Origin of the sequence: Candidatus Thiodubiliella endoseptemdiera (assembly GCF_964212635.1) — a bacterium.
In the GTDB taxonomy this organism is placed as follows: domain Bacteria; phylum Pseudomonadota; class Gammaproteobacteria; order PS1; family Pseudothioglobaceae; genus Thiodubiliella; species Thiodubiliella endoseptemdiera.
In genome coordinates this window covers 1,028,146-1,084,801 of record NZ_OZ156463.1, presented here as the reverse complement: position 1 = coordinate 1,084,801, position 56,656 = coordinate 1,028,146, and the positions used below count along the sequence as shown (strand labels likewise).

Sequence of the window (56,656 nt, the reverse complement as noted above, 5' to 3'; positions counted from 1 at the left end):
ATATCAGCGACGACAAAAAACCACGCGATACTGTGCATGGTTACGGCTACAAATCACAAGGCGTCCGCCTAAATTACATCTTAAATGACGAAACTGACTTAACTTTCATCGCCCATAAAAAAGAAACCGTCAAAACAGGCTTTGGCGTAGGTTTTCGCCACATTGCCACCGACAATGTTAAACTCTACGGCGCATTTTTCACCCGTAAAGGCACAACAATCCCTAGCGAACAATCAGAAAATCGCACCAATAACGACAAACGCTACACCAGGGCAATGTTAGGCTGGCACTGGGTCAGCGACAACAACACCAGTATCATTGCCGAAATCAGCCAAGACGACCGCGGCATGAACACCCAAGAATGGCAAACTTACAAAACATTTGGATTAACAACAGGATTAAATTTATCCCTAGTCCGCCCCAACGGCCTACGCCAACGCTATCATTTCTTACGCTTAGGCAAAAAATTCAACACCCACGAACTCAGCCTAAGTCGTCGCACCAGTACCGATAACTCTGCCCTGAATACCCTAAAATGGAAAAATAACATAACCGAAAACCTGCAACTTACCTTATCCCACTCCACTGCCACTGGCACCCCTGCTAGCGAATACAAAGCCTACTTCCCTGACCAAAATCAAACCAGTTTAGTATTGCGTTATAATTTTGATTTTTAAAAAACTCCGTTAAATCTTTATGCAAAGGTCTCCTTGTAAAAAATTGATATTTAAGTTGAATCTATTGCAGATATTGGAATATGCTCAAATTTATTAATGCACTTAATTTAGTTGATTACTTAGTTTTATGTTTTGTTATAAATGAAATACGGTGCTGAGTTGTTGTATAATTAACGCTTTATTATTATAATTTTGGAGAAATATATGAGCGTTTTAGTAACACAACAAGCACCAGACTTTACATCAGCGGCAGTATTGGCAGATGGGTCAATCGTAGATGACTTTACACTTTCAAGTTTAAAGGGTAAGAAAATTATGTTGTTTTTTTATCCGTTGGACTTTACTTTTGTATGTCCTTCTGAGATTTTGGCACATCATCATCGTATGGCAAAGTTTGCTGAAAAAGGTGTTGAGGTTGTGGGTGTTTCTATTGATTCACAATTCACACATAATGCGTGGAGAAATACCGACCCTAAGGACGGTGGTTTAGGCAAGATTGATTTTCCATTGGTGGCTGATGTTAACCACTCTATTATGGAGGCTTATGGTATCATTCATCCAGCAGGCATTGCACTTCGTGCATCGTTTTTGATTGATGAGAATTTTGATGTGCGTCATCAGGTAGTGAATGATTTACCACTTGGGCGTGATGTTGATGAGATGTTACGAATGGTTGATGCACTGGATTTCCACACTACTAACGGTGAAGTTTGCCCAGCAGGTTGGAATAAAGGCGATGAAGGTATGAAAGACACGCCAGCAGGCGTGGCTGAGTATTTAGCCAAGAATGCCGCTAAGTTATAAGATGATAATTAGTGAGTAAAAAAAAGGGGGTGATTTACCCCCTTTTTTTACTTTTATGTTTAAAAAGATAAAGAGGAAATAATGCAGTATAAAAAATTAAGATGCACAATTTGTGATTGGGTTTATGATGAATATTTAGGCTCAGAAAAAGAAGGCATTGCGCCCAAAACCAAATGGGAAGATATACCTGAGGATTGGGTTTGCCCTGATTGTGGCGCTAACAAAGACCAGTTTGACATGGTGGAAATTTAATGTCAAAAGTTCTAATATTGCCAGGTGATGGCATTGGGCAAGAAATTGTCGCCCAAGCACTGAAAGTTATCAATTACTTAAATGACAATCACTCGCTTAATATGGAATTGCTTCACGGTTTAATCGGCGGCACAGCGTTCGATGAAACTGACTCACCTTTGCCACAAGCCACGCTCGATATGGCACAGCAATGTGATTCAATCTTGCTAGGTGCGGTAGGTGGTTACCAATGGGAGAAATTAGAGCGAAATTTACGCCCCGAACGAGGTTTGTTAGGCTTGCGTGCTGAAATGGATCTATTCTCTAACTTGCGTCCTGCGATTTTATATCCGCAACTTGTCAGCGCTTCGACGCTGAAAGAAGAAGTGGTTTCTGGGCTGGATTTGATGATTGTGCGTGAGTTAGTAGCAGGCATTTACTTTGGTCAACCGCGTGGCATTGAAGAACGAAATGGTGAAAAATATGGCTTTAATACAGCAGGTTATTTTGAGTCTGAAATTCGACGCATCGGACATTCAGCATTTAAAATTGCACAAAAGCGTGATGGGCGTGTTTGTTCAGTTGACAAGGCGAATGTGTTAGAAGTGTGTGAATTATGGCGTGAAACCATGATCGAGGTGGCAAAAGATTATCCAGATGTCGAACTTTCGCATATGTATGTGGATAATGCGGCGATGCAATTGGTTAAAGCACCAAAGCAATTTGATGTGATGGTAACCAGTAATTTATTTGGCGATGTGCTTTCTGATTGTGCGGCAATGCTCACAGGCTCAATCGGCATGCTACCAAGTGCCTCCCTCAACAAAGATGGCTTCGGTATGTACGAGCCAATTCATGGCAGCGCACCTGACATTGCAGGCAAAGATTTGGCTAATCCTTTGGCAACCATTCTTTCAGTAGCAATGATGTTGCGTTATTCACTTAATCAAGCAGACTTGGCAGAAAAAATTGAAGCAGCCGTTAACAGTGTTCTAGACCAAGGCTATCGTACCCAAGACATTGCAGCAGAAGGTGATAGTGTTGTCGGCACAAGCAAAATGGGCGATTTAGTGGTAGGAGCGTTAGCATGAATATTGTCGTTTACTCCACCAATACTTGCCCGATTTGCGTCAAAACCAAAGAATTGTTAAACAAATGGAACTTAACTTTTGAGCAAAAAATGATTGATGAAGATCGCGCCCTAATGGCAGAATTTTCCAAGGTAACAAATGGTGCTAGAATGGTGCCACAAATTGTTATCGACAACAAACATATCGGTGGATTTAGCGATTTAACCGAGTTGCATATGGATGGATTTTTTGACTGATAAGTTTCGCTTTTCATTAAAATCTTTGTTGTTGAAATTTTTAAAACAGTCATTTGTTATGTACAAATTTCTGTTTTTCAAATTTCTTATGCCTCAATTTTGATAAAAATCAGAATGTTAAGACATCCCTAAAATTATTCGTCTAAGTTTTCAATTTCGCTAAGCATTTTTCCAATATGTTTACCCATGTTGTTTTTGTAACCGTGCCAGTCATGATAAGCCGTTAATTTTCTATCAGCAATCGGCTTGATTTCATAGTCGGCTAAGTCTTCTTCATAGCCTTTCTTGACTTCGTCACGCACGATGCGTAAATAATTTAAGAAGGGTTTTACAGTGCTTTCTGCATTGCCAGTTGGACCGTGGCCAGGGACATAATAATCTAAGTCTAAATTGATTACATACTCTAATACCTTAATATTGCCATGCATATCGGAGGTGTTATCAAATCGTCCGTGTCTGTGTAGTAAACCATTGTCACCCATAAATAAAGTTTTGCTCTTGACATGTTCAACCATAATATCGGTATTGGTATGTGCTGCCCTAGTAATATTGTGGTGAATTTTAAAAGTCTCACCACCTGCATTAACGATTTGTAAGTGTGTACTAGCCTTAGTTGGATAAGTGGGTTTTGTACCATCAGATGCGCCTTCAGTTAAATCATGCATTAACTTTACCCAACGCTCACCTTCACCAGATTTGGCTTGCTCAATCATATTGGGATGGGCATAGATTTTGACATTTGGGTAACGCGCAACAATCGCCTGATTACCTAACCAGTGGTCACCATGGACATGGGTATTAAAAACGACAACAATAGGCTTGTTGGTAATCTTTTCTGCGGCAGCAAGAACATTACTTCCCACCTCAACTGTGCTACCTGGGTCAACAATAACAGCACCAATGTTACCAACGATAAGTCCAGGGTTGTTCATAAATCCACGATTTTCTGGATTAGGCTCGTCAAGTGGACCATGCATAACATAGACATTATCAGCAATTTTGTCAAATTTATATTTTTCTGAATTCTGTGATAACCAGATAATGGCAATCACTAAAAATATGGCTGTTAATATTAATAGTAGTTTTTTCATTATTTTCTCCTTAAAAGTAAATTGCATTATATTCCCATTTTAAGAGACCTTTGCATAAATCAACAGCGTATTTTATTTTTTGCATATGGAGACCTTTGCATAAATATGAATAATCATCAAAACGCCATCTTTCATCAAATTACAAACTTTTTAAAAACACCCTTAGCCCTGCTAGGAGTGGATTTAAAAAATTTCCAATTTAATAAAATCTGTCATTTTGCTAATCATCCCTATTTATGCAAAGGTCTCTATGTAAACTTTTTAGTATATAATATGTGTAAAAACGAATATGTGAATATATAAATAAACTATGAATGAATTTTTTAATGTGTTGTCCGACGAAACCCGACTCAGGTGTATCACTTTAGTCTGTGAAAACAAAGAATTATGTGTGTGTGAATTAGAGTATGCACTCAAACTTCCTCAGTCAAAAATATCGCGCCATTTAAGTGTTCTTAGATTAAATGGCTTAATCCGTAAACGCCGTTGTGGTAAATGGGTGCTTTATTCTATCCACCCAGATTTAGCAGATTTTCAAAAGAAAATCATCAAATTTGTTACTACTGAAGCAAGAGCACAAGTCTTGTATAAAAGTGACTTGCATAGGTTGAGTGTTATGAAAAATAGACCAAAAATAGGAGAATGTGATGTTTGAAGCGTTTGAGAATTTTGCCAATTGGCTTACTTTTGATATATTGGCAATATCAGCCAGTAGTAGTCTCGGCAAGGTTATGCAGTTCTTTATAATGGATATTGTCAAAATATTTTTTATGTTAATCATCATCATTTATTTTATGGGTTTGTTGCGTTTTCACATTTCACCAGAAAAAGTGCGTGATTATCTGCAAGGCAAATCAAAAACTTTTGCACAATTTATGGCGATTATTTTAGGTGCAATTACCCCCTTTTGCTCTTGTTCTTCTATCCCGCTATTTTTAGGGTTCCTGCGTGCTGGCATTCCATTAAGCATCGTTTTTACTTTTTTAATCGCCAGCCCGATGATTAACGAAATTGCTGTCATTATTCTAGTTGGCGTAGTCGGCTGGAAAGCAACTTTGATGTTTGTGGTTTCAGGTGCAATTATTGCCTTTATTGGTGGCAGAATTATGGAAAGAATGGGCGTGGAAAAACACATTTTTAATTATGATGAAATTAAAAACGCCAAACTGGTTGCAACTTCAAGTATGCAAACCGATAAAAGTTGGGCAGTTATGCACAAATACGCCGTAGTTGAAGCAAAAAAAATATTTGGCGAGCTTTGGAAGTGGGTAATTATAGGAGTGGGTGTTGGTGCATTATTCCATGGTTATTTCCCCCAAGATTGGGCGCAAAGCTTAGGCGGAGATAATCTATTAGCAGTGCCGATGGCAGTTATTGCCGGTGTGCCGCTATATTCTGATGAAGTTGGTATTATTCCACTTGTGGAGGCTATGCTGCTTAAAGGCGTTGCAGTTGGCACGACACTTGCATTTATGATGAGTATTGCCGCTATTTCTTTGCCAGAGTTATTGATTTTAAAGCAAGTGATGCACTGGAAGGCATTGGCTTTATTTACAACGATTGTTGCAGTCTCAATTATGCTAGTTGGACTGTTGTTTAATTTGGTTTTATAACGGATAAAAAAAATGAAAAAAACAATATTACTACTAATGCTATTCAATATTAATGTTTATGCCAGTACTGGACTTAAGATTGAAAAAATTAATGACTATGTTTATGCCTTAGTGGGTGAAACCAAACAAAGAAGTACGCAAAACTTAGGCAACAATTCCACTCATGGGGTGGTTATTACTAAGACAGGGGTGATTGTGATTGATAGTGGTGCAAGCTATTTGGGTGCTAGACAAATTCATCAAGCAATCCAAACTCTAACTGATAAACCAATTACCACTGTTATTAATACTGGTGGACAAGACCATCGCTGGCTTGGGAATGATTATTTTAAAACCTTGGGTGCAAACATTATTGCTTCAGAAAAAACACGCAATGACCAAATAGCGCGCACTGATTATCATCTAAATCGTTTAGGCAATTTAATTGGCGACAGTTTAAAGGGTACTAAACCTGTTTATGCTAATACAACTTTTAAACAAAGAAAAATGCTCAATATTAGTGGTGTGCATTTAGAGTTGTATCATTTCGGCGGTGCACATACGCTGGGTGATATTTTTGTGTGGATGCCACAAGAAAAAATTATGTTTAGTGGTGATATTGTTTTTGTCCAAAGGGCACTTGGCACAGGGCCTGCTAAAAATATCAAAAGTTGGATTAAAGTATTTGAAAAAATGGCAAGTTTCAAACCAAAACACATTATTCCAGGGCATGGACACACGACTAACTTAGTAGAAGCCACTAAAGACACTTATGATTATTTGGTGTTTTTGCGTGATGAAGTGCGAAAAGTAATTGAGGAAGATGGTGATATTATGCAAGCAACTGATATCAATCAAGATGCTTTTAAATATCTAAAAAACTTTGAGGGTATTGCTAGAAAAAATGCACAAAATGCCTTTGTGCAATTAGAGTTTGAAGAATAAATAATAGGAGAGTGAAAATGAAAATATTTCTAAGTGTTATATTGTTGCTAATAAGTCAGTTGACTTTAGCAAATCGTGATTTTTTAGTGGACAGTGATTGGTTAAGCGAGCGCATTGATGATAAAAACCTACGCATTTTAGAGGTACGCTATCACCCACATCGCTACTTTACTATTGGGCATATTCCAGGTGCCATTCAAGTACAGCGTTTTAAAGATTTAGGCGATAACAACAGCAATCCAATTATGCGTTTTCCAAGCAAAAAAGCCTTTGAAAAAACTTTACGCAGTTGGGGGGTAAATAATCATTCTACCGTCGTTTTATATGATGATTCTGGCAGTGCACTTGCATCAAGGGTATATTTTCTATTGGAATTATACGGCTTTAATATGCATCAAGTTAAAATCTTAAATGGTGGTACACAAGCGTGGAATTCATTTGAGGATATGACCACAGAAACCACAAAAGTTACTCAGGGCAATGTAGTGCTAAAAGATGCCAATACCAACTTATTTATTGAATGGCAAGATATTTATTCTGATGTCGTCTCAGAACGCAATAAAGATATTGTTTTACTTGATGCAAGACCACATAAGATGTACACAGGTGAGGTCATTAAGCATTCTATCCTAGCAGGACATATTCCAGGTGCGATTAATATTGTTAGCATGAAAGGTATTAGCTCTCAAGAATGGATAGATGAAAAACAACTCACACAATTATATGCCTCCATTAACAAAAATAAGACCGTTTATCTTTATTGCCATGATGGATTTAGAATGAGTTTGGGGTATTTACAATTAAAAAGTTTGGGATATAAAAATATTAAACTGTATAACGGTGGTTGGTCGCATTGGGGCAACCGTTTAACTTTACCAACAGTAGAAGGCGACAAACCTTATGCTGGAGATTACGAATTATAAAATAGGAGAAAAAAATGATAGAAGTTAAAATATTAGGCACAGGTTGTGCGAATTGCAAGGCAACTCAAAAATTGGTTGAAAAAGTTTGTAGTGATAACGCTATTCCAATTAATTTAGAGAAAATTGAAGACACCGTCCAGATTATGTCTTATGGCATTATGTCCACACCAGGTGTAGTGGTTGATGGCAAAATCGCACACACAGGCGGTATTCCAGATGCAAAAACCGTTTTGTCTTGGTTTAAATCACAATGTTGTCCAACTGATGATAAATGTTGTTAAGAAATAATTAGAGACCTTTGCATAAATATGAATAATCATCAAAACGCCATCTTTCATCAAATTACAAACTTTTTAAAAACACCCTTAGCCCTGCTAGGAGTGGATTTAAAAAATTTCCAATTTAATAAAATCTGTCATTTTGCTAATCATCCCTATTTATGCAAAGGTCTCCTAATATAGGTTGTTTAATAAATGTGATGTCTCTGTTAATAACATTGTTTGTTTTTTATTTTACTCGCCTAACCGTTTGAGTTAACCGGAACAGCGTATAGAAAAGCCAGATTAGACGACTTGTTAGAGCTGCCATATATCAATGAAAATCCTTTAGGCAGCACCGACCCGAAGGATTTCTTGTTGTGCATGCACATATTTTTTCTTGGGTATTTTTAATAACAAAATCTTTAATTGCTTGTGATGAAGATTCAATTTTAGAAACACCAAAACAGTAACAAATTAATGCATTGGGATTAGTTTCTTTTATTCCTACTTCTGTGCGTAGTGATGATTTATTAATTGTCGAGTCATCTTCACCAAAATATACCACCTCACATTCTGGGTCATTACAAAAATAATAACCTTGTTGTTTGTTATTCCAGTTCCAAGGCTCATTAATATGATGAATAATCGTTGTTGATGACACACCACTGTATGATTTTCCGTTAACAGGGCACTTATACTTTTTAGGATGTGCCTGAGGTTTATTTGATGAAGGGCAACAGTTTGTCATGGTTTATCTCCTAATGGTCTAACGCTTGAATTCAGTTGACACATTAGCGGTCGGCTGGAATGGTTTGCCAGATGTTTTTATAAAGTTTTTCATTTAATCATACACTGTTCAATGATATTCAAAAGAAAAATATCATTTTAGCGTAAAACAAAACTCTGATCCTAATTGTAATTGTTCAAAGTAAGGACTTATATGCACACATCAAAAAAACCGATTGGATTTTGGTCAGCTGTTTCAATCGGAATTATTATTTTGTTTGTATTAGAGACCTTTGCATAAATATGAATAATCATCAAAACGCCATCTTTCATCAAATTACAAACTTTTTAAAAACACCCTTAGCCCTGCTAGGAGTGGATTTAAAAAATTTCCAATTTAATAAAATCTGTCATTTTGCTAATCATCCCTATTTATGCAAAGGTCTCTTAATAAAATAATGGGTATAGGATACGACTCCCCACTTGGCTAGATACCGTTGCAGGAAAATTAGGGTCGGTAGAGAGTAATTTTTGCACACAACGAGGGAGGGGACAACTCCCTGTCATTTTGGTGATTATTCATAATTATGTAAAGGTTTCATACTGCTTAATGGCATAATATGCATATGCGAAAAAAACCGATATTAAGCAATGTCCAAGATATTGCCACAACTAAGTTTTTCAATATTCAATCAATGGATGTTGCGTTTTCCAATGGGGAAAAACGCCAATATGAACGCCTAAAGCCAGAGGGAAATGGGGCTGTGTTGGTGATACCAATGCTGGATGATGATACCGTTTTAATGATTTATGAATATTCTGGCGGTACTGATAAATATGAGTTAGCATTGACCAAAGGCAAAATTGATACAGGTGAATCTCCAATTGAAGCTGCTAATAGAGAGTTAATTGAAGAAATTGGCTATGGCGCAAAACAGCTTTCTTTTGTGAAAACCATGACTTTGGCACCAGGTTATCAATCAAACTTTACCCATATTATTTTGGCACAAGATTTATATGAAGACAGTGCGCAGGGTGATGAGCCTGAGCCGTTGGAAGTGGTAAAGCATAAATTATCTGACTTGGAAAACTTGGTTTATAACGAAGATTTAACTGAAGCCAGAACCATTGCAGCACTTTATATGGCAAAGGAAATTATTAAAAATCAGTGATTGATATTCCACCAACATTTATCCTGCAATCGCCAAACACCCCTTTCCCCGATGTCTCTTTGGCGTTAGACGAGCCGAATGGGCTGATTGCCATTGGCGGTGATTTGTCGCCTGAGCGGTTGATTAGGGCTTATCAACAGGGCATTTTCCCATGGTATAGCGAAAACGATCCTGTACTTTGGTATAGTCCAAATCCACGAATGGTGATTACGCCCGACAAATTACACATCTCCAAAAGTTTAGCGAAAACGCTAAAATCCAAGCAATTTAAGGTCAAAATTGACACCCATTTTGACAGCGTTATTCACCATTGCAGAAGCGTCGTGCGTAAAGCACAAAACAGCACTTGGATTGATGAAAATATGGTGCGTGCTTATACCCAGTTGCACAAGCAAGGCGTGGTGAAATCGGTGGAAGTGTATCAAAACTCCGAGTTAGTTGGCGGGTTGTATGGCGTGAGTATGGGCAAAGTATTTTTTGGTGAATCAATGTTTTCTTTGGTGAGTAATGCGTCCAAAATTGCCTTCGTGCATTTAGTGCAAAAGTTGGGCTACGAACTGATCGATTGTCAAGTGGAAAGTACGCATTTAAAAAGTTTGGGTGCATTCAATATCAAACGAGATGTGTTCATTCAACAATTACAACAATTACTGTTAAAATAGCACTAAACTATTAAAAAGGACTGTTATGAAAAACTTTATTAAATTAACCACATTGACTTTTTTCATTCTCAATATTTCTGCTTGTGGCAGAACGGGTGAATTAGAAAAAGTTAAACTTTCATCAATTACACCCACTGTAACGCATAGCATATAAAAAGCCCTTGGGATTTTCTTATCACAATCAAATATTACACGCCGAATCAGTTGCCATCACAGATTTAATGGCAACTTACGGCTCGCCACTCTATGTCTATTCTCGTACAGACATTGAAGACAACTGGCGTCAATTTGACCAAGCTTTTGGCACACACCCGCATTTGGTTTGCTATGCAGTCAAGGCAAATTCTAATTTAGCCGTCTTAAATGTGCTGGCAAAATGCGGTGCTGGGTTTGACATCGTTTCTGTGGGTGAATTAGAACGGGTTTTAGCCGCAGGGGGCAACGCCAATAAATGCGTCTTCTCCGGTGTGGCAAAAACCGTTATCGAAATTGAACGCGCATTAGAAGTAGGCGTGCGTTGTTTCAATGTAGAATCCGCATCCGAATTACAACGCATTGAAACCGTTGCAAAATCTGTCAATAAAAAAGCACCAATTTCTATTCGTGTTAATCCCAATGTTGACGCCAAAACCCACCCGTATATTTCCACAGGTTTGAAAGAAAATAAATTCGGCATTGATATTGACGAAGCCATTGATTTATACAAAAAAGCACAAAATTCTGAGTTTTTGGATATTCAAGGTCTAGATTGCCATATTGGCTCACAAATCACTGATGTTTCACCATTTTTAGACGCACTCGACAAAGTTTTAGCCTTAGTTGAGCAATTAAACGACCAAGGCATTCATATCCACCACTTAGACTTAGGCGGCGGTGTCGGCATCGATTACGAAGGTGAGGAAACCATTGATATTCAAGCCTATGTTGACGCCATTATCAGCCAAGTAGGAAAAACCGAAATAATTTTAGAACCTGGCAGAGCCATCGTTGGCAACGCAGGCATATTTATCACCAAAGTTGAGTTTTTAAAGCAAAATTCCGACCACGAATTTGCCATCGTTGACGGTGCTATGAATGATTTACTCCGCCCCAGTTTTTACAACGCCTATCACAATGTCTTGCCTATTAACCAAAACCCCACTGGCATCACAGCCCAATGGGATATAGTCGGCCCCATCTGTGAAACGGGTGATTTCCTTGCTAAGAATAGAGATTTGTCATTATCTGAAGGCGATTATTTAGCCGTGATGTCAGCAGGTGCTTACGGTTTTACCATGAGTTCCAACTATAACTCCCGCCCTAGGGTAGCAGAAGTCATGGTGTCAGACACCAAACATCAATGTATTAGAAAACGCGAAACCATACAAGATTTATTTGCTCAGGAGAAATTGTATGGATATTAAAAAAATGACTTTAAAACAACTCAAACAGAAATATAACGCATTAATAGGTAGTAAGAACTACAATGAGATAATTGAGGTTTGCACGCAGATTATTCAGTTAGATCCAAATAATGCCGAGGATTTTTACAATCGTGGCACTGCTTATGCTAATTTAAAACAATCTGAAAAAGCCATCCAAGATTACAACAAGGTTATTGAATTAGAGCCAAATAATGCCGAGGCTTTTAACAATCGTGGCAGTGCTTATACTGATTTAAAACAATTTGGAAAAGCCATCCAAGATTACAACAAGGCTATTGAATCAAACTCAAAGTATGCCAAGGCTTTTTACAATCGTGGCGTTACTTATGCTAATTTAAAACAATTTGGAAAAGCCATCCAAGATTACAACAAGGCTATTGAATTAGAGCCAAATGATGCCAAGGCTTTTAACAATCGTGGCAGTGCTTATACTGATTTAAAACAATTTGGAAAAGCCATCCAAGATTACAACAAGGCTATTGAATCAAACTCAAAGTATGCCAAGGCTTTTTACAATCGTGGCATTGCTTACGGAGCATTAGGGGAAGAGGAAGAAGCAATTCAAGACTTTAAAGAAGCACAGAAATTAGACCCCAGTATTATTGCCAAAGAACAAATCAAAGCGTTGGAAAAAGAGTTTGAAGAAAAAATTCAACAAACTCAAGATAGCAATGAAGAGGTGCAAGGGTTCCAAACGATTTTAGAGGATTTAAAAGAAGAACATCAAACAGAAGAAGGCGACTGGTTTAAATGGAGTAAAGGGGCGGTTGGTATAACTTTAGGGTTAATTGTGTTGGCACTGGTTTTGGTTTCTTGTGGTTTTTTAGAAAGTGGCGACACTTATATTGTTTATATTTTTTCTTCTATTGTAACTTTTACCATTATTCGCCAATATACCAACGCCAAGGCTTTGCGTATTGAAGCCAGCAACCGTGTGGCAATGGCAAAAATGTTTGAACGAGTGAAACACGAAAATAATGATTACCAAACAGAATTTTTACCTAAACTTGTTGATACTATCGTGTATTCTACAACCAAAGAAAAAAATAACGCTGATGGACTGGTAGAAAAAATAATAAATGGATTAACAAAACTTAAAAAATGACAAAACTAACTAACAATCAAAAAAAATTCTTACGCGCTCGTGGACATGTACTTAAACCTATTGTGATGGTTGGACAACATGGCTTAAGTGAGTCGGTATTGGCAGAATTGGAATCAACAATGACCAAGCATGAGTTGTTAAAAATAAAAATTCGTGCAGAGGATAGGGACGATAGGCAAAAAATGATTGATGAGGTGATTAATGTTACTAAAGCACATTTGATACAGGTGATTGGTAGCGTGATGGTGATTTATCGGGCGTTTGAGGAAGAGCCGCAAATTATTCTCCCTAGAAAATAATATTCAATGACGGTAAAAATTGCCATTAGTGCTGTTGAAACTTCGGGCGATTTAATTGGTGCTAAATTAGTGGCAGCGTTAAAAGCACAAGATATTGATATTCAAATAATGGGGCTGTCTGGCGATAAGATGATTGCCGCAGGCTGTGTGCAGTTGTGGGATCAGAAGCGGGTGAATGTGATGGGCTTTAGCGAGGTGTTGAAAAAATTGCCTGCGTTGTTGTGGCTTAGAAGAACTGTTATTGGTTATTTTTCTACCAACAAACCCGATGTTTTTATTGGTGTGGATGGACCTGATTTTAATTTTATGATTGAAAAAAGGTTGAAGCAGCAGGGTATTAAAACCGTGCATTTTATCTCGCCATCAGTGTGGGCTTGGCGACAATCAAGAATCAAGAAAATCAAAAAATCAACCGACTTGGTGTTGTGCCTGTTTCCATTTGAAGTAGAATTTTATCAAAAACATAAGCAACGAGCGGTGTTTGTTGGACATCCATTGGCGGAAACTTTACAGCCTAGAGTCAATTACCAAGCCACAAAAACCATCTTATTAATGCCTGGTTCTCGTGCGAGCGAAATTACCAGATTATTGCCTGAAATGTTAACAGCAGCAGCGATGATGGCGGTGCAAGACCCACAGTTAAAATTTCACTTAGCATTGGCAAATGATGAACTGCTTGGATGGGCGAAGCCACTTGCCACAAAAGCAAATGTGAGTATTTCTATAGGGGATGCACACCAGTGGATGTCACAAGTAGATTTGGTGTTGGTGGCTAGTGGCACAGCGGCTTTGGAGTTGGCGTTATTAGGTGTGCCGATGGTGGTGGTGTATAAATTATCGGCATTTAGTTATCTTATTGCCTCCAGATTGGTCAAAATTAAGTGGGTGAGTTTGCCCAATATTATTGCCAATAAACCCTTGGTACCGGAACTTATTCAAGATGCGGCAAACGGAGAAAATATTGCCAAACACGCTATGGAAATTTTAACTAGCGATGTAACAACATTAACGCAAGCGTTTAAGGAAATCCATCAACAACTGAATTTAAATGCCAGTGAAGAATCAGCACGACTTATTAGTGAATTTATTTATGAGAGACCTTTGCATAAATATGAATAATCATCAAAACGCCATCTTTCATCAAATTACAAACTTTTTAAAAACACCCTTAGCCCTGCTAGGAGTGGATTTAAAAAATTTCCAATTTAATAAAATCTGTCATTTTGCTAATCATCCCTATTTATGCAAAGGTCTCTATGAGTAAAATAAATGCTATTGTTGCTTTGGCGTTAGATGAGGATATTGGTACGGGCGATGTGTCTGCTAGTTTGCTTGATGACAAAATAGTATCGGCACAAATTATTGCCAGAGAATCGGCTGTGATTTGTGGGACTCAATATGCACAAATGGCGTTTTTATTATTAGATGAGTCTATTCAAATTGCATGGCAATTGGGCGATGGCGACAACATTCAGGCGGGGCAAGTTTTAGCCATTTTGTCGGGGTCGTCTAGGGCAATCATTAGTGCTGAGCGGGTAGCACTCAATTTCTTGCAAACTTTGAGTGCGGTGGCAACGCAAACGCAGTATTTGGTGAATAAAATTGCACATACCAACGCCCAACTATTAGACACTCGAAAAACCCTTCCTGGATTACGATTGGCACAAAAACAGGCGGTGCAATGTGGTGGTGGTGTCAATCACCGAATGGGATTATATGATTGCGTAATGCTAAAAGAAAACCATATTATTGCTGCTGGCTCAATCACACAAGCGGTGCAATCCGCAGGCAGAAAATACCCAGATTTACCCTTGATTGTTGAGGTAGAAACCCTACCCCAACTCACTGAAATACTAGATTTAATAAATATTGATAATTGTAAGAGGTTGAACCTCTTACATGTGCCTATTGATAGAGTGTTGTGTGATAATTTTTCAATGGCTGATTTGATGCGGGCTGTTAAGTTGGTGAACCATAATGTGCCGTTAGAGGCTTCTGGTAATATTAATGAAAGCACGATTGTCGCAGTGGCTGAAACGGGGATTGATTATATTTCTACTGGCAGTATCACCAAAAATATTCAAGCAATAGATTTATCACTTAGATTTATTTAAGCCAAAGGCAAAGAAAGTTGGTGACAGCAAACTCTCCTGAGCATTGTACCTGAGTGGTTCGCCATTCTCATCCACCACAGACCCTCCTGCATTTTGTAAAATACACCCACCTGCTGCGGTATCCCACTCAGAACAAGGCCCAAATCTTGGGTAATAATCATAATTACCTTGTGCAATTTCACAAAACTTTAAGGCACTGCCTAAATGATTTAATCGATATTCGCCCAATTTTGCAAGGTGTGTCTGTAATTTTGGATTGTGCAATGAATGATGCCCAATAATGATGCGTAATGTTTGCTTGGCGGCAGATGCCTTGATGCGTTTGTGATTGCCATTATGATATTGATGAGATTGCCCGTCAAAACCATAATAATGAGTGCGGGAAATTGGTGCATAAACCAATCCAAAAATCGCTGTATGGTTTTTAATGTATGCAATACAAATACAGAATTCACCCGTCTGTTCAATAAAATCTTTTGTACCATCTAAGGGGTCTATTAACCAATATTCATCCCATTTTGAACGCTCTTTAAAGGTAATTTTATCGGACTCTTCAGATAAAATTGGCACTGTTGGAGTGAGTTTAGATAAGGCATTAACGATGGATTGGTGGGCGTGTTTGTCGGCAATGGTGAGGGGTGTTTCATCTGCTTTTATCTCAATCTGAATGTCAGTTTTGTAATGCGACAAAATCTCGTCACCAACTTCTGTAGTGAGTGTGATTAATTGTGGCAGAATTTTGTCAAATGTCATACTTGGTGATTAAGTATTTTTCTAATCTATCGCAGTAGAATAAAAAAATACTCAGCAATTTGATGGACTTACCCGAGTTTGAAGCCATAAGGACCAATTAATAATTATAAATTGAGACCTTTGCATAAATAGGGATGATTAGCAAAATGACAGATTTTATTAAATTGGAAATTTTTTAAATCCACTCCTAGCAGGGCTAAGGGTGTTTTTAAGAAGTTTGTAATTTGATGAAAGATGGCGTTTTGATGATTATTCATATTTATGCAAAGGTCTCAAATTAAATTTTACAGGTTTTCTATTATGAAATAAAAGTTTTAAAATGCACTATCCAAAATATGCTAACAAGGAACATAAAGATATTCTCAATGTGTTTTATAAAGCTATGGGATGAAAGGGTGAGCATGAAGGCAAGAAAAGTATACAAAACTCAAGACTTTAATCTTAAAAAAATGATAGTTTTAGAAAAAAGCATGGCTTTTAAAGAATTTTTAAAAAATCTAGAAAATAACTGCACTCTATGAAGAATGAGACCTTTGCATAAATAGGGATGATTAGCAAAATGACAGATTTTATTAAATTGGAAATTTTTTAAATCCACTCCTAGCAGGGCTAAGGGTGTTTTTAAAAAGTTTGTAATTTGATGAAAGATGGCGTTTTGATGATTATTCATATTTATGCAAAGGTCTCGAATAAAACTACTTTTATTAAGCCCCTTTCCCCGCCTAAAAAAGTTTAAAAAATTTATTTTTCTTGGGGGGCATAAATAATACACCCCCAAATCTATGTATAATAACCCAATTATAACAAAAATGAGCGCCCCCATGCCAGGACAAACAAAATACTTCATCAGCAACACCAACGGCTTCTTCGTCAACTGGTATTCCGATATCACCGGAGTTGAATCTCACGGACAAGCATTAAAAGTATCTGGCAATAGTGGAGACGATGCCGTCTATGTAGGACAAGGCACCAAAGTCGATGCAACAGGGCTTACTTCAACAGGTGGCAATGATTCAATTTATTTAACCGGCACTTTTAACAACTACGAACAAACACTAGATGGCAATACCTACACCTTCAAAAGAACGGTTACTATTAACGATACTGAATACCAAGAAGAAGTCTCCTTCACAGCCTCTAATGGCGACAAGGTTTATTTTGCAAATGGTTTTTTTAAGATTGATATAGCAGGCAATGATGGGCTATCAAATGCAGGCGTTTTTCAGAAAATTAAATCCACTGATATTGACTCCAGTTCAAGCACACCCACCGACCCTTTAACCAGTCAACCCGCCATTGACAAAGGTGGTGCTACTAAAGTATTTATTTCTGATAACAACGGTGAGCACATTACCCCTGGTGTCAAAGGCTCAGTATTTAAGATATCTGGCAATAGTGGCAATGACACAGTCTATGTTGCCCAAGGCACCAAAGTTGATGCAACAGGACTCACCTCAACAGGTGGTAACGATGTTGTTTATTTAACCGGCACTTTTAACAACTACGAACAAACACTAGATGGCATTACCTACACCTTCAAAAGAACTGTTAATATTAACAGTACTGATTACCAAGAAGAAGTCTCCTTCACAGCCTCTAATGGCGATAGGGTTTATTTTGCAAATGGTTTTGTTAAGATTGATATAACAGGCGATGATGGGCTATCAGAAGCAGGTGTTTTTAAGAGAATTATATCCACTGATATTGACGGTAGTGAGTCAACTCCAGGTTTAGAGATTGGTTTAAGTATTACTGATGATTTAGCAGAAACAAGCATCATTAACAAGGCAAAGGTAGGCACAGATATTACCTATACTTTTACTTTTAAAGATGATGTTACTGGTTTTGATAAAACTGATATTGAAGTGACAGGTGGAACAAAAGGTGCTTTCAGTGGCAGTGGTAGTGTTTATTCGTTAGTAGTCAGAGTGACAGATAACTCAACAACTGACTTATTTATTGGTGTGGCAAAAGATGCGGCAATTGGAGGAGGTGTTGGCACAGAATACGCTAGTAATAGTCATAAAGTTGATACCGTTGTACCCAGCAAACCCATAAGTTTAGATTTAGCCACAGAGGACGATTCAGGCACAAGTAATAGTGACAACCTAACTAATAAAACCTCAAACCTCACCATCACAGGCAGTGCAGAAGTCGGTGCTACTATAAGATTATACAATGGTACCAACACAACAGCCATAGGCTCTGAAATAGTAAAGGCTAATGGCACATTCTCTATTGATATCAGTTTAACCCAAAGCACAACCCCACACAGCATTACCGCAAGAGCAACAGATGTTGCGGGTAATGAAAGTTTGGTTTCTGATGCTTTGGCGATTACTGTGGATACTACTACTGCTACTCTCACCGCACAAGCAATGAGCGTTATCTTGGGTGAAGACTCTAACCTAGTAATTGACTTTAGTGAAAACATCAAAGCCGGCACAGGCAATATTGTCATTCATAAAGCCAGCGACAATACCATTGTAGAAACCATTGCTATTGACAATAGTAAAATTAGCATTGCTAACGATAAACTTACTATTAATCCTACTGCTGATTTAACTGAAGGCACTTATTACATCAAAATGGCATCTGGCGTAATCACCGATATGGCAGGCAATGCCTTTGCAGGTATCACTAATTTAGGTGCTGACACCACTTGGGCATTTGCAACCAAAGCACTTTTTACCACAATCGCTTGGATAGGTGCCGATGATAACTACATTAATGATAGTGAAAAAGACGCAACCGCACTCTCAGGCACAGTAGCGGGAGCAGGTACCTTATCTATTACTAAGATTGAGTTTTTTGAAGGTAGTAATACAGTAGGCACAGCAATAACTTCAGGATTACCAGCTGTTGCAGCTGACGGCACTTGGGCACTCGCACATTCTGCTATGCCATCTGAATTAGCCGATGGAAAAACCTACACGGCTGTAGTAACGCTTAGTGATGGCACCAATTCAACAACTATCACTAGCACAGCAGTAACTTATGACACCATTAACCCAACCCCAATCACGACCAATCCATGGACTTTAAGCGATACTCCAGCGGGACAATCTGCTTTTAAGACAGGCGATGTTATCAGCCTAACACTGACAATGAGCGAGACCTTGAAACTTAACAACACCACAGACTCTAAAGTGGTCATTGCAGGCAAAGACTTTGTTTTGGATAAAACTGCCTCTACAACTGCAGGTGATAAGAAACTGGTGTTTAAATATAGTGTTCAAGCTGGGGATAACATTGCCGCTACAGACTTTGATATTGACAATCCAACAAGCGATATTACGCTAAATAATATAACAGATGTCGCAGGTAATGCACCAGTATTTACCGCTGATAGAGTAGTGTTGACCAAGACTAAGCTTGAGTATATTGAAAAAACAGGTTCGGGCAATAATCCTTTTAATGGCATTGATGTGGGGCGTTTTTCCGCACCAGTCCTAGCCGATATTGACGGCGATGGCGACCTAGATTTGGTGGTGGGTGAGAATGATGGCACCCTTAAATACTATCAAAATACAGGCACTACTTCTAACCCTGCTTATGAAGTAAAAACTGGAGATAGCAATCCTTTTAATGGCATTGATGTGGGAAATGCTGCCTCACCAACCCTAGCCGATATTGACGGCGATGGCGACCTAGATTTGGTGGTGGGTGAGGATGATGGCACCCTTAAATACTATCAAAATACAGGCACTACTTCTAACCCTGCTTATGAAGTAAAAACTGGAGGTGGCAATCCTTTTAATGGCATTGATGTGGGAAATGCTGCCTCACCAATCCTAGTCGATATTGACGGCGATGGCGACCTAGATTTGGTGATGGGTGGGGTTTATGGCATCCTTGAATACTATCAAAATACAGGCACTACTTCTAACCCTGCTTATGAAGCAAAAACTGGAGGCAATAATCCTTTTAATGGCATTAATGTGGGAAATGTTGCCTCACCAACCCTAGCCGATATTGACGGCGATGGCGACCTAGATTTGGTGGTGGGTGAGAGTAATGGCACACTTAAATACTATCAAAATACAGGCACTACTTCTAACCCTGCTTATGGAGCAAAAACTGGAGATAGTAATCCTTTTAATGGCATTGATGTGGGGCATTCTTCCTCACCAACCCTAGCCGATATTGACGGCGATGGCGACCTAGATTTGGTGGTGGGTGAGGAGAATGGCAACCTTAAATATTACTACAATCAACAACCTTCTTCTGTAGATGGACAAGCCCCAACTCTAACAACACAAGCTTCGGCCGAATTGGGTGAAACCTCAGACCTGATACTTGATTTTAATGAAGACATTCAAGCAGGTAGTACAGGTAGTATTGTTATTAAAGGTAGTGATGATGGAGTAATAGCAACCATTAATATTACTGAGACAACTAAATTCAGCATTGCTGGCGATAAACTCACCATTGATGTGTCAGCATTAGGTTTAACTGATAATAAATTAACCCAAGGCAGTAGTTACTATATCACCATGGATGCAGGCACAGTAACTGACATAGCGGGTAACGATGCCGCTGCCATTACTAAAGATACTAACCAATGGGCATTTGAAATCATCGTCCTTACTACCGACATTGTTTGGGCAGGTGCCGATGATAATTACATTAATAATAACGAGAAAGATGCAACCACACTCTCAGGCAAAGTAACTGGAATAGGTACTTTAACGATTACCAAAATTGAGTTTTTTGAAGGTAGTAATACAGTAGGCACAGCAATAACTTCAGGATTACCAGCTGTTGCAGCTGACGGCACTTGGGCACTCGCACATTCTGCTATGCCATCTGAATTAGCCGATGGAAAAACCTACACGGCTGTAGTAACGCTTAGTGATGGCACCAATTCAGCAATTAGCACTAGCACAGCAGTAACTTATGACATCATTAACCCAACCCCAATCACGACCAATCCATGGACTTTAAGCGATATTCCAGCGGGACAATCTGCTTTTAAGACAGGCGATGTTATCAGCCTAACACTGACAATGAGTGAGACCTTGAAACTTAATAACACCACAGGCTCTAAAGTGGTCATTGCAGGCAAAGACTTTGTTTTGGATAAAACCGCCTCTACAACTGCAGGTGATAAGAAACTGGTGTTTAAATATAGTGTTCAAGCTGGAGATAGCATTGCCGCTACAGACTTTGATATTGACAATCCAACAAGCGATATTACGCTAAATAATATAACAGATGTCGCAGGTAATGCACCAGTATTTACCGCTGATAGAGTAGTGTTGACTAAGCTTGAGTATATTGAAAAAACAGGTTTGGGCAATAATCCTTTTGAGGGTATTGATGTGGGGGATATTTCTGCACCAACCCTAGCCGATATTGACGGCGATGGCGACCTAGATTTGGTGGTGGGTGAGAGTGCTGGCACCCTTAAATACTATCAAAATACAGGCACTACTTCTAACCCTGCTTATGAAGCAAAAACTGGAGATGACAATCCTTTTAATAGCATTAATGTGGGGATTTATTCCGGACCAACCCTAGCCGATATTGACGGCGATGGCGACCTAGATTTGGTGGTGGGTGAGAGTGCTGGCACCCTTAAATACTATCAAAATACAGGCACTACTTCTAACCCTGCTTATGAAGTAAAAACTGGAGGTAGCAATCCTTTTAATAGCATTGATGTGGGGGATTATTCCAAACCAACCCTAGCCGATATTGACGGCGATGGCGACCTAGATTTGGTGGTGGGTGAGAGTAATGGCACCCTTAAATACTATCAAAATACAGGCACTACTTCTAGCCCTGCTTATGAAGCAAAAACTGGAGGCAATAATCCTTTTAATGGCATTGATGTGGGGGATTTTGCTACGCCAACCCTAGCCGATATTGACGGCGATGGCGACCTAGATTTGGTGGTGGGTGAGAATAATGGCACCCTTAAATACTATCAAAACACAGGCACTACTTCTAACCCTGCTTATGAAGCAAAAACTGGAGATGACAATCCTTTTAATGGCATTGATGTGGGGGATTATTCCAAACCAACCCTAGCCGATATTGATGGCGATGGCGACCTAGATTTGGTGACAGGTGAGAATAATGGCACCCTTAAATACTACTACAATCAACAACCTGCTTCTGTAGATGGACAAGCCCCAACTCCAACGGCTACTAACTCATGGACTCTAAGCAATATTCCAGCAGGACAATCTGCTTTTAAGACAGGCGATGTTATCAGCCTAACTTTGACAATGAGTGAGACCTTGAAACTTAATAAGACCACAGGCTCTAAAGTGGTCATTGCAGGCAAAGACTTTGTTTTGGATGAAACTGCCTCTACAACTGCAGGTGATAAGAAATTGGTGTTTAAATATAGCGTTCAAGCTGGAGATAGCATTGCCACTACAGACTTTGATATTGACAATCCAACAAGCGATGTTACGCTAAATAATATAACAGATGTCGCAGGTAATGCACCAGTATTTACCGCTGATAGAGTGGTGTTGACCAAGACTAAGCTTGAGTATATTGAAAAAACAGGTTTGGGCAATAATCCTTTTGAGGGTATTGATGTGGGGAATTATTCCGCACCAACCTTGGCTGATATTGACGGCGATGGCGACCTGGATTTGGTGGTGGGTGAAGCTAATGGCGCTCTTAAATACTATCAAAATACAGGTACTACTTCTAACCCTGCTTATGAAGCAAAAACTGGAGATAGCAATCCTTTTAATAGCATTGATGTGGGGAAATTTTCCGCACCAACCCTAGCCGATATTGACGGTGATGGCGACCTGGATTTGGTAGTGGGTGAGGTTAATGGCGCCCTTAAATACTATCAAAATACAGGCACTACTTCTAACCCTGCTTATGAAGCAAAAACTGGAGGTGATAATCCTTTTGATGGCATTGATGTGGGATATTCTGCCAAACCAGCCCTAGCCGATATTGACGGCGATGGCGACCTAGATTTGGTGGTGGGTGAGGGTAATGGCACCCTTAAATACTATCAAAATACAGGCACTACTTCTAGCCCTGCTTATGAAGTAAAAACTGGAGATAGTAATCCTTTTAATGGCATTGGTGTGGGGTATTATCCCACACTAACCTTGGCTGATATTGATGGTGATGGCGACCTAGATTTGGTGGTGGGTGAGACTGATGGCACCCTTAAATATTATCAAAATACAGGCACTACTTCTAACCCTGCTTATGAAGTAAAAACTGGAGGTGATAATCCTTTTGATGGCATTGATGTGGGGCTTAATTCCGCACCAGTCCTAGCTGATATTGATGGTGATGGCGACCTAGATTTGGTGACAGGTGAGAATAATGGCACCCTTAAATACTACTACAATCAACAACCTTCTTCTGTAGATGGACAAGTTCCAACCTTTACAGAAAAAACCAGCGATACCAATGTCTTAGGCGAGCCTTCAAATCTAGTAATTGAGTTTTCTGAAAACATCAAAACAAATGGTGGCATTGTTGAAATCTGGAATAGCGCAGAAAAAGTTGCAACTATTAGCATTACTAATGCTAATATTAGCGACACAACACTCACTCTTAACCCAAGTAGTTTAACTTCAGGTGTTTATTACATCAAAATGGCATCAGGCGTTATAACTGACACCTCGGGTAATGACTTTGCAGGTATTGATAATACCTCAGGTAAAACTTGGGCATTTGCATATAATTTTTATATCGGCACCGATAACGCCGATACTATAACGGGTAGTGCAGGTGACGATACTATAAATGGTGGTGCAGGCAACGACACTATAAATGGCGGTGCAGGCAGTGATATTTTTGTTTATGCAAGTACAGATAATGGCGAAGACACCATAACTGGCTTCATATTTGGTGCTGGTGGCGATAAATTAGATTTAAAAGATTTTATTACTGCTAGTGGTAACCAAGCGACACTTTTTGCTAATATTGATAAATATATTACAGTGTCAGATACTGGCACTGCAGGTAGTGCCAAACTAACGATTGATGCTGATGGCACGGTTACAGATGATGTTGCTGATTTGGTTATCAATCTACAAGGGGTTTCTGGTATTGGTGGCTCCCCTACTCCTGACACAGTTGCATTAGGGCACTTTATAACTGATAATCTTATTCTTGTATAAAGAGACCTTTGCATAAATATGAATAATCATCAAAACGCCATCTTTCATCAAATTACAAACTTTTTAAAAACACCCTTAGCCCTGCTAGGAGTGGATTTAAAAAATTTCCAATTTAATAAAATCTGTCATTTTGCTAATCATCCCTATTTATGCAAAGGTCTCATAAAGTAAGACACCTATAAAAACAAAAACCCGCCTTATTAAAGCGGGTTTTTTTTATGGAAAAATATCAACCAAAAACTTAGAGGAATAAGTAAATATGTATAATAATAATCAGTTATAACAGCCAAAGGACAACCCCATGCCAGGACAAACAAAATACTTCATCAGCAACACCAACGGCTTCTTTGTCAACTGATATTACTACTTTATCTGACTTTACAGCGTCTAATTTGATTTTGTCATAATCTTGTAAATCAAAGTTATTTAAAATACCGACTTTTTAGTCGGTATTTTTTTTTGCTTGTTGAAAACCTGCCCCATTTTCCCATTTTATTTTTAAATAAAGTTAATGGGAACAGGCTCTTGGTATCTTTAAAGCCTATTTTTATTATAGTGGCTGCTCTAATTTTGTGTTTTATGCTGTTTTTAATGTCTAAGTTACGCCCTATCTTTAGGATTAACCTCAATATTGCTAATCATAAACAAGATTCATTTCTATTTGACTAAGTATCTTTGACCATAGGGTTAAAAGTCAGTATTTTTTAATATTTTTGCTTTGAGACTTTGAATAATAGGTTTTATCTATTTTTTTTGACATAATGAGACCTTTGCATAAATATGAATAATCATCAAAACGCCATCTTTCATCAAATTACAAACTTTTTAAAAACACCCTTAGCCCTGCTAGGAGTGGATTTAAAAAATTTCCAATTTAATAAAATCTGTCATTTTGCTAATCATCCCTATTTATGCAAAGGTCTCATAATTATAAAATTTATTTAACAACAATATTAACCAATTTATTTGGCACAATAATCACTTTGACAATATCCTTGCCTTCGGTGAATTTAGTAATATTTTCATGAGTTAAAGCTTGGGTTTCAATGGCTGTTTTGTCTAAGGTAGCATCAAGCATGAGTTTGGCGCGGAGTTTGCCGTTGACTTGAACGATGATTTGTATTTCATCTTGAACGAGAGCAGATTCATCAGTGATTGGCCAAGGTTCATTGATGATGGCTTTTGTGTTGCCTAATTCTTGCCATAAGTAATGGCAGATATGTGGGGCGATTGGGCTTAGGGTTTTAAGCAAGATGGTAAGGGATTCCTGACGCACTGCCATTGAAACTGTGTCGGTATCGGTGAATTTTAATAGGCTGTTGCTAAGTTCCATTAATGCGGCGATAACAGTGTTAAAAAGATGTCTTCTATCCATATCGTCGGTGATTTTTTTGAGCGTTTGGTGGGTTTTATGGCGCATTTCTTGCTGGGCTTTGTTTAGCGTGCTTAGCGTGCCGATTGGGTTGTTTTTTTGGTCTTTTAAAAAACTATCAATAAGGCGATAAACTTTATTGATAAAGCGATGTGCCCCTTCTAAGCCAGAGTCGCTCCATTCCAAATCTTGAGTTGGCGGTGCTGCAAATAGAATGAATAAACGCACAGTGTCGGCGCCGTATTTTTGAATCATTTCTTGTGGGTCAACGGTATTGCCTTTGGATTTGCTCATTTTAGCACCGTCTTTTAAAACCATTCCTTGTGTGAGTAAGTTTTTAAAAGGCTCGTCGTTGTTAGTGAGTCCTTCGTCGCGTAAGAGTTTGTTGAAAAATCGGGCATATAATAAGTGCAAAATAGCGTGTTCGATACCGCCAATGTACTGGTCCACACCGCCGTTATCCAGCCAATAATTAGACCGTTCATCGAGCATTGCATTGCTATTGTCTTTACAGGTGTAGCGGGCGAAATACCATGAAGATTCAAAGAAAGTATCAAAGGTATCGGTTTCTCGTTCTGCCGCTGTGCCACAGTTTGGGCAAGGGGTTTGGTAAAATTCAGGCATTTTTTTGATGGGGGAACCGATGCCATCAAAAGCAACTTCCACTGGCAGAATAACAGGCAAATTAGATGCTGGCACGGCAACCGATCCGCAACTTGGGCAGTTGATAATGGGAATGGGGCAGCCCCAATAGCGTTGGCGTGAAACTCCCCAGTCACGCAGGCGATAATTGGTTTTTTTACTGCCCAAATTGTTGTCCTCAAGTTGTTTGGCAATGGCATTAAAGGCGTGGTTAAAATCCAGACCATCAAACTGCCCAGAATTAAACAAAATGCCTTTATTGGTAATGGCTGATTCTTTAATATCACGCTCTTTATCAATCACTTGCCGCATAGCAATATTGTATTTTTTGGCAAATTCATAATCCCGTTCATCGTGTGCTGGCACGCTCATCACTGCCCCTGTGCCATAGCCCATTAGCACGAAGTTGGCAATCCAAATAGAGACTTCTTCACCTGTGATTGGGTGGGTGCATTTCAACCCTGAATCAATGCCTTTTTTGTCCATGGTTTCCATGGCGGCTTCGGTGGTTTCCATGGCTTTGCATTCGTCAATAAAGGTTTGCACTGCTGGGTTGGTTTTTCCTGCTGCAAGTGCAAGGGGATGTTCAGCGGCAATCGCTAAGTAGGTAACGCCCATTAGCGTGTCTGGACGAGTGGTATAAACGGTGAGTGCATCGGTATTTTTTCTGGGAAAGGTAATTTCCAAGCCGACAGATTTGCCAATCCAGTTTTTTTGCATTGTTTTAACCGCATCAGGCCAGCCTTTTAAATCGTCTAATGAAGTGAGTAGTTCATCTGCATAATCGGTGATACGCATAAACCATTGTGAAATTTCTTTTTTCTCAATCAACGCATCAGAACGCCAGCCACGACCATCAATGACTTGCTCATTGGCAAGCACAGTTTGATCTACAGGGTCCCAATTGACGATGGCATTTTTCTTGTAAACCAAGCCTTTTTCAAATAATTTAACGAACAGCCACTGTTCCCAGCGGTAATATTCTGGGTGACAAGTTGCCAATTCGCGCGACCAATCGTAGCCAAAACCTAATTCAGAAAGTTGTTGTCTCATATAGTCGATATTTTCGCCAGTCCATTTTGCAGGCGGCACTTTATTTTTAATGGCAGCATTTTCAGCGGGCAAGCCGAAAGCATCCCAGCCAATCGGTTGTAGGACATTTTTACCTTGCATTTTTTGATAACGGGAAATTACATCGCCAATGCTGTAATTACGCACATGCCCCATATGTAGGCGACCGGATGGGTATGGAAACATACTGAGGCAGTAAAATTTTTCCTTAGAATCATCTTCAACCACTTCAAATGATTTGTTTTCTTGCCAATATTTTTGTGCTTGGGCTTCAATTTCTTGTGCTTTGTATTCTGTGTTCATAGGTTTTATTTATTTTGTGCTGGTATCACATTGTGAAACAGCGGTGTTAAGTTCCAGCGTGCCGACGAGTTCATCGATGCTGTTGAGATGGTTGTCAATTAAGTATTGACTGATACCGTCATTGATTTTTGGACAGACTAACGGGTCGTAAAATAACGCAGTACCCACACCAACGGTGGCTGCACCTGCAATAATGAACTCAATTGCATCATTGGCAGTCATAATACCCCCTTGTCCAATGATTGGCACATTATGGTGCTTGCTCACTTGATAGACTTGATGGACTTTTAATAGGGCAATGGGTTTAATCGCAGGCCCTGACAAGCCCCCTTGATTGTTGCCGATGATTGGTTTACGAGTGACAGTGTTAATGCCCATACCCATCAGTGTGTTGATTACCGCTAAACCATCAGTACCTGCATCAATACAGTGTTGCGCACTATTGCCGATGTCAGTTTGATTTGGGGATAATTTGGTGATAATGGGCTTACTGGTGTTTTTTCTACACAGCTCTACCACACGATAGGACATATCAGGGTCATTGCCAAATGCGACGCCCCCTTCTTTGACATTCGGGCAAGAAATGTTGATTTCTATGGCATCAATATCGGTGTTATCAAAGCGTTTGGCAATTTCGCCATATTCTTCCACTGATGAGCCTGAGATGTTGATGATAAAACGGGTTTCAGTTTTGTCTAAATTCGGCATAATTTCGTTAATCACCGCGTCGGCACCCGGATTTTGCAAGCCAATAGCATTAATCATTCCTTCGGGTGTTTCACAAATTCGGTGTGGAATATTGCCAAATCGAGGCTCTAAAGTTGTGCCTTTTAGGCAAATCGCACCAACATCGGTATTAGAAAATCCATTAATTCGGGTGTATTCTTCACCAAAGCCGACACAGCCTGACAGTAGAACGATGGGCGAATCTAATGACATGCCACAGAATTTGATTTTTAAGTTATTATGCATAGTTGCTATTATACATTTTTGTTAAAATCATTTGCTATGAAAGGTTTATTTATAAGTGGTTCAGGCACCGATGTCGGCAAGACATTTGTTACTATCCATCTCATTCACGCATTAAATGAAAAATACACTATCGTCGCTAGAAAGCCGATGGAAAGCGACTGTATAAAAGACGATAATAGCTTAGTGCCAAAAGATGCAGTACTATTAAATGAGGCTTGCAGAAATCCAGAACCGATTGATGTTGTCTGTCAATTCAAGTTTGAAGCTTGTATGAGTGGTGAGAAAGCCAGCATCGAGCAAGGGGTTAAAGTAAATTTATCAGATTTAGTGCAGGCAGTGCAGCCAAGCAATGGCAATGATTTTGTTATGATTGAAGGAGCAGGTGGATTTTATTCCCCTATTGCACAGCAAACCTTAAATAGTGACTTTGCGTCAGCACTTGGATTGCCGATTGTGATTGTAGTGAAAGACGAATTAGGAGCAATCAATCAAGCATTATTGAGTATTAAAGCAGTTAAAAAACATAAATTGGATATTTCTATGTTGATACTAAATCAAATAACTCCCAATAGTTTGGACAATGCCAAGGCATTAAGTGCTTATACAGAGGTTGAGGTGGTGGTTTTTAATAAAGATAGATTGAACGACTTTAACGCCAAAGTAATGGCATTAATCTAATATCTTTAAGGCAGGTTCTTTTCCTGGTAGTTGATTTTCATTTTCAAAAAACATACCTTCGCCATTTTCCCCCGCATAAATCGTCAATACCGCATTGGCAGGGACGAATATATCGTGGGATTTACCTTCAAAACGCGCTTTAAATGAGATAGATTCGTTACTAATAACCAAAGCACTGGTCGCATTATTGGCAATATTGAGTACAATTTTCCCTTGCTGCACAAACATCTCAGGCACACTAACTCCTGACTTTGAGCAATCAACCAAGATATGGGGTGTAAGTCCAGAGTCTTCCATCCATTGATGGTAGGCTCTAATCAGATAAGGCGCTACGAGAGGCACAGGCGATTTTAGTTAAATTCTTTTTCGCAGTTAGTCAGACTTTCTTTAAAACTGTCTCTTGCAAATAAACGATTTGCATACCCAGTAACAGCTTTACCGGGCGTACCCAAGTCGATATCCAACTTTTTCAAACGCCATAGCAACACCGCTAAACAAGCATCAACAATAGTCATATCATCACTTTTGAAGAAAGGCTTGTATTCAAATAAAGGCACCAATTCAATCAGATTACTTTTCAGTACTTTTCTCGCTTCATTGGCTTCTTTTTTACTACCAGTTTCAATAATGTTAACCTGCTCAAACCAACTATCAACTGACCTTGTGAACCTAAAAATTAATAAGCGTTTTTCAGATTTTTCAATAGGGTCAACTGGTAATAATGGAGGAAACGGAAAGCGTTCGTCTAAATATTCCATAATTACAGAAAGGTCGTATAAGACGATACCGCGATCAAACAAAGTCGGTATCACTTGACCAGGACTACGCTCTAAAATCTCTTCAGGCATTTTATGAATATCTAGGCTAACCACTTCTCTTTCAATATTTTTTTCAGCCATAATGAAACGCACCACATGCGATTGCATATCATCGTCAGATGAGTAAAGGATGGTTGAAGATGGGTTTGGTCTATTTATCATGGTATTTTGCCCTTAGAAAATAAAAAATAGCACCTTTTTTAGGTGCTGTTTTAATTGTATTAGAAGATGAGATTAATTAGTCCTTAGCTCGCCATTTTCCATATTTAACATCTTTCCAATATTCTTTTTTCAGTAAATAAGAAAGAAGCAATAAGATGAATAAGAAACCTAATACTTTGTAGCCTAAATCAACGCGCACCAATTTAGCGGGTTCGCCAACATAGTCTAAAAAGTTGGTAATGTCTCTCACATCACTATCAAACTTTTCTGTTGATTGATTCTTTTTAAGTTTCCATAAAATATCAGGCATAGCCGCATTGGTTAAAATATGGTTATTAACGCCAAATGGACGAGATTTGTCTTTATAAAAACTGTGTAAGTAAGTATAAATCCAGTCTGTGCCTCTAGAGCGAGCCACCAAAGACAAGTCTGGTGGCGTTGTGCCAAACCAAGTTTTTGCCCCTTTTTCTGACATTGAGGCAATTACTTGGTCGCCAATTTTATTACCACTGAACATTAAGTTTTTTTCAACATATTCATTGGTCAAATTTAAGTCTTTGCCAATACGGTTATACCGCATAAATGAAATTGAGTGACAACCGGAACAATAATTCATAAATAATTGTGCACCATTTTGTAGTGATTTTTCATCATTGATATTAGTATTTGCATGGTCTAATTTTGTACCACTAGAAGCCAATACACTAAACGAAATTGTTAAACTTGCGATAACAGATGCTGTCATTGTTAATAATTTTTTCATCTTATTTCCCCGTTACTCTTTCAGGCACTTCTTTGGTTTTCCCAATTGAAGTAAACCATGGCATTAAAATAAAGAAGCCAAAGTAAAGCACAGTGAAAACTCGTGCTAACAAGGCGTTTGTTGGTGTTACTGGTTGCATACCAAGGTAACCAAGGTAAACAAAACTAATCACAAAAATACCCAACGCATACTTATAAGGTGCCGAACGGTATCTAATTGATTTCACTTTAGAGCGGTCTAACCACGGCAGTGCCAATAGAATTAATAAGGCTGCAAACATACCTACAACCCCTGGGAATTGTGAACTAAACATCGGCGGAATTGCTCTTAATACTGAATAAAAAGGCGTTAAATACCAAAGTGGTGCAATATGGTCAGGTGTTTTTAATGGGTTTGCTTCAATAAAGTTTGCGTGCTCTAAGAAGTAGCCGTTCATTGCAGGTGCAAAGAATACTACCGCTGAGAAAATCATCAAAAATACCACCACACCAACAATGTCTTTCACGCTGTAATAAGGATGGAATGGAATGCCATCTTTTGGAATGCCATCTTTATCTTTATTCTTTTTAATCTCAACACCATCTGGGTTGTTTGAACCTACTGTGTGTAATGCTACGATGTGCAAGAATACTAGTATGACTAAAATAAGTGGCAATGCAATAACATGCAATGAGAAGAAACGATTCAGCGCTGGGTCACCCACAGCATAATCACCTAAAATCCACACTAATAAGTCAGGACCAATAACTGGAACTGAACCAAATAACGAGATAATAACCTGTGCACCCCAATATGACATTTGACCCCATGGCAGCACATAACCCATAAATGCTTCAGCCATTAGGGCAATGTAAAGAATCATACCAAGAATCCAAATCAACTCCCGTGGCGACTTGTAGGAACCATAAAGCAGGCCACGATACATGTGCAAGTAAATCACAATAAAGAATGCCGAAGCACCTGTTGAATGCAAATAGCGAATCAACCAACCCCAATTTACATCCCGCATAATGTATTCAACCGATGCAAATGCACTTGCTGAATCGGGTTTAAAGTGCATAGTTAAGAAAATGCCCGTTACGATTTGCATCACTAAGACCAGCATCGCTAATGAGCCGAAGAAATACCAAAAGTTAAAGTTTCTTGGCGTGTAATATTCCGCTAAATGCTCATTCCAAACCTTGGTGAGTGGGAATCTTTGGTCAATCCAGTTTTTATTATTATCCATAATGCTAGGTTAGTTTGTTAGATTTAAAAATAGGTGTTACTTCGTGCTCTGCTGGGCTAACGCCGATTTGAATGAGTGATTCTGATACAAAATGATAAGGCGGAATAACCAGATTAGTGGGTGCTGGAACACCTGCGTAAACACGGCCTGCCAAGTCAAACTTTGAGCCATGACATGGGCAGTAAAAACCCCCTTTCCAGGTATCGCCACCGAGATCAGCTGCACCAAGTTCTGGGCGGTAAGTTGGAGAACAGCCAAGATGTGTGCAAACGCCAACAATTACCGCAATATCAGGATTAATTGAGCGGTAAAGGTTTTTAGCGTATTCTGGTTGTTGGGAGGTTTCCGTGCTGTTTGGGTCGGTTAAGATACTGTCTAGGGTTCTTAAATTTTTAATAGTGGTCTTGTCGCGTTTAAAAATCCAAACAGGTTTTTTACGCCATAATACACGAACCAGTTGCCCTTCTTCGAGTTTGCTAATATCAACTTCAACAGGTGCGCCAGCAGCTTTCGCTCTAGCAGATGGATTCCAAGTTGATAAGAATGGCCAAGCCACGAAAGTTACACCTACTGCACCCACTACGCTTGTAGCTTGGGTTAGAAAGCGTCTTTTCTTAAGATCTATTGTTTGCTCTGACATAAGATTATTATTCCTTTGTAAATATTGTTGAATATAAAAACCCGATAATTATAATGTATATCAGTGTTGAATAATGTAAGTTTTGTTATTATTTTAAGTTGAGACCTTTGCATAAATAGGGATGATTAGCAAAATGACAGATTTTATTAAATTGGAAATTTTTTAAATCCACTCCTAGCAGGGCTAAGAGTGTTTTTAAAAAGTTTGTAATTTGATGAAAGATGGCGTTTTGATGATTATTCATATTTATGCAAAGGTCTCAAGTTAACCTTAACCACTACCTTTTTAATTTGTGCAAGCGACTCTATTTTTCTGAGTATGTTGAGCAACATATCAGGTTGTTTTTGCGCACGAAAAACTAACGCTTGATTATTGGTAACAAAAGTCGCAGTATCCTTGTTTAACGCACACAAAGATAATGATTGAAAAGATTCTGGTAAATGTTTTACCAATTGTTCGTTTAATTCATTTAATACTCTGGCGTGTGTAAACATTTGTCCTAACGCCCCTTTTGGAGTGAAATCGGCTAAATTTGTGATTTTTTTAGACATTAATTGACAAAAGGGCTATATAAATAATATGTATCATAACATCTGTGAGTAAAATAGAAGCATTTTTAAAAAGCATATATTTAATATAAAAAGTAATGAACATTATAAATAAAATCGCAGCCAAGATTGTCGGATCTCGCAATGATAGACTAGTAAAGAAACTCTCTAAGGTAATTGAGAGTATCAATGAATTTGAACCTACATTACAAGCGTTGGGCGATAGTGCACTCAGTGCCAAAACTCAAGAATTTAAACAAAAACTGGAGAATAAAACCCCCTTAGACGACTTATTACCGGAAGCATTTGCCGTGGTGCGTGAAGCCAGTGTTAGAGTATTAGAACTCAGACATCACGATGTGCAAATGATTGGTGGCATGGTATTGCACAACGGTAACATTGCAGAAATGGGCACAGGTGAGGGTAAAACTTTGGTGGCAACGCTACCTGCCTACTTAAACGCACTGACAACTAACGGCGTTCATGTAGTAACGGTAAATGATTATTTGGCACGACGAGACGCTGAGTGGATGGGTAAAGTGTTCGAATTTTTAGGGCTAAGCGTGGGCATTATTACTTCAGATATGCCGATAGAAAATAAAAAAGAAGCTTACGATTGCGACATTGTCTATGCCACTAATAACGAACTGGGTTTTGATTATTTAAGAGACAATATGGCGTTCACCACCGAACAAAAAGTGCAAAACCGACTTAATTTTGCCATTATTGATGAAGTGGATTCGATTCTAATTGATGAGGCTAGAACCCCCCTCATTATCTCTGGCCCTGCAGACGATTATGCCGAGATTTACCACGCAATTAATCAGATGATTCCAAATTTCAGTAAGCAAATAGAGACAGGTGAAGGCAAGGAAGTGGTGGTTGAAAAAGCTGGTGATTACACTGTTGATGAGAAAAATAAGCAAGTATTCCTAACCGATGATGGGCACACAAAAGCAGAAGATTTACTCATTCAATACGGTGCTTTACCAACAGGAGCAAGCCTATACGATGCCAGCAATATTTTATTAATGCAACACATTAACTCAGCATTACGCGCCCATGTGCTATTCCGCAAGGATGACCATTATATTGTTGATAATGATGAAATCGTCATTGTCGATGAGTTTACTGGTAGAAGTATGCCAGGAAGGCGTTGGTCAGAAGGTTTGCATCAAGCAATTGAAGCCAAAGAAGGTGTCAGCATTAAGAAAGAAAACCAGACACTGGCATCCATTACTTTCCAAAACTATTTTAGACTTTACAACAAACTTTCAGGGATGACAGGCACCGCAGATACTGAGGCTGTTGAATTCCAAGCGATTTACAATTTAGAAACGGTGGTAGTGCCACCTAATAAACCATCGGCACGAAACGATATGTCCGACCAAATTTATCTAACTTTGGCAGAAAAACTAGAGGCTATCGCCAAAGATGTAGAAGCTTGCCAAAAGACAGGACAGCCCGTTTTGGTCGGCACTAGCAGCATTGAAAACTCTGAATCAATTTCAGCGTTGTTGACCAATAAAAATATCAAACATGAAGTTTTAAACGCCAAACAACACGAACGAGAAGCGCAAATTATTGCCAATGCAGGTGCAGTCGGCGCAGTTACTATCGCAACAAATATGGCGGGACGAGGCACAGATATTGTTCTTGGTGGCAAGCTAGAAGAAGAACCAACTGAAGAGAAAAAAGCCGATTGGCAAGTCCAACATGACGCCGTTATTAAAGCAGGTGGTTTACATATCGTCGGCACCGAACGCAACGAATCGCGTCGTGTAGATAACCAATTGCGAGGTCGCTCAGGTCGTCAAGGTGATGTTGGTTCCACCCGTTTTTACCTATCTTTAGAAGACAATTTAATGCGTATTTTTGCCAGTGAAAAAATGGCGTCAATGATGCAACGCCTAGGCATGGAAAAAGGCGAAGCAATTGAACACAAAATGGTTAATCGTGCCATTGAGAACGCTCAGAAAAAAGTCGAAGGTATGAACTATGATGCGCGTAAAAACCTACTGGAATACGACGATGTATCAAACGACCAGCGTAAAATTATTTACGGTTTGCGTGATGAATTAATGAGCACCAACAATGTGAAAGATAGATTTATCACGATGCGCTCAATTGTTATCAGCAATTTATTTGATAGTTATATTTCCACTGCACAAATTGAAGAAGACTGGGATGTAGAAGGCTTGCACCACGCCCTAAGTTCAGATTATGCCGCAGATTTCCCATTGCAAGAATGGCTGAAAGAAGGTATTGATGTGGATGAATTAGAAACAAGGATTGAACAAGGATTGGCATACATTTACGACCGCAAAGAAGAAGTTGTCGGTGCCGAACAAATGCGCAGTTTTGAAAAAGCAGTGATGTTACAAACCCTAGATCATTTTTGGAAAGAACATCTTGCGGCAATGGATTATTTGCGTCACAGTGTCAATTTGCGTGGCTATGCACAAAAAAATCCAACTCAAGAATATAAACGCGAATCTTTTGAAATGTTTGAAACCTTGTTAAATACCATTAATGTTAAAATTGTCAAAGCACTTTCCAGCACTGCTATCAACGAACAAACCAGTGCCGATGACATAGAACAGCAAGATAATCACGACGCACACACAGAACACGAAGAAATCGCAGTCGCAGGAATGGCACAACCACCCAGCCATATGGCTGGCGAAAATTCGCAAACTTATCAACGCAGCAGCAAAAAAGTAGGTCGTAATGACCCATGCCCTTGTGGCTCTGGTAAAAAATACAAAAACTGTCATGGCTAATTACTATATTGGCTTAATGTCCGGCACTAGTATGGACGGTGTTGATGGTGTTGTGCTTGATAAAGATTGCCGAAAAATTATCGCCTCACTTTGCGTGCCTTATCCCGATGAATTAAAAAAAAATTTATTAAAACTAACGCAAAACTTGGCCACTTCATTAAAAAATTTGGCTAATATTGATATTCAAGTGGCAGAAATATTTGCCAATACAGCGAACTTATTACTGCAACAATCAGGATTGAAAGCAGAAAACATTCAAGCAATCGGTTCACACGGACAAACTATTTATCACCAAGGCAGTAGATATTCTATGCAAATCGGACACGGTGCACTGATTGCCGAGCAAACAGGCATCACCACAGTTGCCGATTTTCGCATGCAAGACATTGCCGCCGCTGGACAAGGCGCACCACTCACGCCGTTTTATCATCAGTATTTATTAGACAGAAAAGACGGCGTAGTGGTTAATTTGGGTGGTATTGCCAATGTGACAATCGTTAAAAATGGTCAGGTTGTTGGCTTTGATACAGGCCCTGCAAACACTTTATTAGACAATTGGATTAAAAAGCATAGGAATTTAGATTATGACCGCGATGGACTATGGTCACGCACAGGTTTAGTCGATGAAACTTTATTAAAATCACTGCTTACCGATGATTATTTTCAACAGCCCCACCCCAAAAGCACAGGTCCAGAATATTTTAATTTAGCGTGGTTATCACACTATTTGAATGGCAATGAAACCCCAGAAGATGTGCAAAGAACACTGATAGAATTAACGGTAATATCTATTTCTGACAACATTCCCGCGGGTAGTGATGTATATCTATGTGGTGGTGGCGTGCATAATTTATTCTTATGCGAACGCCTGTCTTACCAAAATCCTAACAGTGAAATCTCAATGACTGACGATTTAGGCATCCACGCAGATTTCGTTGAAGCCGCTGCCTTTGCTTTTTTTGCCAAACAAACAATGAACGGCACACCATCAAATTTGCCATCGGTAACAGGTGCAAAATATAAAAGAATATTAGGGGCAGTTTATGCAATTTAAAATAATCCAACCCGACGATTGGCACCTCCATGTGCGTAATGGCAAGGCATTAAAATCCGTCATAAGCATGACCGCCAAACAAATGGGCAGAGCAATTATTATGCCCAACCTAAACCCACCTATAACTAATGCAAAGGATGCATGTGCATATCGAGAAGAAATTCTAACCGCCTTGCCAAATGACAGCACATTCAAGCCATTAATGGTTTTATACTTAACTAACAACACCACCCCCAAAGACATTCAAGAGGCAATTGATAATGATGTTATAGCAGCCAAGTTGTATCCTGCAGGGGCAACCACCAACTCTGACAGCGGCGTAACCAACATTAAAAACATTTACCACACCCTAGAAACCATGCAAACCCTCAATATGCCCCTTCTAATCCACGGCGAAGTTACCGACCCCAAAATCGACATCTTCGACCGAGAAGCCGTATTCATCGACCAAATCCTCACCCAAATCGTACACGACTTCCCCGAATTAAAGATTGTCTTTGAACACATCACCACCCAAAACGCCGTCGATTTTGTGCGTGAAAGTAGCAACAAAATCGCCGCCACCATCACCCCCCAACACCTCCTAAACAACCGCAACGATATGCTAGTAGGCGGCATCAAACCCCATTTCTACTGCCTCCCCATCCTCAAACGCGCCAAACACCAAACCGCCCTAATCACCGCCGCCACCAGCGCCAACCCCAAATTCTTCCTCGGCACCGACTCCGCCCCCCACGCCAAACACGACAAAGAATCCGCCTGCGGCTGTGCCGGCGTCTTTTCTGCGCCTCATGCGATTGAGTTATATGCACAAGCCTTCGACCAAGCACAAGCAATGGACAAACTAGAAGCCTTCGCCTCCAAATTCGGCGCCGATTTTTACGATTTGCCACGCAACACAACAACCCTCACTTTAGAAAAACACCCATGGACTGTACCTGATGAATATAAATTCGGCAACAGCGTAATCGTCCCCTTCATGGCCGGCAAAACTCTCAATTGGACAAGCAACACAACCCTCTCCCCCCCCTCCTAACCCCTTGACACCCCCAAAATATCCCATATAATCCCCCAACTATGACAACCTATCTCGCCAATCTCTCCTTCGCCATTACCTAATCACTATAAAACGAGAGACAAGTTCCCAATTTATTGGGACTTTTTTAACTTAATACCCAGGAAATAACAATGAAAAATTTAATAAAAACAACACTCACAATTTTAATACTAGCCAGTACACTATCAACTACCAACGCAAAATCAATAACAGATGAATGTAATACAGGTGATCAGTGTTCTAATCTTGGGGTTATGTATAAAAAAGGCACAGGCGTTAAACAAGATGATTTCAAAGCAGTTAAGTTTTCCCAAAAGGCTTGTGATTTGAATAATGGCTTGGGTTGTTCTAATCTTGGGTTTATGTATAGAAAAGGCAAAGGCGTTAAACAAGATGATTTCAAAGCAGTTAAGTTTTACCAAAAGGCTTGTGATTTGAATTATGGCCCGGGTTGTTCTAATATTGGGTTTATGTATGCAGAAGGCAAAGGCGTTAAACAAGATGATTTAAAAGTAGTTAAGTTTTTCCAAAAGGCTTGTGATTTGAATTATGGCAAGGGTTGTTTTCTTCTTGGGTTTATGTATGAAAAAGGCAAAGGCGTTAAACAAGATGATTTAAAAGCAGTTAAGTTTTACCAAAAGGCTTGTGATTTGAATAATGGTGAGGGTTGTACTAAGCTTGGGAATATGTATGTAGAAGGCAAAGGCGTTAAACAAGATGATTTAAAAGTAGTTAAGTTTTTCCAAAAGGCTTGTGATTTGAATAATGGCTGGGGTTGTTCTAATCTTGGGGTTTCGTATTACTACGGCAAAGGCGTTAAACAAGATGATTTCAAAGCAGTTAAGTTTTTTCAAAAGGCTTGTGATTTAAAGTATGCAAAAGGTTGCAAAAATTATGCTAGATTAAAGTAATAATAAGACTTTTCCCTCATTCCCATGTTTTGCGTGGAAATACATACCCCAATAATCAAACCCAAACTAACCGCCTCAAGCGGAACTTAGGAGCGAGGGCAGAAGTTGGACTCCTCATCTAAGATAAGCGTCCCCACGCAAAGCATAGGAACAAGAGGAAGCCCCCTCCTAACTTATTGACACCTTCAAAATATCCTATACAATGCCCCAACTATGACAACACACCTCACCATTCCCTCTTTTACTCCTTCATCGACGACCTTCGCCCAGTCATCGTCCCACTCGTACAAAATCCTCGCTTCCCTTCACATTTTCCACACCCTTCTTCCTATTTTCCACACCCGTCAATATTTTTTATTCAAGCGTCAACATTTTTTATCCACCCGTGAATATTTTTGGGACTAACATACATCAATACCAACCAGCCTATTACCGCTAAATTCAAACACCATTGATTTTCTGTTGATCGCTTAACACTGCCTATTTTTCCGTGTTGGTTTTGATATTGGTATTAATGTATGTTAACCCCATAATTAATGTTTGTACCCCCTTGTATCTTACCCTGTCTGCATTTACAAAAAATAGCCGCCGAACCTATGGATGGAACTCATATTTTTTGCAAACACAGGTGGGGTAAGGGGTAGCACTATCTTTGCAGTCTCTACTTTTGGATTGGGGATTTAACTGAAAGTAATTTTAGTAATCGATTTAGCAAGTAAAGAATACCCTCTAAAAAAAGAACTTTTTTATTCATTGTAGGTAGTTTTTTAATAATAAACGCTATCTTTTTTGACTTATTATTGTGCGGATATAGCCTGTAAATTCCTGGATATAAAAAAGAGAAATTAACTTTGTACCATAAGCAAATATCCGAAAAAAATAAATGCCACTGTTTGGGTAAAATATTTAAATCTTTTGCCAATGATTTTGTGTATGAATAATAGTCAACAAGATGTGAAACACGATTAGAGTCAATAGGAAATTGCCATCGGAATCTTTGTTGTTGACTTAAAATATTTTGTTGCATCTGTTCTTGATTGGGTAAAATAATTTCTTGATTTAGGCAAGAAGATAAATACCTCGCCTGTAACTCTGAAATCGAAGGCAAAGACCCTAAATTTGGACGAACAAAGCCGACAAAATAACAATTATTAACATCTGGAACAAACATATATTTATACAGCTTATTAGGAGATGAAACTTTACTTAGTATTTTATCAGGTAAAAAAGATATATTAAAAGTGTTCCCCGTACATAGAACAATTGTATCTGCCAAAACAGAACTACCATCTTTAAAGATAACTTTTTTGTCTTCTAAGTTTGCAATCCCGGGTTTTAAAAGTGTCTTGTTTTCCAGATAAGTTTTAATAAATCCACAGCTTTTTGTTGTTACTCGACGAAAAGGTCCTAAGTAATTAATTGAGTGATAAGAAGCGTTAAAATGATTCATTGTACTTTGAATTTTTTGATCTTCTTGTGAAATAATATTTTTATATTCTAATTTTCTTTTAAACTTCATTAAAAAAGATAATTTGCTATCATCTATATCTCTAGAAAGCGCATGATAGATATTTGATGTATCTAAATCCGTGGGTTTTTTGTCATGATATCTCGGGATAAAATATCCAGGCCATCTACGAATAGAGGTGTAACTTTTTTTCACCAAATTACGAGATAAATAAATAAGATCAGAAGCCGTCTCACCCAAACCTACGAAAACTACTTTTTTATCCTTTAAAGCAGATATTTTTCTGATATTTCCACCATAAACAACTTCACCAGAAAATTTTTCTTGATTGGGTAAAGAAGTTTTTTTTGCTTCATGATTGGTCCCACTGCAGACAACCAAATAATCAAATATTTCAGTGTCTATATGTTTGTCTTTTTGAAAAAAAATTTCCCATTGATCGTTTTCTTTATTTATTTTTTGAACGGTGCAACCGAAGTGTATTAAAGAAAATAAATGGTTGTGTTGGGCATAGCGTTTTAGATAATCTACATATTCTTTCGCTTGCCACATTTTCAGATCATTGTAATTATCTTGAGGTGGAAAGTCACTAAAACTAATTAAAAATGGATTATTAACAAGATTTAAGCCCTCGTAACAATTTGAAAATACACCACCAATGTCATTAGATTTCTCCAAAACTTTTACATCGATGTTTGGATTGTTTTCTTGAATTTCTTTTGCCGTGCAAAGACCAGAGGGTCCAGCCCCAATGATGCACATTTTTTTACTTAGTATTTTAGATTTCAAGATTGGTCTTTATCAGGAAAGGTAATTGAATATTTATAATCTAAAAAATGTTGGAACTTATCAAAATGTGCATCAACTATGTACAATGCCTTCTCTAAGGTTTCCTGATTAAGTTCCTTTTGTTCAAAAATTAATAAATCAACAGCATTATCAACTTCACTATCAATATGTTGATTGCCAAAATAATGTAACTGCTTCCCAGTCTCTTGTTCGTATAATTCTGCAATATATTTAGTTGTATTAAAAAACATTTTTACCGTTGTTTCTCCAGCTTCCATTGCTGTCATTCTTAAAAAAGTATTCTCCCCACACATTTGAGCCCTAATAATTGCGCTATACATATAATTTCTAATAGGCGCACCCGCATCTAGCCAAATCATATCCATCGCATCACCGTAGTTTTTTACATCATTATAAATACCTAGAGTTTGTAAATCAGTTTTCAACATATTCCAATGTGTAGAATCTACCTCGGCATGTGCATTAATCGCTTTTTGCAGATTGTTTTTAGGGTTGGGAAAGTGATAAAACATCTGATTAATGTCTCTAAATGTCATTGTAAGATGAACAAACAAAGGCGCCCATATATTCATTTTTTCAATCACATTTTCTCGTGTAATTTTCTTAACATCTTGAAATAACTTATGCTCTAATACATTTTGTTTGTGTTTATTAATTGCGCTAAATACTCTTTCCATTGTGCTAAATGATAGTAATAAAATGGTTATTTTAACAAAAAAAACCATCTAAAATTCATTTTCAAATTTTATTAAAGCCCAATCCAAAGTAGAGATTGCAAAGATAGCGCTTGTATCTATCCTTTGCCCCGTCTGTGTTTGCAAAAAATATTAGTCCCACTCATAGGTTCGGTGGCTATTTTTTGTAAATGCAGACGGGGCAAAGGGCGGTGCTAGGTTTGTGATTTCTATTTTTGGATTGGTAAAAAAGGCAGTGTAAGCGTGATTAACCAGAATAAAACGCTATAACCTGCTAGATTTTTATTGGACGCTTTTTGAAAGTTATGAGTCTAATATGTGTTGAGATATAACCATCATTGACAACCAAATCCAAAGCGTATTAAAACCTACTAATGTAGGAAGTAATTTTTTGTTGCTAGCCCAAATTAAAGACATACTTGTTAACAAAGCGACAAAATACAATTGCCAAATTTGAATGCCAAATATCAATCCTGGTACAATGATAATAGACTTAATGCACCAGCTAACTGCTTCAATGACATTGTAAGTAGTCCAATATTCTTTTTTGAACCACATTTTGTAGCAATTAAATACCTTTCGCCATCCTGTCAATGTGTAAATAACACTTGTAAGAACAATCCAAGAAATTATAGCAAAGGTTAATTGTTCTTGAGTCAAGATAAATTTTGATTTTTAAAAAAAATGTAGGGACTAACTTGTATTAATACTAACATCTTGTAAGATAGCCTATTACCGCTAAATCCAAACATCATTGATTCAATTCGCTCCAGTGTTGATGGTTTAACATTACCCTTGTTTAACCTAAAAACAAACTCATCAACATAACGCCCAATATGTTTGTCGGAAAAATAATGAAACACACCAATGTAACTTCGTTTTAGCAGTGCCCAAACACTCTTAATGCCATTAGTATGTGCAATCTCATCGACATACTGCCCAGCAGAATGCTTGACCATTAACTGTTTATAGTCCTCTATACCTTTATATACTGTTGCTTCATCAGTACAAAGCGTGGCATTGCTATCAACATACTTGTCAATCATAGCCTGAATATTGATACTATTGACCTGATCCATCTTTACGGCAATGGTTTTGCCAGCACGAGATGGGTGGCGATAAATCTGCGTAGGTGTTTGGTTGGCACATAATGGACACTTGGGCTTTCCATTCCAAAGTTTTTTTTCAAAATATAGGCGATCAGACTCTTCGGTTGGGAATTTTTCTAATGGTTCAAATGTGCTGATGGTGTTTGTGTATTGGGTCATTGTTATATCTTGTAGTGTTGTAAATACTGCCTATTTTACCGTGTTGGTATTGATATTAATGTAAGTTAGTCCCATATTTTTTATTCAAGCGTCCAACCCCCCCCCACTAAAGTATTTTGATCATCTTACACTTTTAATAATACTAATAACAGGATAAATACCATGCAAAGCAAACGATATGTTCAACTCAATGAGACCTTTGCATAAATAGGGATGATTAGCAAAATGACAGATTTTATTAAATTGGAAATTTTTTAAATCCACTCCTAGCAGGGCTAAGGGTGTTTTTAAAAAGTTTGTAATTTGATGAAAGATGGCGTTTTGATGATTATTCATATTTATGCAAAGGTCTCTCAATAACGAAATGAACACAATGGATGCCTACATCCACGCCACCTCCGAAAAACAAGTCGAACTCGGCATAGACAACGCCCAACTCACCCAATTCAACGCCTACAAAACCCAACTCAACAACGACATCGCCCTCTACACCGCACCCATGCCATTACCCAACAAATCCAAGCCGACTTCAAAGAGATTAATGCCTGGATTCTCCACCTACGCACCACCATTAAAATCAGCAAAAAAGCCACTCTCACCGAACAAGACTACGCCTCCCTCTTCATCCACCAAGACAAACCCCGCACCTCCCACACCATCCCCACCCCCACCCTAAAACTTGAACACATCGAACACCTAATCGCCCGCATTACCGCCCACCACGCCGCCAGCCACGACCAAGGCACCCGCCCCAGCCTCCCCGATCGCATTGACATCATCGATTGGCAATGGGTCATCAACAATATCCGCGAACCCATCGACACCCTCATTTATTCCAACCACAAAACCACCAAAACTGCCACCCTAAAACTCACCTTCGACCCCAGCCAAACAGGACAATTCTGCCACATCATCTCTCGCTATGGCATTACCAATGGCGAAGTCGGCACTTTCAGCCCCAGCCTCTCCTTCGCCATTACTTAATTACTATAAAATGAGAGACAAGTTCCCAATTTATTGGGAATTTTTTAACTTAATACCTAGGAAATAACAATGAAAAATTTCATAAAAACAGCACTTACAATTTTAATACTAGCCAGTACACTATCAACTGCCAACGCAAAATCAATAACAGATGAATGTAATACAGGTGATCAGTGTTTTAATCTTGGGGTTGCATATTTCAAAGGCACAGGCGTTAAACAAGATTATATCAAAGCAGTTAAGTTTTACCAAAAGGCTTGTGATTTGAATTATGGCAGGGGTTGTTTTAATCTTGGGTTTATGTATGATGAAGGCGAAGGCGTTAAACAAGATTATATCAAAGCAGTTAAATTTTACCAAAAGTCTTGTGATTTGAATGATGGTGGGAGTTGTACTAATATTGGGCTTATGTATGCAAAAGGCGAAGGCATTAAACAAGATGATTTCAAAGCAGTTAAGTTTTACCAAAAGGCTTGTGATTTGAATGATGGCTTGGGTTGTTCTAATCTTGGGTTTATGTATGAAAAAGGCAAAGGCGTTAAACAAGATGATTTCAAAGCAGTTAAGTTTTACCAAAAGGCTTGTGATTTGAATAATGGTAGGGGTTGTTCTAATCTTGGGGTTATGTATGAGTATGGCGATGGTGTTAGAAAGAGTATCAATAAAGCCTTGAAGTATTACGGTAAGGCTTGTGATTTAAAGTTTGCACCAGGTTGCGAATATTATGCTGAATTAAAGCAACAATAAGACTTGCTTGATAACTGCTCCATTACCACTCTAACTCAATATATTGCTCAATCAATCTAGGGCGGACGGTTAGGCTGATGGGTTCATTTTGACAAGGTGTCTAATTTTTGCTCAATGCGTTTTAGGCGTTCGTGGACGCCTTCTTCTTCGTTGTTGTGTTCTTGTTGCATTTTATCGATGACAATGCCGATCATCATATTGAGGAATACGAAGGCATTGAAGAAGATGAATGAGAGGTAATATAGCCATGACCATGGGTGTATTGCCATGGTTTCATACATGACATCTGTCCAATCTTCGAAAGTAACGATGCGGAATAGGGTGAGCATAGAGATGGAAATGTCGCCCCATAGGACTGGGTTGATGGATTCGAAAATAAAGCTGCCGACAGCGGCATACATATAGAATAGGATGAACATTAGGAGGAGTACATAGCCCATTGATGGTAGGGCTTTGAGTAGGGCGTTGACCAGTAGGCGTAATTCGGGGATGGCGCTGATTAGGCGTAATACTCGGAAAATGCGGATTAGGCGGGCTAGTAGGGCGTATTCGCTTTGGTCGATGGGGATTAGGCTGATGGTTACGATGAGGGTGTCGAATATATTCCAGGCGTTGTGGAAGAAGCGTTTTTTGTGGGTGCAGGTGGTGAATCGTAGTAGGATTTCGGCTAAGAAAAAGACGGTTACGCTTGTGTCTAATACTTCTAAAATTAGTAGATAGTTGGTATTTAGATCGTAGGTTTTAACGCCGATTAATAGTGAGGATAGGATAATAACGCCAATGACACTGAATTCAAATAGTTTGTTGTTGTGTAGTTTGAGTAGGGTGTTTTGTAGTGTGTTTAGCATTGGGATTGGTTGGTAAAGTAATTTTTAGCAGCGTTAACATCGTGTTTGATTTGTTGTTTTAATGTTTCAAAATCATCAAAGTTTGCTTCGTCTCTAATCTTGTGTTTAAAAGTAGTTTTGGCTTGAAGTCCGTAAATAGTGCGATTAAAATCAAATAAAAACACTTCTAGTAGCGTTTTTTTACCGCCGATTATGGGGCGATTGCCGATATTGCATACGCCTTGATGGGTTTTTCCTTCGATTTCAACGGTAACGGCAAAAATGCCGTGAATGGGGCTGATTTTGCGTTTAATTGGGAGGTTAATGGTGGGGAAGCCAATTTTTCGACCGTTTTTAAGTCCGTGAATAATTTTGCCAGTGATAGAAAATTCACGGCCTAACATTTGTGTTGCTAGGTGCAGTTTGCCTTGATTTAAGTAGGTGCGGATGTTGGAACTACTGACGCGATGATTGTCGCATAGGACACTCGGTGTATTTTCTACGCTGAAATTGTTGGTTTTTGATAGGCGTTGCAATAATTCAAAATCACCTACTCTGTCTTTACCAAAGCGGAAGTCATCGCCGATTAGGCAGTGTTTCATTGCTAATTTATCCAATAGAATTTTTTGCACAAAATCAACCGCTTCTAATTGAGAAAATGCTTGATTGAAGTGAATAATAAGATGGATATCCAAGCCTAATTTAGATAATAAATGGTGTTTTTCCTTAAAACTGTTTAATGATGCCTGCGGGTGATTAAAAAAACTTTGTGGTGTTGGTAGGAAAGAAATCAACACAGAAGGTATGCCCAGTGCTTTTGATTTTTCAATTAGGCGGGTGATGATTTTTTGGTGTCCTGTATGCACGCCGTCAAAGTTGCCGATAGTAACAACAGTGCCTTGTTGTGGTTTTAGATTGTGTAGTCCGCGGATTAAATTCATTGGGTTATTTTAGTCTAATTGGGCGAGGATTTTCTTCACAGGTGCGGGTAAGCCGACTTTTAATTGGGCAATAGATTGAAAAGTGGATGCTGCGTCTGTGCAATTCACTACAATTGGGGTAATTATTAAATGATAATGGGTAAATGAGTGTTTTATTATTGGTAATTTTGTTTGTATGCGAGCGTTGGTATCAAATTCTTTGATAGTTTGAGCGATAATTTTTTCGTCATTTTCACACTCTACAAGACTCCATAGCCCGCCCCAAATACCTTTTTTAGGGCGTTTTTCTAAATAAATACCCTTTTTTTCATTGCGATAAATCAGCATTGTGGTTGTGCGAGTGGGTTTGATTTTTTTCGGTTTTGGGTTGGGGTATTGGCTTTGTGTGTCGTATTTTTTAGCTAAACAATGCGGTGCAAGCGGGCATCGTTCACAGTCAGGCTTACTTCGTGTGCATAAGGTCGCACCTAAATCCATAATTGCCTGCGTATAATCGGCGTTGCAGGTGTTGGGGGTATGTTGTCGTGCCAAATGCCATAATTCATTAATTGTAGCTATTTGCCCGTAATGCCCTTTAACTTGGTGGTAGCGAGCCAAAACTCGTTTAACATTGCCATCCAAAATAGCGTGGTTTTGCCCAAAACTGATGGATAAAATTGCCCCTGCAGTAGATTCACCGATACCTGGCAGGGAAATCATTTGCTTTAATGTTTTTGGAAATTTCCCTTGATATTGTGTAACAACAATTTTGGCACATTTGTGTAAATTTCTGGCTCTAGCGTAATAGCCTAACCCTGCCCATTGTGCCAAAACAGCATCTTCATCGGCGTTAGCAAGTGCGGTTAAATCTGGAAAATGTTGAATAAAATTATTAAAATACTCAATCACTGTGATAACTTGGGTTTGTTGTAGCATAATCTCGCTTAACCATACAAGGTAAGGGTTAACTGGGCTACTATTTGACGCTTGCCATGGCAAAGAATGACGACCGAATTGGTCAAACCACTTCAATAGTGGTTTAGAGATTAGATGCACTACTTCAACCTAAGCGGGTCGTGTGGGTCAATACCTTCCATAAACGGTTTGCCCACTTCTTTATGCGTAACTTGATAGACGCAACCAATCCAATTATTGATAATAGCAGTAGCAGCATCGTGCCAAGTATTGTCTAAAGTTTGGCTAATTAAGGTCTCAGGAAAATCACTGATTTTAAATTCACCTGCCAATAATTTGACTTTAAATTCATTCAAAATAGCCTTATTTTGCTCGCAAAAATAATGTTCGGGAAGTGGTGGATAATCGGTGCGTGTTTTTGTTAAATAGGCAATAACTTCTCGTTTATATTCTTTCAACATACTGATAGTGTCGTATTCTGGATGTCCTTGAAAAAATACAATTCTAAGTAAATCCTCACTCACACATAAGTGTGCGCCAACTTTGCTATCGACTAAGATTTTAATGCCTGCGGATTCAAATTGTGCCTTTGAGATTTTATTAAAACGAGAATGTGGCACATCAAAACGCGTATTTACCCCATTCATCAGTGGGTGGCTTCGGTTTAATACTTGATGCGGAAAAATGCCCCAACATTTTTTGCCAATAGGCTGGCGTTTTTGTCCGTAACGAAATTCCAGCACAGCGTGAGTTGCCAAACATGAACATAGTGTTGAGGTAACATTGTCATAAGACCATGTCAATACTTCTTTGAGTTGTTGGTAAAAAGGTGCTTTTTCAAGGTTAGCCTCTTCCACATGGGCGCCTGTAATAATCAACGCATCTAAGCCTTGTGCCTTGATTTCATCAAAATCCTGATAATATGCATTAATATGTTTTTGTGCTTTTTCACCACGCTGAATAGAGGCCAGGGTAAAGGGATGCAGATAAAACTGTGCAATTTGGTTAGAATGCCCAATCAGGCGGAAAAATTGCCGCTCAGTTGCTTCAAGTGCAGGGTCTGGCATCATATTTAATAACCCGATATGCAATTCACGAATGACTTGATTATTAGCACGGTCTTTGCTTAACACCGTCTCGCCCTCTTGTTGAAGTCGCTTAAAAGAAGGCAGGCTAGAATGTGCAATTAACGGCATAGTGTCGCCCCTATCAGTTCAAATACTTCGTTGGCATTTTGGCATTGATACAAATCTTCACTGTTAATAGTGTAGCCGTATTGTTGGGCAATTGCCTCATATTTGGGCTTTCGATGTTCAAGCAGGCGTGGGAAAATCCAGCGTACAAATTCATCAGGATTAATTTGTGCCGCATAAATCAATTGGTTTTCTTGCAAGTAAATATCGAGTTGTTTTTTCAAAAACTCTTGGTTGTAATACAAAGGTTTGGGTTTGTTTTTTGCGCGTTCAATCAAAGCAAATTCATTGTTTTCATTAGCACGGATATAAACAATAAGTGTATTTTCAGCTAATGATTGGTAAACTTTATCATCGTCCAATTCACATAAACTACCTCCTGCATCATTAATAAAATGATTAAAACCCTTGGCTTTAGCACGCTCAATAAACGCTGGAACATCTAACATAGAAAGTGTTTCTGCCTGATAAAATAAAGCTTGTCGCCTAATAAATTCATCAATCGGTAAACCGCCTTGCTCAGGATTGCCGACTTTACCTAAAAAACTCGATACCGAAGATAGATTGTCAAAAGTGATGTGATTTTTTACCCGAATTGAGTCGTTATTTAATAATTCTGCTAGGTCTTCATCTTGTCGAATTTTGTGTTTAATATTAGACAAAATAGCATCGTTTAAATACTCGGCACCAATGCGATAATCACCAGAGTAGTGATACCATTTTTCATCCGCAGAGAGCAGTTTTGACAAATGCGTTTTGCCTACCCCCGACATACCTAACAGTGTTAAGCGTTTGTGTTTTGATTGTGAAAATTCTTCAGCAGAAAATCTCACGATACCCCGTCTTGTTTAAACATTTCACGGATGCCGCGTATCGCCTGACGAGTGCGATGTTCATTTTCAATCAAGCCAAAACGCACGAATTTATCCCCATATTCACCAAAACCAATCCCCGGCGATACCCCCACTTTTGCCACATTTAATAATTTTTTGGTAAATTCTAACGAGCCCATCGTCTGATAAAATTCAGGAATTTTTGCCCACACAAACATCGTCGCCTTAGGTGGTGTTACCGTCCAGCCAATAGCATTTAGCCCTTCGCACAACACATCACGCCTATCCTGATACATATTTGAAATCTCTTTGACGCAAGTTTGGTCGCCTTCTAACGCCTCAATCGCTGCCACCTGAATCGGCGTAAACATACCATAATCCAAATAAGATTTAATCTTTGCCAACGCTGCCACCAAGGTTGCATTACCCACCATAAAGCCCACTCGCCAACCGGGCATATTGTAACTTTTTGACAATGAGAAAAACTCCACCGCAATATCCTTAGCCCCTTCCACCTGCAAAATACTCGGTGCTACATAACCGTCAAACACAATATCCGCATACGCCAAATCCTGAATCACCCAAATTTTATGTGCTTTGGCAATCTCAATCACTTTTTCAAAAAATTCCAATTCCACACATTCCGTGGTTGGATTGGACGGATAATTAAGCACCAACATTTTTGGCTTTGGAAAAGTGTTTTTAATTGAGCGTTCCAATTCTGCAAAAAAATCATCCTCCGGCCCACACGGCACATGCTGAATATCCGCCCCCGCAATCACAAACCCATACGGATGAATGGGATAAGCAGGGTTAGGCACCAAAACTGTATCACCATTCCCCACCACCGCCTGTGCCAAATTCGCCAACCCTTCTTTAGAGCCAATCGTAACAATCGCCTCAGTTTCTGAGTCAATATCAACATCAAAACGCCTTTTATACCAATGCGAAATCGCCTGACGCAACCGTGGAATCCCCCTAGAAGTCGAATACCGATGCGTATTCGGCCGCCGCGCCGCCTCTACTAATTTTTCCACAATATGGTCAGGCGTCGGCTGATCAGGATTACCCATCCCAAAATCAATAATATCCTCACCCCGAGCTCGCGCCTCCGCCTTCAATTCATTGGTAATAGCAAACACATAAGCAGGCAATCTTTTTATTCGTGGGAAATCTTCATTCATTTTATTTAATTTTTAATAATTCAACTTCAAAAATAATCGTAGCACTCGGTGGAATAGGTCCCGCACCAAACTCACCATAAGCCAATTTTGAGGGAATAGTCAATTTGCGTTTTTCGCCGATTTTCATACCTTCAACACCTTGATCCCAGCCAGAAATTACTTGCCCTACGCCGAGTTTAAAATCAAAAGGTTCGTTTCTATCAACACTTGAATCAAATTTTTTGCCATTCGTCAACCAACCCGTATAATGCATAGATATAAAATCTCCCGCCTTACAAGCCTTGCCTTTACCAGCCTCAATATCTTCTATTTGTAATTCTGCCATTTGTATTTCCTTAATAAGCTAGTGTAATATTATATGAGCTAAATTTTCTAATATTAAGCACGCCCGTGTCTAATAATAAATATTGCCCCTTAATGCCCCGTAAAATGCCAGAAATTTCAGGCGTTTTGTCAAAGTTTAACGAGGTAATTTTGCCTGGATATTCTACCACAGGATAATTAATTTTTATTACTTCATTGTCTAACTCTACTGCATCTAAATCCATCATTAAGTTTGATACTTTTGGCAACAGTTGATTTTTCATCGCCACAAGATCCGCTTCTTCCACTTCATTTTTCAGCATTTTTCGCCAGTTGGTTTTGTCCGCTACAAAGTCTTTCAATGCCATCTCTAATTGCCCAGATTTAAGTCGTGTATCTACTTCAAGTATTGGCAAAGCGGCTATAGCACCTTGGTCAATCCAACGACTGGGGATATTACCCTTGCGAGTAATGCCAACTTTAATACCAGATGAATTTGCCAAATAAATAATGTGCGGCGCAAAACAATTGTCCAGCCCCCACAACGGCTCACGACAAGTGCCGAGGTGATGATGGCAAGTTTCAGGTTTCATAATGCACAAATCACAACGCGCCAAATCCCGACAACACGGATAGCAATAGCCCTGAGAATAACTTTTTTTAGTTGCTACGCCACAGTTTGAGCAACTGATTGTGCCGTTAAATGTGAGCGATATTTCTTGCCCCACTAATTCATTCATTGCCACCATCTCGTTACCGATTGGCAATTGATATGTTGCATTGCCTTCTTCAAGCGTGGTGTGCATTTTTTGTATATCGCCTATTTTTTGCATTTTTATTTTTTTTGAATAAAGAAATATTTATTTATAACATTTGAATTTAGCCAATGCGTTTACCCAAAGGGTGCGCCGAGCGGTCGGCTGGAATGATTTGTTAGGTGTTTTCACAATATTCATTGGCAAACTCATATCTAACATAAATTAAATTATTCAATTTATCTTTCATGTTTTGTTTTTTATCAAGAACAATTAAACAATAGAAAGTATTTTTATTTTCACCGTCAATCTCTAGCATAGTTTTAATTTTTGTGAGTTTATCACAATCACTTTTTATTTTCTTTAAAAATTGATTATTGGAATCGCCCTTGTTTCTTCTAAATTTTATTTCAATAACACCTTTTATTTTATTGGCGGAATAGCCTTTTTGTGTGTGATTTTTCAATTCTAGTATTTTCTTTTTTGTTACTTGCATATCTGAAACATCAAAAAGCACAATGTCTGAACGATATTTTAAATGTTCATCTCCCCACCAGCGTACTTCAGTATGTAGCGATATTGAACAATCATTATCTTCTGTTTTTTCAATTTCGCTAAAGTCATTCATTAATAAATGACACAAATGAATTCTTACATCATCTTCAGTTAAGTATTTATTTGGACATTTTTTAAAGTCACTTATTAGACTCTGTATTGCATTATTTGCTTTATCTACTGATTTCATAAAGGTTATCCACGCTTATACTGCTAGGAAAATTTGTTACATCTACATCGGGGGTGTTTATCACTCTTACATCTATGCTTCTAAAATAAATCTCCCGTAAATATTGTGAATTACTAGCAATAACCATAAGGGTAATGGCGATAATAACTAAAACTATATTCCTAATACCACCCAATAAAGTATCAAGTTTGGTTATCCATTTTGACAATCTCTTTATGATTGATTTCTTATTTTCTTTTTCATTCATATTTCATACACCTAACGCTTGAATTCAGCCGACGCGTTAGCGGTCGGCTGGAATGATTTGTTAGGTGTGTGTGCGTTGATACCAAAAAATAGCAATAAATGCTACAGTACCAACTATAGCAAGACCAGAAAATAAAAATAGTGCTTCCATCACTTCCTCCTTATTAACATAAATGCAATGCCAGCAAATATCATCGTGGCGTATATGCCGATTGATAAAATAACTAATTTAGATACACCTTCAACTTGCAAAATAGTACTTAACACCACACCTGCAAAAATGAGTTTGGAAATATCCAATAAATAATCAGCAATTTTTTCTTTCATAACTGTATTTTAGCACATTTTTCATTATTTGTTTTTCGGTGTGATGAAGCACCAAATCATAAATGGGGACAGGCTACTTTTATCATAGTTTTTTCTTATTTTTTGGTCTTCCTCTAGCCTTTAGAGTTGACAGAAAACCATGCTTCTTTGCCATTTTTATAACCCAGTTTTCATTGCCAAGTGGTGCTTGTCTATTAATACTGTTTCTGATTTTATCTATTTCTTTTTGAGTTTGTGGCGTATTGACATATTCCACCCAGTTATCTAGTTCTCCATAAGGCTTGTTCAATATCTTTCTATTTCTAAAAACTCTTTCTGATAATGACCCGTATTGCCAATCTTGTGCTGTTTTGCTTAAATCAGCCCTTAACGCATTAGCCTCTATATAGCGCATCAAAGTTAGATAATAACTGTCTTTTTCAACAATAAAACTTTTAAATCTACCTTGCCAAATATGTCCTGAGGTTTTGTTTTTCTTATGATAATAACGCACATGAGAAGTCATCACCCATTGCATAAATTTACTCAGACTATTTTCACCTTGTGGTACAAGTAATAAATGAAAGTGATTAGGCATTAGACAATAGGCGTGTAACTCAATATTCTCTCTTTCTAGCCCTGTTTTTAATAATTTTAGGAAAAACTCGTAATCATCCTCACCATCAAAAACTTGCATACGCATATTTCCTCTATTGATAATATGATAGATTCCGCCTTGGGTTTGACCTCTTGGTATGCGTGGCATTTTAGTGTTGGGGTAAAAGTGGGGAATTATATCATAAAAAGTAGCCTGTCCCCATTATTTTATGTCCCCATTATTATTATTGCCTTGAGCGCTCGTTATGGTTTAAGTGATAATTTTGAAACCTATGTTCGCACTGATTATTTAAATAGCAATAATCGGGTTACTGATTTATCCGGCTCCTCAAGTGCAAATGATTCCAAATTAGCAGACGTATGGGCAGGATTCAATTATCAACTCTCAAAAAACAACAACACACCAGCACTACTTGTTTCGATTGAAGCCGCTTTGTATGAAAATTATGCTTCTGATAATGCCCAATTTAAATCGCAACAAATTGGAATTACTACTTATCGGGCAATTGACCCAATTGTACTATCACTTACTAGTGGCTATCGCTTTAGTCAAACTCGAAAAGATGGCGATATTGATTATAAACCAGGTAATTTTCTCTTTATTTCACCTTCTGTTGGTTTTGCTGTTAACGATGTCATTACCTTAACAACAGGATTTCAGTGGATGAATAAACAAGCTGATAAATTTAATAACATTTCACAAGGGGTACGCTCAACTAGCACTGATTTAATATTAGACATGGGTTACGGGCAAGCAAAAAATAGCATTATCAATACCACCTTAAAAGCGAATATTTCAGGTCGTGGGGGAGCGGATCTGAGGGTTAATTGGCTGTATAGTTTTTAACTAACAACCCGTTAGAAAGTTGCTCCTATTTTTATTCATCAAACAAGGAGAATATGATGAAAAATTTAAAAACACTCTTGTTAGCAACACTAGCAAGTTTTATGATGGTAACATCACCAATGGCAAATTCAGTTAGCAATGATGCTAATTTAATTTTTAGTAATGATAATACACAAGTTCAGTCAATGGACTTAGCGAAATTATCAAGTGTTGAGATGCAGGAGACAGAAGGCGCTTGGGTTTGGGTGGCTTGGGCTTTTGCCTCTCGGATGCTTTGGTCCAGACCAGCCTATTAAGTTAACATTTAAATTTAATTAACTAAAAAAATAAGCCTTTTAATTAAGGCTTATTTTTTCTATATTAATATTATGGGTATTGTTTCTATAATAATCTTTCTTGGCGGACTTGAGTTAATCGTTTATCTTATCTATAAAGCAATTAAATACAGAAAAAATAAAAAAAATGATTATAAAACTTGAGAATTAAACCGATTTTTTTAAGTGTAGTAAATTACGAAAAAATCAATGGAATCAGAAGCAGGGAAAGTTAATTTTTGGATGGGTATTATTGAATTGAGACTTTTTCAATAAATAAAATTATTTTAAAAATTTTTACAATATTTATAATGATTTCTAAAAAAACTTTAGAGATGGTAATCAGTCTGATAAGAAAAATATTTTTTAAGAAAAAAAACAGTTTTCCTTTAGATGAGGAAGGGGGAGGGCATATTTTTGGGCAAACATGCCCGAACTTATATTTGTAATTGTTGTTTTATTGGTGTTGTTTATACACCTGTTTCGTTAACCTATAAGAATATTTAAATGATTAAAGACATTCTAAACTTACTTAAATTTAAACCTGAACCGATTGAGTATTACCAAAAATATTCATTTAAAACCAGTATTGGTTTAACGATTTTTATTAGTACGGCATTTGGTTTATTGTTACCACATCCGCCGGAAATTAATTTTATCACACACTTTTTATTAATGTTATCAATGGTACCAATAATTATAGGAGTAACTTGGTCTTTGGTCGGTTTGTTAAAACTAAAGCAAAAAAATGCCACATTTCAAGCATTATTTGCCTTAAGCGTGCTTGCCAGTATCATTGATTTATTGACAATTCCATTGATATTTTTATCACAGTTTCATGGGGGTTTTGATTACTTGCAATTAGTGGTAGTTGGTTATTCATTATTGGTATTTTTCTTTGCTTTTGCCAAGGCAAATGCTGTGGGTTTAGGTTTTAGTTTACTCGCTATGTCGCTTGGCACAATTATTTTATTCGCATTTATGATTGCTACCAGCCTTATTTTTATTGCCATTGGGCTATTACCAGAGCCAACTTTACCGCCAGTATGATGAAATTTTGGTTATTATTTTGTTTGACGTTTGGCGTTAATGCAGGTGTCATTGTGCCTTTATCAAGTACGGGTGTTGAAATAAAAGTCAAAACCTGGAAGGCATTGAGAGATGCTAGCATTGTTAAACAAGACAAAGATTATTCTTGTGGTGCGGCATCAATGGCAACATTGCTAAATGAGTTTTACAATCAATCATTTACCGAAATAGAACTGTTAAAGGCAATGGACAAGGGTGATGGTCGTGCTTCATTTGACGACATGGCAAAAGTTTTACCAAAGTTTGGCTTTCGTGGCGTAGGTTACGCTTTATCTTTTGAACAATTATCAAAGATCAAAATACCAACAATTGTATATCTAAAGCATAGAAAAGATAATCATTTTTCAGTATTACGTGGTATT

General features: G+C 38.4%; 67 protein-coding genes (2 of these 67 running past the window's edge). 36 read left to right on the top strand and 31 right to left on the bottom strand.

Annotation, left to right across the window (positions count from 1 at the left end; translation table 11 throughout):
- The 5 genes from AB8525_RS05585 to AB8525_RS05565 form a co-directional block, all read left to right on the top strand.
- A protein-coding gene (locus tag AB8525_RS05585) for a hypothetical protein (RefSeq protein ID WP_369176760.1) crosses the window boundary here: on the top strand, positions 1–677 show its 3' portion. It extends 25 nt beyond the left edge of the window; 677 of the gene's 702 nt are visible here — the last part of the coding sequence; its start codon lies beyond the left edge, outside the window; the stop codon is at positions 675–677.
- A gap of 204 nt (positions 678–881) precedes the next feature.
- Entirely contained in the window at positions 882–1,481 is a 600-nt protein-coding gene (locus AB8525_RS05580) for a peroxiredoxin (RefSeq protein WP_369176758.1), read from the top strand.
- An 81-nt stretch (positions 1,482–1,562) separates the two neighbouring features.
- A complete protein-coding gene (locus AB8525_RS05575; protein WP_369176757.1) occupies positions 1,563–1,733 on the top strand; it encodes a rubredoxin in 171 nt (56 codons plus the stop codon).
- Positions 1,733–2,803: a 3-isopropylmalate dehydrogenase gene (leuB, locus tag AB8525_RS05570; RefSeq protein ID WP_369176755.1), complete on the top strand. Its 1,071-nt coding sequence runs from the start codon at positions 1,733–1,735 to the stop codon at positions 2,801–2,803. The genes AB8525_RS05575 and leuB overlap by 1 nt, the downstream gene beginning before the upstream one ends.
- Positions 2,800–3,039 carry a glutaredoxin domain-containing protein gene (locus AB8525_RS05565; RefSeq protein ID WP_369176753.1) on the top strand — a complete coding sequence of 80 codons (240 nt, stop codon included), beginning with the start codon at positions 2,800–2,802 and terminating at the stop codon, positions 3,037–3,039. The genes leuB and AB8525_RS05565 overlap by 4 nt, the downstream gene beginning before the upstream one ends.
- A gap of 134 nt (positions 3,040–3,173) precedes the next feature.
- Here AB8525_RS05565 and AB8525_RS05560 read toward each other — a convergent pair whose 3' ends face one another.
- Positions 3,174–4,130 (bottom strand): MBL fold metallo-hydrolase, encoded by a 957-nt coding sequence (locus tag AB8525_RS05560; protein WP_369150018.1) that lies wholly within the window; start codon positions 4,128–4,130, stop codon positions 3,174–3,176.
- Between the two features lie 105 nt (positions 4,131–4,235).
- Between AB8525_RS05560 and AB8525_RS05555 the strand changes: the two genes are divergently transcribed.
- Genes AB8525_RS05555 through AB8525_RS05525 form a run of 7 tightly spaced genes read left to right on the top strand, consistent with a single transcriptional unit; the run spans position 4,236 to position 8,051 of the window.
- Positions 4,236–4,433 carry a hypothetical protein gene (locus AB8525_RS05555; protein WP_369150017.1) on the top strand — a complete coding sequence of 66 codons (198 nt, stop codon included), beginning with the start codon at positions 4,236–4,238 and terminating at the stop codon, positions 4,431–4,433.
- 7 nt (positions 4,434–4,440) lie between these two features.
- A complete protein-coding gene (locus AB8525_RS05550) occupies positions 4,441–4,785 on the top strand; it encodes an ArsR/SmtB family transcription factor (RefSeq protein WP_369176751.1) in 345 nt (114 codons plus the stop codon).
- Positions 4,778–5,743 carry a permease gene (locus tag AB8525_RS05545; RefSeq protein ID WP_369176749.1) on the top strand — a complete coding sequence of 322 codons (966 nt, stop codon included), beginning with the start codon at positions 4,778–4,780 and terminating at the stop codon, positions 5,741–5,743. Before AB8525_RS05550 ends, AB8525_RS05545 begins: the two co-directional genes overlap by 8 nt.
- Before the next feature lie 12 nt (positions 5,744–5,755).
- Positions 5,756–6,667, top strand: a complete 912-nt coding sequence (locus AB8525_RS05540) for an MBL fold metallo-hydrolase (protein ID WP_369176747.1) — start codon at positions 5,756–5,758, stop codon at positions 6,665–6,667.
- A 17-nt stretch (positions 6,668–6,684) separates the two neighbouring features.
- Positions 6,685–7,590 (top strand): sulfurtransferase, encoded by a 906-nt coding sequence (locus tag AB8525_RS05535; RefSeq protein ID WP_369176746.1) that lies wholly within the window; start codon positions 6,685–6,687, stop codon positions 7,588–7,590.
- Between the two features lie 14 nt (positions 7,591–7,604).
- Positions 7,605–7,871 carry a thioredoxin family protein gene (locus AB8525_RS05530; RefSeq protein WP_369176744.1) on the top strand — a complete coding sequence of 89 codons (267 nt, stop codon included), beginning with the start codon at positions 7,605–7,607 and terminating at the stop codon, positions 7,869–7,871.
- A gap of 27 nt (positions 7,872–7,898) precedes the next feature.
- Positions 7,899–8,051, top strand: a complete 153-nt coding sequence (locus tag AB8525_RS05525; RefSeq protein WP_369176742.1) for a hypothetical protein — start codon at positions 7,899–7,901, stop codon at positions 8,049–8,051.
- Positions 8,052–8,181: 130 nt separating this feature from the next.
- Here the strand turns inward: AB8525_RS05525 and AB8525_RS05520 are convergent, their stop codons facing one another.
- Positions 8,182–8,598, bottom strand: a complete 417-nt coding sequence (locus AB8525_RS05520) for a putative iron-sulfur cluster-binding metallochaperone (protein WP_369176740.1) — start codon at positions 8,596–8,598, stop codon at positions 8,182–8,184.
- A 281-nt stretch (positions 8,599–8,879) separates the two neighbouring features.
- On the opposite strand from AB8525_RS05520, the gene AB8525_RS05515 reads away from it, so the two are divergent.
- The 10 genes from AB8525_RS05515 to nadC all read left to right on the top strand — a co-directional run bounded on the left by AB8525_RS05515 (position 8,880) and on the right by nadC (position 15,352).
- On the top strand, positions 8,880–9,035 hold the full coding sequence (locus AB8525_RS05515) for a hypothetical protein (RefSeq protein WP_369150012.1): 156 nt from the start codon (positions 8,880–8,882) through the stop codon (positions 9,033–9,035).
- Between the two features lie 167 nt (positions 9,036–9,202).
- Positions 9,203–9,748: an ADP compounds hydrolase NudE gene (gene nudE, locus AB8525_RS05510; protein WP_369176738.1), complete on the top strand. Its 546-nt coding sequence runs from the start codon at positions 9,203–9,205 to the stop codon at positions 9,746–9,748.
- Complete coding sequence (aat, locus tag AB8525_RS05505; protein ID WP_369176736.1) at positions 9,745–10,410, top strand: leucyl/phenylalanyl-tRNA--protein transferase; 666 nt, start codon at positions 9,745–9,747, stop codon at positions 10,408–10,410. The genes nudE and aat overlap by 4 nt, the downstream gene beginning before the upstream one ends.
- 25 nt (positions 10,411–10,435) lie before the next feature.
- Positions 10,436–10,564: a hypothetical protein gene (locus tag AB8525_RS05500; RefSeq protein ID WP_369176734.1), complete on the top strand. Its 129-nt coding sequence runs from the start codon at positions 10,436–10,438 to the stop codon at positions 10,562–10,564.
- Positions 10,565–10,631: 67 nt separating this feature from the next.
- Positions 10,632–11,813 carry a diaminopimelate decarboxylase gene (lysA, locus tag AB8525_RS05495; protein ID WP_369179025.1) on the top strand — a complete coding sequence of 394 codons (1,182 nt, stop codon included), beginning with the start codon at positions 10,632–10,634 and terminating at the stop codon, positions 11,811–11,813.
- Positions 11,803–12,939: a tetratricopeptide repeat protein gene (locus AB8525_RS05490; protein WP_369176733.1), complete on the top strand. Its 1,137-nt coding sequence runs from the start codon at positions 11,803–11,805 to the stop codon at positions 12,937–12,939. The genes lysA and AB8525_RS05490 overlap by 11 nt, the downstream gene beginning before the upstream one ends.
- Complete coding sequence (gene yhbY / locus AB8525_RS05485) at positions 12,936–13,238, top strand: ribosome assembly RNA-binding protein YhbY (RefSeq protein WP_369176731.1); 303 nt, start codon at positions 12,936–12,938, stop codon at positions 13,236–13,238. The genes AB8525_RS05490 and yhbY overlap by 4 nt, the downstream gene beginning before the upstream one ends.
- A gap of 6 nt (positions 13,239–13,244) precedes the next feature.
- A complete protein-coding gene (gene lpxB / locus AB8525_RS05480) occupies positions 13,245–14,357 on the top strand; it encodes a lipid-A-disaccharide synthase (protein ID WP_369176730.1) in 1,113 nt (370 codons plus the stop codon).
- On the top strand, positions 14,350–14,502 hold the full coding sequence (locus AB8525_RS05475; protein WP_369149994.1) for a hypothetical protein: 153 nt from the start codon (positions 14,350–14,352) through the stop codon (positions 14,500–14,502). Before lpxB ends, AB8525_RS05475 begins: the two co-directional genes overlap by 8 nt.
- Positions 14,495–15,352 carry a carboxylating nicotinate-nucleotide diphosphorylase gene (nadC, locus tag AB8525_RS05470; RefSeq protein ID WP_369149993.1) on the top strand — a complete coding sequence of 286 codons (858 nt, stop codon included), beginning with the start codon at positions 14,495–14,497 and terminating at the stop codon, positions 15,350–15,352. The genes AB8525_RS05475 and nadC overlap by 8 nt, the downstream gene beginning before the upstream one ends.
- Here the strand turns inward: nadC and cysQ are convergent.
- The 3 genes from cysQ to AB8525_RS05455 form a co-directional block, all read right to left on the bottom strand.
- Positions 15,335–16,105 (bottom strand): 3'(2'),5'-bisphosphate nucleotidase CysQ, encoded by a 771-nt coding sequence (gene cysQ / locus AB8525_RS05465; protein WP_369149992.1) that lies wholly within the window; start codon positions 16,103–16,105, stop codon positions 15,335–15,337. The genes nadC and cysQ overlap by 18 nt on opposite strands.
- Before the next feature lie 104 nt (positions 16,106–16,209).
- Entirely contained in the window at positions 16,210–16,362 is a 153-nt protein-coding gene (locus AB8525_RS05460) for a hypothetical protein (protein ID WP_369149990.1), read from the bottom strand.
- Between the two features lie 170 nt (positions 16,363–16,532).
- Positions 16,533–16,775: a hypothetical protein gene (locus AB8525_RS05455; RefSeq protein WP_369176728.1), complete on the bottom strand. Its 243-nt coding sequence runs from the start codon at positions 16,773–16,775 to the stop codon at positions 16,533–16,535.
- Positions 16,776–16,926: 151 nt separating this feature from the next.
- Between AB8525_RS05455 and AB8525_RS05450 the strand changes: the two genes are divergently transcribed.
- The 3 genes from AB8525_RS05450 to AB8525_RS05440 all read left to right on the top strand — a co-directional run bounded on the left by AB8525_RS05450 (position 16,927) and on the right by AB8525_RS05440 (position 25,170).
- Positions 16,927–24,225: an FG-GAP-like repeat-containing protein gene (locus AB8525_RS05450; RefSeq protein ID WP_369176726.1), complete on the top strand. Its 7,299-nt coding sequence runs from the start codon at positions 16,927–16,929 to the stop codon at positions 24,223–24,225.
- Between the two features lie 18 nt (positions 24,226–24,243).
- Positions 24,244–24,396 carry a hypothetical protein gene (locus tag AB8525_RS05445; protein ID WP_369149986.1) on the top strand — a complete coding sequence of 51 codons (153 nt, stop codon included), beginning with the start codon at positions 24,244–24,246 and terminating at the stop codon, positions 24,394–24,396.
- Between the two features lie 609 nt (positions 24,397–25,005).
- Positions 25,006–25,170 carry a hypothetical protein gene (locus tag AB8525_RS05440; protein ID WP_369149985.1) on the top strand — a complete coding sequence of 55 codons (165 nt, stop codon included), beginning with the start codon at positions 25,006–25,008 and terminating at the stop codon, positions 25,168–25,170.
- Here AB8525_RS05440 and leuS read toward each other — a convergent pair.
- Both leuS and AB8525_RS05430 read right to left on the bottom strand, forming a co-directional pair.
- Positions 25,163–27,613, bottom strand: a complete 2,451-nt coding sequence (leuS, locus tag AB8525_RS05435; protein WP_369176724.1) for a leucine--tRNA ligase — start codon at positions 27,611–27,613, stop codon at positions 25,163–25,165. The genes AB8525_RS05440 and leuS overlap by 8 nt on opposite strands.
- Positions 27,614–27,622: 9 nt before the next feature.
- Positions 27,623–28,585 (bottom strand): dihydroorotate dehydrogenase, encoded by a 963-nt coding sequence (locus AB8525_RS05430; RefSeq protein WP_369176722.1) that lies wholly within the window; start codon positions 28,583–28,585, stop codon positions 27,623–27,625.
- A gap of 36 nt (positions 28,586–28,621) precedes the next feature.
- On the opposite strand from AB8525_RS05430, the gene bioD reads away from it, so the two are divergent.
- The gene (bioD, locus tag AB8525_RS05425) at positions 28,622–29,263 is read left to right on the top strand and encodes a dethiobiotin synthase (RefSeq protein WP_369176720.1); all 642 of its coding nucleotides are present in this window, start codon (positions 28,622–28,624) and stop codon (positions 29,261–29,263) included.
- On the opposite strand, the gene AB8525_RS05420 is transcribed toward bioD, so the two are convergent.
- From AB8525_RS05420 to AB8525_RS05390, 7 genes are all read right to left on the bottom strand, one after another.
- Positions 29,255–29,560 (bottom strand): stringent starvation protein B, encoded by a 306-nt coding sequence (locus AB8525_RS05420; protein ID WP_369176718.1) that lies wholly within the window; start codon positions 29,558–29,560, stop codon positions 29,255–29,257. The two genes, bioD and AB8525_RS05420, sit on opposite strands and share 9 nt — an antisense overlap.
- A 53-nt stretch (positions 29,561–29,613) precedes the next feature.
- Entirely contained in the window at positions 29,614–30,243 is a 630-nt protein-coding gene (locus AB8525_RS05415; protein WP_369176716.1) for a glutathione S-transferase N-terminal domain-containing protein, read from the bottom strand.
- Between the two features lie 76 nt (positions 30,244–30,319).
- Positions 30,320–31,006, bottom strand: coding sequence for a cytochrome c1 (locus tag AB8525_RS05410; protein WP_369149976.1), 687 nt, complete (start codon positions 31,004–31,006; stop codon positions 30,320–30,322).
- 1 nt (position 31,007) lies between these two features.
- On the bottom strand, positions 31,008–32,234 hold the full coding sequence (locus AB8525_RS05405) for a cytochrome bc complex cytochrome b subunit (RefSeq protein ID WP_369149975.1): 1,227 nt from the start codon (positions 32,232–32,234) through the stop codon (positions 31,008–31,010).
- A gap of 4 nt (positions 32,235–32,238) precedes the next feature.
- Positions 32,239–32,874, bottom strand: a complete 636-nt coding sequence (petA, locus tag AB8525_RS05400) for a ubiquinol-cytochrome c reductase iron-sulfur subunit (protein ID WP_369149974.1) — start codon at positions 32,872–32,874, stop codon at positions 32,239–32,241.
- 88 nt (positions 32,875–32,962) lie between these two features.
- A complete protein-coding gene (locus AB8525_RS05395) occupies positions 32,963–33,118 on the bottom strand; it encodes a hypothetical protein (protein WP_369149973.1) in 156 nt (51 codons plus the stop codon).
- A complete protein-coding gene (locus AB8525_RS05390) occupies positions 33,111–33,425 on the bottom strand; it encodes a hypothetical protein (RefSeq protein ID WP_369149972.1) in 315 nt (104 codons plus the stop codon). Before AB8525_RS05390 ends, AB8525_RS05395 begins: the two co-directional genes overlap by 8 nt.
- A gap of 95 nt (positions 33,426–33,520) precedes the next feature.
- Between AB8525_RS05390 and secA the strand changes: the two genes are divergently transcribed.
- From secA to AB8525_RS05370, 4 genes are all read left to right on the top strand, one after another.
- Positions 33,521–36,205, top strand: coding sequence for a preprotein translocase subunit SecA (secA, locus tag AB8525_RS05385; RefSeq protein ID WP_369176715.1), 2,685 nt, complete (start codon positions 33,521–33,523; stop codon positions 36,203–36,205).
- Positions 36,198–37,259 (top strand): anhydro-N-acetylmuramic acid kinase, encoded by a 1,062-nt coding sequence (locus AB8525_RS05380; RefSeq protein ID WP_369149968.1) that lies wholly within the window; start codon positions 36,198–36,200, stop codon positions 37,257–37,259. Before secA ends, AB8525_RS05380 begins: the two co-directional genes overlap by 8 nt.
- Positions 37,249–38,295: a dihydroorotase gene (gene pyrC, locus AB8525_RS05375; protein WP_369176713.1), complete on the top strand. Its 1,047-nt coding sequence runs from the start codon at positions 37,249–37,251 to the stop codon at positions 38,293–38,295. Before AB8525_RS05380 ends, pyrC begins: the two co-directional genes overlap by 11 nt.
- 152 nt (positions 38,296–38,447) lie before the next feature.
- On the top strand, positions 38,448–39,227 hold the full coding sequence (locus AB8525_RS05370) for an SEL1-like repeat protein (RefSeq protein ID WP_369176712.1): 780 nt from the start codon (positions 38,448–38,450) through the stop codon (positions 39,225–39,227).
- A gap of 661 nt (positions 39,228–39,888) precedes the next feature.
- Here the strand turns inward: AB8525_RS05370 and AB8525_RS05365 are convergent.
- The 5 genes from AB8525_RS05365 to AB8525_RS05345 form a co-directional block, all read right to left on the bottom strand.
- Positions 39,889–41,484: a flavin-containing monooxygenase gene (locus AB8525_RS05365; protein WP_369176710.1), complete on the bottom strand. Its 1,596-nt coding sequence runs from the start codon at positions 41,482–41,484 to the stop codon at positions 39,889–39,891.
- A complete protein-coding gene (locus tag AB8525_RS05360) occupies positions 41,481–42,182 on the bottom strand; it encodes a hypothetical protein (RefSeq protein WP_369176708.1) in 702 nt (233 codons plus the stop codon). The genes AB8525_RS05365 and AB8525_RS05360 overlap by 4 nt, the downstream gene beginning before the upstream one ends.
- A gap of 321 nt (positions 42,183–42,503) precedes the next feature.
- Positions 42,504–42,860, bottom strand: coding sequence for a hypothetical protein (locus AB8525_RS05355; RefSeq protein WP_369149959.1), 357 nt, complete (start codon positions 42,858–42,860; stop codon positions 42,504–42,506).
- Positions 42,857–43,468, bottom strand: a complete 612-nt coding sequence (locus tag AB8525_RS05350; RefSeq protein WP_369176706.1) for an IS1595 family transposase — start codon at positions 43,466–43,468, stop codon at positions 42,857–42,859. Before AB8525_RS05350 ends, AB8525_RS05355 begins: the two co-directional genes overlap by 4 nt.
- 120 nt (positions 43,469–43,588) lie before the next feature.
- Entirely contained in the window at positions 43,589–43,804 is a 216-nt protein-coding gene (locus AB8525_RS05345) for a hypothetical protein (protein ID WP_369149957.1), read from the bottom strand.
- Between the two features lie 4 nt (positions 43,805–43,808).
- Between AB8525_RS05345 and AB8525_RS05340 the strand changes: the two genes are divergently transcribed.
- The gene (locus AB8525_RS05340) at positions 43,809–44,144 is read left to right on the top strand and encodes a hypothetical protein (RefSeq protein ID WP_369176705.1); all 336 of its coding nucleotides are present in this window, start codon (positions 43,809–43,811) and stop codon (positions 44,142–44,144) included.
- A 377-nt stretch (positions 44,145–44,521) separates the two neighbouring features.
- Entirely contained in the window at positions 44,522–45,199 is a 678-nt protein-coding gene (locus AB8525_RS05335) for a tetratricopeptide repeat protein (RefSeq protein WP_369176704.1), read from the top strand.
- Between the two features lie 83 nt (positions 45,200–45,282).
- On the opposite strand, the gene AB8525_RS05330 is transcribed toward AB8525_RS05335, so the two are convergent.
- The 12 genes from AB8525_RS05330 to AB8525_RS05275 form a co-directional block, all read right to left on the bottom strand.
- Complete coding sequence (locus AB8525_RS05330) at positions 45,283–46,047, bottom strand: ion transporter (RefSeq protein WP_369176702.1); 765 nt, start codon at positions 46,045–46,047, stop codon at positions 45,283–45,285.
- Positions 46,041–46,967, bottom strand: a complete 927-nt coding sequence (gene ribF / locus AB8525_RS05325) for a bifunctional riboflavin kinase/FAD synthetase (RefSeq protein ID WP_369176700.1) — start codon at positions 46,965–46,967, stop codon at positions 46,041–46,043. The genes AB8525_RS05330 and ribF overlap by 7 nt, the downstream gene beginning before the upstream one ends.
- A 9-nt stretch (positions 46,968–46,976) precedes the next feature.
- Entirely contained in the window at positions 46,977–47,978 is a 1,002-nt protein-coding gene (gene mutY, locus AB8525_RS05320; protein ID WP_369176698.1) for an A/G-specific adenine glycosylase, read from the bottom strand.
- Between the two features lie 23 nt (positions 47,979–48,001).
- Complete coding sequence (locus tag AB8525_RS05315) at positions 48,002–49,057, bottom strand: homoserine O-succinyltransferase (RefSeq protein ID WP_369176697.1); 1,056 nt, start codon at positions 49,055–49,057, stop codon at positions 48,002–48,004.
- Positions 49,048–49,887 carry an ATPase gene (locus AB8525_RS05310; protein WP_369149948.1) on the bottom strand — a complete coding sequence of 280 codons (840 nt, stop codon included), beginning with the start codon at positions 49,885–49,887 and terminating at the stop codon, positions 49,048–49,050. Before AB8525_RS05310 ends, AB8525_RS05315 begins: the two co-directional genes overlap by 10 nt.
- Positions 49,884–51,071, bottom strand: a complete 1,188-nt coding sequence (gene alaC / locus AB8525_RS05305; protein WP_369176696.1) for an alanine transaminase — start codon at positions 51,069–51,071, stop codon at positions 49,884–49,886. Before alaC ends, AB8525_RS05310 begins: the two co-directional genes overlap by 4 nt.
- Before the next feature lies 1 nt (position 51,072).
- Positions 51,073–51,396, bottom strand: coding sequence for an FKBP-type peptidyl-prolyl cis-trans isomerase (locus tag AB8525_RS05300; RefSeq protein ID WP_369176695.1), 324 nt, complete (start codon positions 51,394–51,396; stop codon positions 51,073–51,075).
- A 10-nt stretch (positions 51,397–51,406) separates the two neighbouring features.
- Positions 51,407–52,207, bottom strand: coding sequence for a DUF2797 domain-containing protein (locus AB8525_RS05295; protein WP_369176694.1), 801 nt, complete (start codon positions 52,205–52,207; stop codon positions 51,407–51,409).
- 100 nt (positions 52,208–52,307) lie between these two features.
- Positions 52,308–52,874 carry a hypothetical protein gene (locus AB8525_RS05290; RefSeq protein WP_369176693.1) on the bottom strand — a complete coding sequence of 189 codons (567 nt, stop codon included), beginning with the start codon at positions 52,872–52,874 and terminating at the stop codon, positions 52,308–52,310.
- Complete coding sequence (locus tag AB8525_RS05285; RefSeq protein ID WP_369149940.1) at positions 52,858–53,121, bottom strand: hypothetical protein; 264 nt, start codon at positions 53,119–53,121, stop codon at positions 52,858–52,860. Before AB8525_RS05285 ends, AB8525_RS05290 begins: the two co-directional genes overlap by 17 nt.
- 149 nt (positions 53,122–53,270) lie before the next feature.
- The gene (locus AB8525_RS05280; protein ID WP_369149938.1) at positions 53,271–53,447 is read right to left on the bottom strand and encodes a DUF6722 family protein; all 177 of its coding nucleotides are present in this window, start codon (positions 53,445–53,447) and stop codon (positions 53,271–53,273) included.
- Positions 53,448–53,529: 82 nt separating this feature from the next.
- The gene (locus tag AB8525_RS05275) at positions 53,530–54,192 is read right to left on the bottom strand and encodes a transposase (protein WP_369176691.1); all 663 of its coding nucleotides are present in this window, start codon (positions 54,190–54,192) and stop codon (positions 53,530–53,532) included.
- An 18-nt stretch (positions 54,193–54,210) separates the two neighbouring features.
- Between AB8525_RS05275 and AB8525_RS05270 the strand changes: the two genes are divergently transcribed.
- The 4 genes from AB8525_RS05270 to AB8525_RS05255 form a co-directional block, all read left to right on the top strand.
- Complete coding sequence (locus AB8525_RS05270) at positions 54,211–54,891, top strand: hypothetical protein (protein ID WP_369176690.1); 681 nt, start codon at positions 54,211–54,213, stop codon at positions 54,889–54,891.
- A gap of 56 nt (positions 54,892–54,947) precedes the next feature.
- Complete coding sequence (locus tag AB8525_RS05265) at positions 54,948–55,187, top strand: hypothetical protein (RefSeq protein ID WP_369176688.1); 240 nt, start codon at positions 54,948–54,950, stop codon at positions 55,185–55,187.
- Between the two features lie 525 nt (positions 55,188–55,712).
- Positions 55,713–56,255: a hypothetical protein gene (locus AB8525_RS05260; protein WP_369149929.1), complete on the top strand. Its 543-nt coding sequence runs from the start codon at positions 55,713–55,715 to the stop codon at positions 56,253–56,255.
- Positions 56,252–56,656: the 5' portion of a C39 family peptidase gene (locus AB8525_RS05255; RefSeq protein WP_369149928.1), read on the top strand. It continues 225 nt past the right edge of the window; the window shows 405 of its 630 coding nt (coding positions 1–405); its start codon is at positions 56,252–56,254; its stop codon lies beyond the right edge, outside the window. Before AB8525_RS05260 ends, AB8525_RS05255 begins: the two co-directional genes overlap by 4 nt.

Bases quoted from the DNA above. Each gene is read 5' to 3' on its own strand.
- AB8525_RS05540 (WP_369176747.1), top strand. From the start codon at position 5,756: ATGAAAAAAACAATATTACTACTAATGCTATTCAATATTAATGTTTAT.
- AB8525_RS05405 (WP_369149975.1), bottom strand. From the start codon at position 32,234: ATGGATAATAATAAAAACTGGATTGACCAAAGATTCCCACTCACCAAG.
- ribF (WP_369176700.1), bottom strand. From the start codon at position 46,967: ATGAATTTAATCCGCGGACTACACAATCTAAAACCACAACAAGGCACT.
- AB8525_RS05550 (WP_369176751.1), top strand. From the start codon at position 4,441: ATGAATGAATTTTTTAATGTGTTGTCCGACGAAACCCGACTCAGGTGT.
- AB8525_RS05315 (WP_369176697.1), bottom strand. From the start codon at position 49,057: ATGCCGTTAATTGCACATTCTAGCCTGCCTTCTTTTAAGCGACTTCAA.
- AB8525_RS05330 (WP_369176702.1), bottom strand. From the start codon at position 46,047: ATGCTAAACACACTACAAAACACCCTACTCAAACTACACAACAACAAA.
- AB8525_RS05260 (WP_369149929.1), top strand. From the start codon at position 55,713: ATGATTAAAGACATTCTAAACTTACTTAAATTTAAACCTGAACCGATT.
- AB8525_RS05285 (WP_369149940.1), bottom strand. From the start codon at position 53,121: ATGAATGAAAAAGAAAATAAGAAATCAATCATAAAGAGATTGTCAAAA.
- AB8525_RS05290 (WP_369176693.1), bottom strand. From the start codon at position 52,874: ATGAAATCAGTAGATAAAGCAAATAATGCAATACAGAGTCTAATAAGT.
- AB8525_RS05390 (WP_369149972.1), bottom strand. From the start codon at position 33,425: ATGTCTAAAAAAATCACAAATTTAGCCGATTTCACTCCAAAAGGGGCG.
- yhbY (WP_369176731.1), top strand. From the start codon at position 12,936: ATGACAAAACTAACTAACAATCAAAAAAAATTCTTACGCGCTCGTGGA.
- leuB (WP_369176755.1), top strand. From the start codon at position 1,733: ATGTCAAAAGTTCTAATATTGCCAGGTGATGGCATTGGGCAAGAAATT.
- AB8525_RS05410 (WP_369149976.1), bottom strand. From the start codon at position 31,006: ATGAAAAAATTATTAACAATGACAGCATCTGTTATCGCAAGTTTAACA.
- AB8525_RS05545 (WP_369176749.1), top strand. From the start codon at position 4,778: ATGTTTGAAGCGTTTGAGAATTTTGCCAATTGGCTTACTTTTGATATA.
- AB8525_RS05565 (WP_369176753.1), top strand. From the start codon at position 2,800: ATGAATATTGTCGTTTACTCCACCAATACTTGCCCGATTTGCGTCAAA.
- AB8525_RS05265 (WP_369176688.1), top strand. From the start codon at position 54,948: ATGAAAAATTTAAAAACACTCTTGTTAGCAACACTAGCAAGTTTTATG.
- AB8525_RS05370 (WP_369176712.1), top strand. From the start codon at position 38,448: ATGAAAAATTTAATAAAAACAACACTCACAATTTTAATACTAGCCAGT.
- AB8525_RS05450 (WP_369176726.1), top strand. From the start codon at position 16,927: ATGCCAGGACAAACAAAATACTTCATCAGCAACACCAACGGCTTCTTC.
- secA (WP_369176715.1), top strand. From the start codon at position 33,521: ATGAACATTATAAATAAAATCGCAGCCAAGATTGTCGGATCTCGCAAT.
- AB8525_RS05445 (WP_369149986.1), top strand. From the start codon at position 24,244: ATGAATAATCATCAAAACGCCATCTTTCATCAAATTACAAACTTTTTA.
- AB8525_RS05475 (WP_369149994.1), top strand. From the start codon at position 14,350: ATGAATAATCATCAAAACGCCATCTTTCATCAAATTACAAACTTTTTA.
- pyrC (WP_369176713.1), top strand. From the start codon at position 37,249: ATGCAATTTAAAATAATCCAACCCGACGATTGGCACCTCCATGTGCGT.
- AB8525_RS05560 (WP_369150018.1), bottom strand. From the start codon at position 4,130: ATGAAAAAACTACTATTAATATTAACAGCCATATTTTTAGTGATTGCC.
- nudE (WP_369176738.1), top strand. From the start codon at position 9,203: ATGCGAAAAAAACCGATATTAAGCAATGTCCAAGATATTGCCACAACT.
- leuS (WP_369176724.1), bottom strand. From the start codon at position 27,613: ATGAACACAGAATACAAAGCACAAGAAATTGAAGCCCAAGCACAAAAA.
- AB8525_RS05460 (WP_369149990.1), bottom strand. From the start codon at position 16,362: ATGAATAATCATCAAAACGCCATCTTTCATCAAATTACAAACTTCTTA.
- AB8525_RS05360 (WP_369176708.1), bottom strand. From the start codon at position 42,182: ATGGAAAGAGTATTTAGCGCAATTAATAAACACAAACAAAATGTATTA.
- AB8525_RS05535 (WP_369176746.1), top strand. From the start codon at position 6,685: ATGAAAATATTTCTAAGTGTTATATTGTTGCTAATAAGTCAGTTGACT.
- AB8525_RS05335 (WP_369176704.1), top strand. From the start codon at position 44,522: ATGAAAAATTTCATAAAAACAGCACTTACAATTTTAATACTAGCCAGT.
- AB8525_RS05345 (WP_369149957.1), bottom strand. From the start codon at position 43,804: ATGAATAATCATCAAAACGCCATCTTTCATCAAATTACAAACTTTTTA.
- petA (WP_369149974.1), bottom strand. From the start codon at position 32,874: ATGTCAGAGCAAACAATAGATCTTAAGAAAAGACGCTTTCTAACCCAA.
- AB8525_RS05430 (WP_369176722.1), bottom strand. From the start codon at position 28,585: ATGCATAATAACTTAAAAATCAAATTCTGTGGCATGTCATTAGATTCG.
- bioD (WP_369176720.1), top strand. From the start codon at position 28,622: ATGAAAGGTTTATTTATAAGTGGTTCAGGCACCGATGTCGGCAAGACA.
- AB8525_RS05575 (WP_369176757.1), top strand. From the start codon at position 1,563: ATGCAGTATAAAAAATTAAGATGCACAATTTGTGATTGGGTTTATGAT.
- AB8525_RS05300 (WP_369176695.1), bottom strand. From the start codon at position 51,396: ATGGCAGAATTACAAATAGAAGATATTGAGGCTGGTAAAGGCAAGGCT.
- cysQ (WP_369149992.1), bottom strand. From the start codon at position 16,105: ATGACATTTGACAAAATTCTGCCACAATTAATCACACTCACTACAGAA.
- AB8525_RS05555 (WP_369150017.1), top strand. From the start codon at position 4,236: ATGAATAATCATCAAAACGCCATCTTTCATCAAATTACAAACTTTTTA.
- AB8525_RS05515 (WP_369150012.1), top strand. From the start codon at position 8,880: ATGAATAATCATCAAAACGCCATCTTTCATCAAATTACAAACTTTTTA.
- AB8525_RS05580 (WP_369176758.1), top strand. From the start codon at position 882: ATGAGCGTTTTAGTAACACAACAAGCACCAGACTTTACATCAGCGGCA.
- AB8525_RS05280 (WP_369149938.1), bottom strand. From the start codon at position 53,447: ATGAAAGAAAAAATTGCTGATTATTTATTGGATATTTCCAAACTCATT.
- lpxB (WP_369176730.1), top strand. From the start codon at position 13,245: ATGACGGTAAAAATTGCCATTAGTGCTGTTGAAACTTCGGGCGATTTA.
- AB8525_RS05415 (WP_369176716.1), bottom strand. From the start codon at position 30,243: ATGATAAATAGACCAAACCCATCTTCAACCATCCTTTACTCATCTGAC.
- AB8525_RS05420 (WP_369176718.1), bottom strand. From the start codon at position 29,560: ATGGAAGACTCTGGACTTACACCCCATATCTTGGTTGATTGCTCAAAG.
- AB8525_RS05295 (WP_369176694.1), bottom strand. From the start codon at position 52,207: ATGCAAAAAATAGGCGATATACAAAAAATGCACACCACGCTTGAAGAA.
- AB8525_RS05520 (WP_369176740.1), bottom strand. From the start codon at position 8,598: ATGACAAACTGTTGCCCTTCATCAAATAAACCTCAGGCACATCCTAAA.
- lysA (WP_369179025.1), top strand. From the start codon at position 10,632: ATGGCAACTTACGGCTCGCCACTCTATGTCTATTCTCGTACAGACATT.
- alaC (WP_369176696.1), bottom strand. From the start codon at position 51,071: ATGAATGAAGATTTCCCACGAATAAAAAGATTGCCTGCTTATGTGTTT.
- AB8525_RS05500 (WP_369176734.1), top strand. From the start codon at position 10,436: ATGAAAAACTTTATTAAATTAACCACATTGACTTTTTTCATTCTCAAT.
- nadC (WP_369149993.1), top strand. From the start codon at position 14,495: ATGAGTAAAATAAATGCTATTGTTGCTTTGGCGTTAGATGAGGATATT.
- AB8525_RS05350 (WP_369176706.1), bottom strand. From the start codon at position 43,468: ATGACCCAATACACAAACACCATCAGCACATTTGAACCATTAGAAAAA.
- AB8525_RS05525 (WP_369176742.1), top strand. From the start codon at position 7,899: ATGAATAATCATCAAAACGCCATCTTTCATCAAATTACAAACTTTTTA.
- AB8525_RS05395 (WP_369149973.1), bottom strand. From the start codon at position 33,118: ATGAATAATCATCAAAACGCCATCTTTCATCAAATTACAAACTTTTTA.
- AB8525_RS05530 (WP_369176744.1), top strand. From the start codon at position 7,605: ATGATAGAAGTTAAAATATTAGGCACAGGTTGTGCGAATTGCAAGGCA.
- AB8525_RS05490 (WP_369176733.1), top strand. From the start codon at position 11,803: ATGGATATTAAAAAAATGACTTTAAAACAACTCAAACAGAAATATAAC.
- AB8525_RS05275 (WP_369176691.1), bottom strand. From the start codon at position 54,192: ATGCCACGCATACCAAGAGGTCAAACCCAAGGCGGAATCTATCATATT.
- AB8525_RS05380 (WP_369149968.1), top strand. From the start codon at position 36,198: ATGGCTAATTACTATATTGGCTTAATGTCCGGCACTAGTATGGACGGT.
- AB8525_RS05440 (WP_369149985.1), top strand. From the start codon at position 25,006: ATGAATAATCATCAAAACGCCATCTTTCATCAAATTACAAACTTTTTA.
- AB8525_RS05455 (WP_369176728.1), bottom strand. From the start codon at position 16,775: ATGAATAATCATCAAAACGCCATCTTTCATCAAATTACAAACTTTTTA.
- AB8525_RS05340 (WP_369176705.1), top strand. From the start codon at position 43,809: ATGCAAAGGTCTCTCAATAACGAAATGAACACAATGGATGCCTACATC.